Below are 40,801 nucleotides of genomic sequence, written 5' to 3' on the forward strand. Positions count from 1 at the left end.
GTCGTAGCCGAAGCCGATGCGGTTGATCGCATAGCGGCAGACCGTGGTGCGGTCCTCATGGGACAGCCCGACCGGGCGGCAGAGACGGGTGTGATAGGGAAAGTATTTAGACAGCGGCGCGGAGGTAACGCCCTCGCCGATATTAGCTTCGATCAGCACGTGCGGCTCGCCGTCGGGCTCCGTCGCGCCCTCGACCGGCCCGACATAGAGCGCGGCGTGCGACCAGGTCGATTGTGTCAGGTATTTGATGATGCCGGAAATGCGGTTGTTGCCCTCAACCAGCAGCACGTCGCCTGGCTCGATGACGCCGCGCAGATGCTCCGGATCGCTCGGCGTGAACGGCTCATAACCCGGCACCTCCTTCGAGAGGTACGCGGCGATCAGCTTGCCGACTGAATCTAGGACGGTCCCCATCTCGAACTCCCCGCACAGCCTTTTCCGGCCGTCTTTTTCCCTTCTCTAGCATGGTCGAAACGTCTTGCAATTCAGTTCATGGCTCTGTGAGGTCAAGTACGATTGATTCACCATGATAGTTGCCGCACAACATCGGATGCGGCAAGGTTCGCTAGCTGTTCCCGTTTGCCGCAAGTCCTCGGAAACCATGACATGACAATCACGCGCCGCAGCTTCCTATCGGCGTCGGCGGCCTTTGCCGCAGCGCCGATCCTGCGCGCATCGGCCGCGACCCTGCCGCGCGAGGCTGACATTGTCGTGATCGGCGCTGGCGCGGCCGGAATCGCTGCGGCGCGGCGCATCATGGCCGCCAATCGCAAGGTCGTGGTGGTAGAGGCAGCGTCGCAGATCGGCGGGCGCTGCATCACCGATAGCACGACCTTCGACGTGCCGTTCGATCGCGGCGCACGCTGGATGCACAATCCCGAAACCAATCCGATGATCCGGCTGGCGCGCAGCGCCGGGCTCGACGTCCTGCCGGCGCCGTCGGGCCAGAAGATGCGCATCGGCCGCCGCAATGCGCGCGCCGGCGAGACCGAGGAATTTCTCGCGGCGCTGGTGCGCGCCAACCGCGCCATCGACGAAGCCGCGCGCGGCAAGCTGGATACCGCATGCGCGTCGGTGCTGCCGAAGGATCTCGGCGACTGGGCCGGCGCGGCGGAGTTCGTGCTGGGCGCGAGCTTTGCCGGCAAGGATCTGAAGGAGCTCTCGGCCATCGACAAGGCGCGCGCGCAGGACCGCAATGCCGCGATCGCCTGCCGCCAGGGTCTGGGCACGCTGATCAGCAAGCTCGGCGAGCAGGCGCCGGTCGCGCTGTCGACGCCGGCAAGCCGCATCGCCTGGAGCAACCGCGACGTCAGCGTCGAAACGCCGTCCGGCAAGATCGCCGCGCGGGCCGTCATCATCACGGTCTCGACCAATGTGCTGACCGCAGGCGCGATCAAGTTCGCGCCCGATATCCCCAAGCGTACGCTCGACGCCGCGTCAAAGCTCGGGCTCGGCAGCTACGATCACATCGTGCTGCAACTGCCGGGCAATCCGCTCGGGCTGTCGCGCGACGACATCCTGATCGAGCAGAGCAATTCGACGCGCACCGCGCTGCTGTTCGCCAATATCGGCGGGTCTTCGTTGTGCTCGATCGATATCGGCGGCTCGTTCGGCCGCGATCTCTCGGCACAGGGCGAAAAAGCGATGATCGCCTTCGCCAGGGAATGGATCACAAAATTGTTCGGCAGCGAGGCGGCCGCCGCGGTGCAGAAGGCCAGCGCGACGCGCTGGAACGCCTCGCCCTTCGTGATGGGCGCGATGTCGGCGGCTTCGCCCGGCGGGCAGCTATCGCGAAAGATGCTGACCGAGCCGATCGGCCCCATGTTCCTTGCGGGCGAAGCCGCGCACGAGACACTCTGGGGCACCGTCGACGGCGCTTGGGAAAGCGGAGAGCGCGCCGCGGATGCGGCGCTGCGCAAGATCGGCGCACTCAAGGACGAGCCAGCCGACGTGCCGACGCAATCGACCAAGCGGCGGCAGAAGCGTTAGCCGTGGACCAAATCTCATTCGTCGTCCTGGACGGAGCGCCGGGCAGCGCGCAGCGCTGTCCCGTTGCGGAGCGCAGATCCAGGACCCATTACCACAGGGCGTGGTTTAGCGAAGACTCGGGGTTACCAGCTTGCGCTACAATGATCGACCGGGATAGTGGGTCCTGGTTTTCGCCAGGACGACCCGCGGATGGTTCAGCGCAAAATTCCATCCAGCATCGGCAGGCCGGCAACAACCGCCAGCACAATCAACACATAGCAGATGCCGCGAAAGACGGTTTCGCTCGCGCGCCCGAACAGCGATGCGCCGAACGTGACGCCGACGGCGTAGACCGGGCCGACGATGAGCGACAGCACGAGGGACTCGCGTGAGATCAGGCCGGTCGTCGCATAGCTGACCATCGAGAAGAAGTCCGACGCGCCGAAGAACAGCAGGATATTGGCGCGCGCGACGATGGGGGCGACCGGGCGGCCGAGCCAGTAGCCGACGATCGGCGGCCCGCCGGTCTGCGCCAGCCCGCTACAGAAGCCCGAGAGGCTGCCAATGCCGACCGATAGCCAGGCGTGATCCTTGCCGCGATAGCGCCAGCCCGACAGCAGCAACAGAAGCAGCGTTGCGACGAAGCAGGAGATGATCCAGCGCGTGGTGACGGGTTCGAGCACGCTGAGGAAATACGTGCCGACGGGCACGCCGACCAGCGCACCCAGCACGATCACCGCGGTCGCCCTGCGGTCAGCCTTCCGCCATGCGTCGGGCAGGAGCGGCGCCGCCGCGATGAAGTCGATGACGAGGAGCAGCGCTGCGACGAGCCGCGGTGCCGCGACGCTGCTCGCAAGCGGCATGAAGATCAGCGCCGAGCCGAAACCGGAAAAGCCGCGGGCAGTGCCCGAAACGAAAGCGATGGCGCAGAGCGCCATCGCGATGGTGAGGCTGACGTCCTTGGGCAGAAAGTCCGCGAGACTCATGCTCTCAATGCGCCGCCGGTCTTCTTCATCACCTCGGCCACGATCTTTGCGGCGACGGCCTCGATCTCCTGATCGGTCAGCGTCTTCTCGCGCGGCTGGATCGTCACCGTGACGGCGATCGACTTCTTGTCGTCGTCGATGCCCTTGCCTTCATAGACGTCGAACACGTTGACGGCGGTGATCAGCTTCTTGTCGACGCCCTGCGCCGCGCGCACGATGTCGCCGGCCTTGACGGTACGATCGACGATGAAGGCAAAATCGCGCGACACCGGCTGGAACGCCGACAGCTCGATAACGGGTTTTGCGCGAGTCGGTTTCTTCTTGGCCTCGGGGATGCGGTCGAGGATCACTTCGAACACCATCAGCGGCCCGTCGGCGCCGAGCACCTCGAGCGCGCGCGGGTGCATCTCGCCGAAACTGCCGAGCACGTTCTGCGGGCCGATCTGTATCGTGCCGGAGCGTCCGGGATGCAGCCACGCAGGTCCCCCGGCCACGATCTGAAGCGCCTGCATCGGCGCGCCGGCAGCGGCCAGCACGGCGAGCGCGTCGGCCTTGGCGTCGAACACGCTGGCCTGCGTCGAACCCGACCAGTGACGGCCGACACCTTCTGACGAGGCAAAGCCGCGGCGGATGCCGCTCGCCGCCATGAACTGATCCTGCGGACGGTCGCCCCTGAAGACCTGGCCGACCTCGAACAGCGCGACATCGCCAAAGCCGCGATCGGCGTTGGCCTGCGTCGCCGCGGTCAGGCCGGCCAGCAGGGTCGGGCGCATGTCGGAAAGATCAGATGCAATCGGGTTGGCCACTTCGAGTTCGCGCTGGCCGCCGCCGAACAGTTTTGCTGCAGGCTTCGTGATGAACGACCAGGTCACCGCCTCGGTCATGCCGCGGCTTGCGAGCGCCCGTCTGGCGCGGCGGGTGCGGAGCTGGATCGGAGTCAGCACGGGCTTGCGCGCATCCTCGCCGCGCTCGAACGGCGTCTCCGGCACCTTGTCGATGCCGTAGATGCGGACGACTTCCTCGACGATGTCGGCCTTGCCGTGCACGTCGGAGCGCCAGGACGGCACCGCAACCTTCACCACCGGACCCGGGCCCGCCATCATGAAGCCGAGATGGGTCAGGATGCGCTTCATCTCCGGCTGCGGCACCTCGATGCCCGACAGCCGCTTCACCTCGGTGACCGGGAAGTCGATCACGCGGTCGTCGCCGAACGCTTTGCCGACCACGACGCTCTCCGACGGAGCGCCGCCGCACAGCTCCATCACTAGTTTTGTCGCGAGCTCCAGCCCCGGCACCATGAAGGCCGGGTCGACGCCGCGCTCGAAGCGATAGCGCGCATCCGAATTGATCCCGAGCTTGCGGCCGGTCTGGGCGATGTTGATCTCGTTCCACAGCGCCGATTCGATCAGCACGTCGGTGGTGGTCTCGTCGCAGCCCGATGCTTCGCCGCCCATGATGCCGGCGAGCGATTCGACGCCGTGCTCATCGGCGACCACGCAAATGGCGGGATCGAGATTGTAGGTGCGGCCGTCGAGCGCGAGCAGCGTCTCGCCGTCGCGGGCATGGCGCACCACGAGATTGCCCTTGACTTTCTTTGCGTCGAACACATGGAGCGGCCGCGCGCGATCATAGGTCATGAAGTTGGTGATATCGACCAGCGCGTTGATGGGACGCAAGCCGATCGCAGTCAGCCGCTTCTGCAGCCATTCCGGCGACGGGCCGTTCTTGACTCCGCGCACCAGCCGCAGCGCAAAGCCCGGACACAGATTGGCGTCCTCGACCGTGACCTTCACCGGGCAGGGGAATTCGCCTTTCACGGCCTTGACGGTCGGATCCCTGAACTTGCCCATGTCGGCTGCGGCGAGATCGCGCGCGATGCCGTGCACGCCGGTGCAGTCCTGCCGGTTCGGGGTCAGATTGATCTCGATCACGGGATCGCCGAGGCCGGCCCATTCGGCGTAAGCAGCGCCGATCGGCGCATCCGCCGGCAATTCCATGATGCCGTCATGGTCGTTCGAGATCTGCAGCTCGGCGGCCGAGCACAGCATGCCGCGACTCTCGACGCCGCGGATGGTGCCGATGCCGAGCGTGATGTCCTTGCCCGGGATGTAAGTTCCGGGTGCTGAGAACACGCTGACGAGCCCCGCGCGCGCATTCGGCGCGCCGCAGACGACCTGCACGGGCGCGGCGCCACTGCCGGTGTCGACCATGCAGACGCGTAGCCGATCCGCATTCGGATGCTGCTCGGCCGAGATCACCTTGGCAATCGTGAAGGGCTTGAGCGCCTTCGTCTTGTCCTCGATGTTCTCGACCTCGAGCCCGATCATGGTGAGCTTGTCGGCCAGCTTTTCCAGCGGCTCGTCGGTGTCGAGATGATCCTTCAGCCAGGAGAGGGTGAATTTCATGGCTGCTTTTTCTCCACGGAGACGGTCTGCTCCCTCTCCCGCTTGCGGGGGAGGGCTGGGGTGGGGGCTCTCTCCGCAACGGCAGTGGTGATTGTTTCGAGAACGCCGACGCGATTTGTCATCACATCGTGATTGCTGAAGCGGAGCACCTTAACGCCCTTTGCTTCGATGACGGCAGATCGCCGTGCATCGGCGCGTTCGCCTTCATCCGAGAAGTGTTGGCCGTCATCGAGCTCGATGACGAGCTTGGCTGCGTGGCAGATGAAATCGGCGATGTAGTTCTCGATCGGCACCTGGCGGCGAAAAATCAAACCGTTCAACCGGCCGGCGCGCAGCTCCGACCAGAGGATACGCTCTGCATCGGTCGAATTGCGTCTGAGCGCACGCGCATGGGCCCGTAGCTTGGTCGATACTCTCCAGTCCGGATGCTTAGGATCGACCATTGGCAACCCCATCGAGGAGACACCCTCACCCCAGCCCTCCCCCGCAAGCGGGGGAGGGGGTTCGACCTGTCGAGCGGACAGGGAATACGTATCCTTGAGACAGCCGCCGCGCGCTCGCTCTATCCATTCCCTCCCCCGCCTGCGGGGGAGGGGCAGGGAGAGGGTTCTCGCCGCGAAGGAAACGGAGAGGGTCTTCGCAAGCTCGAGTCGGAGCGTCGGCGCGGCTGGAGCGATCGTATCCCGGTGAGCCATCACGAGCTCAGCCCTCCCGCCAGTGTCGGCACCTCCAGCGGCTTGAAGCCGTAGTTGGACAGCCAGCGGACATCACTGTCGAACAGCTGGCGCAGATCGCTCATGCCGTATTTCAGCATGGCGATGCGGTCGATGCCCATGCCCCAGGCAAAGCCCTGGTATTCATCGGGATCGATGCCGCAGGCGCGCAGCACGTTCGGGTGCACCATGCCGCAGCCCAAAATCTCGAGCCAGTCCTCGCCCTCGCCGAAGCGGATCTCGCCCTTGTCGCGGCGGCACTGGATGTCGACTTCCATCGACGGCTCGGTGAACGGGAAGAACGAGGGTCGGAACCGCATGTTGATGTGGTCGACCTCGAAGAACGCTTTGCAGAACTCGTGCAGGATCCATTTGAGGTGGCCGAGATGCGAATGCTTGTCGATGACGAGGCCTTCGACCTGGTGGAATTGCGGCGTGTGGGTCGCGTCCGAATCGATGCGGTAGGTGCGGCCCGGGCAGATCACGCGGATCGGCGGCTTCTGGCTCAGCATGGTGCGCACCTGCACCGGCGAGGTGTGGGTCCGCAGCAGCATGCGCGAGCCGTCCTCCTTCGGATGGAAGAAGAAGGTGTCGTGCATCTCGCGCGCGGGATGGCCTTTGGGGAAATTCAGCTTGGTGAAATTGTAGTCGTCGGTCTCGATATCAGGACCTTCGGCGACCGAGAATCCCATGTCGGCGAAGATCGTGGTCAGCTCGTCCCAGACCTGGCTCAGCGGATGGATGCGTCCGGCCTCGGCCGGCGCATCGCGCAGCGGCAGGGTGACGTCGATGGTCTCGGAGGCGAGCCGCGCATCGAGCGCCGCCGATTTCAGCACGTCCCGCCGCGCGGTGAGCGCTTGCATGACCTTGTCCTTGGCGAGGTTGATCGCCGCGCCTTGCGTCTTGCGCTCCTCCGGCGACATCTTGCCGAGGGTCGCAAGCAGCGCGGAGATCGAGCCTTTTTTGCCGAGCGAGGCGACCCGCACCGCTTCGAGTGCGGCCTCGTCGCCGGCAGCGGCGATCTGGTCGAGGATGTATGTTTCGAGCGTTGCGAGGTCGGACACTGTCAAATCCCTGCTGCTAAATTCGGCTGGGTTGTCGCCGCCCGAAGGCCGCAACGTCAAGCAAAAAGCCGGTCGTTTCGGGGGCACGATTGGCTGTGTTGAACGCTGCGCCGCTACACTGCACCAAGAGGAATACGAGGAATGACGCGATGTTCTTGAGGACCTGCCTGGCGGCTCTGGCTGTCGTTGTATCGGTCACCTTCACCCGGGCGCGCGCGATGGTTTGCATGGAGAAATCCATGACGCTGGACGAGGTCGTCGACTCCATCAGTGCCCAGAAGGGCTGCGAAAGCGCGATGAAAGTGTTCAGGGATTGCCAGTTGACCGCGAGTGGAGACGTCCAGCTCGGCGCGGCCGTCGAGAAGAAATGCGAGGCGCACTTCATGCCCGGCCTCAAAGCCACGCAGAAACAGGCCTATCAGCGCGAGTTGCGGATCTGCGACGGGAGTACCGGAATCAATCCGGCACCATATACCCGTCGTTTACAGCGTTCTGCCGGGCGGAGGTCGCCCAGCGTTACTCGCGGAGAGCGCTGAAGGCCGGCGGAGCCGGCCGTTAGCGCAGGCTTGCTCAGGCAGCGAGAGCAGCTTTGGCCTTCTCGGCGATCGCCTGGAACGACGCGGGCTCGTTGATCGCGAGATCCGACAGCACCTTGCGGTCCACGCTGATGCCCGACTTTGCCAGGCCGTCGATAAATCGGCTGTAGGTCATGCCGAACGGACGGACGGCGGCATTGAGGCGCTGGATCCAGAGCGCGCGGAAGGTCCGCTTCTTGCGCTTGCGGTCGCGGAACGCATACTGCTGCGCCTTCTCGACCGCCGGCTTGGCGGCGCGGATGGTGTTCTTGCGGCGGCCGCGGAAGCCTTTGGCGGCCTTGTAGACTTTCTTGTGCTTGGCGTGGGCGGTCACACCGCGTTTGACGCGAGACATGACAAAATCCTTCAGAGATGACTTGGTTTTCGGATCGCCGCGTCAATCGCGGCGCAGGTGGCAGTGATCGGGGACGCGATCAGGCGTTCGGCAAGAAGTACTTCTTGACGTTGTCGCCGTCGGTCTTGAACAGCACGCGGGTGCCGCGGAGCTGACGGATCTGCTTCTTCGTCCGCTTGATCATGCCGTGACGCTTGCCGCGCTGGGCGTGCATCACTTTGCCGGTGGCAGTCACCTTGAAGCGCTTTTTAGCGCCCGACTTGGTCTTCAGCTTGGGCATTTTGCTCTCCTCTGGCCACAACAGAATGCCGCCCGTGAAGGCGGCTGGCCGTCTAAAATGCTCGTTAGAGCGTTGATTGTGCTCAAGTTTTTGCGAACTGGCGCGAAACCCGCACGAAACACCGCCACGGCAGCCCTTAAATCAGCCGGGCGATGAAGGCTGGGCTTATGGCAGAGCGCGCGCCAAATGGCAACGGTGAACCGCTCGCAGCGACCCGCCGACTATTCGAGGACCCCCAGAGGAGAAAGCCCTCACCCGCGTCGCTTTGCGCCGCGACCTCTCCCGCAAGCGGGAGAGGTGAAGAACAAAACGGCCCGCCGGAGCTCCGGACGGGCCGTGGAACTGTCAGGGCTCAAATGGCCGGCGTCAGCGCGGCGCCAGCACCATCACGACCTGGCGGCCTTCGAACCTCGCATCCTGCTCGACCTTGGCGAGCTCGGCGACGTCCGTCTTGATCTTGTCCAGAAGCTTGGTGCCGATCTCCTGGTGCGCCATCTCGCGGCCGCGGTAACGCAGTGTGATCTTGACCTTGTCGCCCTCTTCGAAGAACCGCAGCATCGCGCGCATCTTCACGTCGTAATCGTGGTCGTCGATCATCGGGCGGAGCTTGATCTCCTTGATCTCGACCGTCTTCTGCCGCTTGCGGGCCTCTGCGGCTTTCTTCTGGGCGGAATACTTGTACTTCCCGTAGTCCATGATCTTGCAGACGGGAGGGCTGACATTTGGCGAGATCTCGACCAGATCCATGCCAGCTTCCTGGGCCATGCGGATCGCAAGGACGGTCTCGACCGTACCCTTGTTGTCGCCGGTCTGATCGATCAGCTGGATTTGCGCGTTGCGGATATCATCATTGATGCGCGGCCCGTCTTTGGCGGCAGGGGCCGGGGCTCTGTTGGGACGGCGAATGGGTTGTTCTCCAAAGTTGTGAAGGAAGCGGCTATTTTGAAGGAAGATGCGGCTGCCGGCAAGCAAGTCGCCTGTGCTGCGATCGAAAAACCCTCAAATGCGCGACATTTTGGTCACGCCCATCGGCACGGTGCTCGACATAGACACCTTGCCTCCGTTCCGCAAGCGCCCCAAAAGGTCAGCGTTGACACCGTATTACGCCGGCCCGGCCGGAACAGCTCAAACCACACAGCCAAAGTAAACGTTCCATGACCAACACGCTTTCCGATGCCGTGCTCGACTTCATCGAAGTCGGCGAGGGTGCCTCAGTACGCAAAATCGCGGTGCGCAGCCGCGCCGGCGCGGGACCCGGCCTGTTCTGGCTCGGTGGCTTCAAGTCGGACATGCAGGGCACCAAGGCCGTCGCGCTCGACAATTGGGCCAGCGAGCACGGCCGTGCCTCAGTCCGTTTCGACTATTCCGGCCATGGCGAATCCGGCGGCGATTTCGCCGACGGAACCATTGGGCGCTGGCTCGAGGACAGCGTGGCGGTGTTCGAGCGCTTCTGCGATGGCCCGCAAGTTCTGATCGGCTCCTCAATGGGCGGCTGGATGGCGCTGCTGCTCGCGCGCGAGATCAGGAAGCGGCAGGAGGAGCAGTCAGCGAAGGCGTCGCTGGCGGGCCTGGTGCTGATTGCGCCGGCGCCCGACTTCACCGAGGAGCTGATGTGGAAGAAATTTTCGTCCAAGGTGAAGCAGGAGATCGAGACCAACGGCATGTGGCTGAGGCCGTCGCAATATGACGACGGCTCGCCCTATCCGATTACGCGGAACCTGATCGAAGAGGGCCGCAATCACCTCGTGCTCGGCAGCGCCATCGATCTCGGCTGCCCCGTCCGCATCCTGCAAGGCGCCCAGGATCCCGACGTGCCCTGGCAGCACGCGTTCGCGCTGACGCATCGCCTGCCCGCCGACGATGTCGTGCTGACCATGATCCAGGACGGCGACCACCGCCTGTCCCGCCCGCAAGACATCGCGCGCATTGTTGCCGCGGTGGCGGAGATCGGGTGACATCTTGTTTCCTTCTCCCCTTGTGGGAGAAGGTGGCATAGGCGGCCTTCGGCCGCCGTTCTTAAGAACGCCGAAGCGAAGCTTCGGCTATGGCGCCGGATGAGGAGTTGCCTCCATACATTCGCATGAGAGTTGGACCCGCAGATGCAACCCCTCACCCGTCTCAATCACGCTGCGCGCGATTGATCCACCCTCTCCCACAAGTGGAGAGGGAAAGAAAAGAACTCGGGAGAAACGCGGATGTCCACCACCGCCATGCTGCGCGCCTTCTGCGACGCGGTCGAGCAGCGCAACGGCAAAGCCTTTGCGGACCTCTTCACCGAGGACGGAGTCTATCACGACGTGTTCTACGGCGCCTTCGCGGGCCGCAGCAAAATCGCAGAGATAATCGACGACTGGTTCTATCGCACGGCGAGCGATTTCCGCTGGGACATGCACGACCCCGTTTCCGACGGCGCCACGCTCTATGCGCGCTACACTTTCAGTTATCGTTCGACCTTGCCGGAGGCGAACGGCGTGCGGGCGATGTTCGAGGGCGTCGCGATCATGACGCTCAGGGCTGGCAAGATCGTCAGCTACCACGAGGTAGCCAACACCGCGCCGGCTCTCGTTGACCTGAAGTTCGCTCCGGAGCGGATTGCGAAGGTCGTCGCCAAGCAAGGCGCGGAGCTGAAGGCGCGGCCGGAGATGCAAAGACATTTGGCCTGACTCTCTCCACATCGTCATTCCGGGGCGCGCGTAGCGCGAGCTATGATGCGCAATTGCGCATCATAGCTCGCGACTTCGTCGCCGCCCCGGAATGACAGCGGAGTCCTACCGCTTCGACGGATTCACCATCAACTTGCGCTGCGCCAGTGCCGCCACCGTTGCCGTGCCGAGCGGGCCCTGTTCGTCATAGAGCCAGCATTCGCCGATCGCGACGCCGTCGGTGGCGTGATGGTTTACCACCTCGAAGCCGATCCAGTTCGTCACCGGCAGGCGGTGCAGGTAGATCGTCACGTCGCTGTTGATATAGCCGAGCCCCTTGTCGCCGGCATTGGCAAAAGGGCTGGCAAAATCGGCGCCGGTTGCCACATGCACGAACGGCGTCATCGGCACCCCCGCAACGAGCTCGCGCACCTCGCTCATCCGCAGCCGCCGCGCACCGAGCGAGCCCCATATGGCCGACGATCGGCCGCGTCGTCCATTTGCCGTTCATGCCGAGCCGAGGATCGGTCGGTATTGGAATGTCAGCCGGCTTCGGCGCGTCCCAGTTCGGCGGCGACCAGACGTTACCGTCGGGATTCTGCGTTCGCCGCAGCAGCTGGCAGGAGGCGCGCGCCATGCTGACGCCGCCGGAGACAAATTCCGCCTCGACCACGCGGATGCGCATTCCGTCGCGCACCAGCCGCGTCGTCACCTCAATCGGTTTGTCGATGGTCGGCAGCCGAAACATGTCGACGGTCAGCCGTGCCGGCACGAACTCGGGACCCGAATGGCGCTCCTCGATGGCGAAGCCGAGCAGGCCGATGATGACGCGTCCGTGCAGCGATTTCGGGTCCCAGGGACCGTTGGCGGTTTCCGTTGGATGGAATGTGTCGCCGTCGCGGGTGAAGAAAGGCGGGTTGGTCATGATGCGAGATTGAAGGAAGCTGCGGCGAAATCAAGGTGCGGGCGGAAGTCGTGGGCGAGGTCAGACACATTGCACTCGTCGCCACAACATCTGCTGTCATCGTCCGCCTTGTGCGCAATTGCGCACTGGGGCGGACGATCCAGTATTCCAGAGGCAGTAGTGATTGAGAGAGAAGCCGCGGCGTACTGGATGCCCCGCCTGCCGCCTTCGCTAGCTTCGGCGCCCCCTGGACCTCAACCCCGGCGAAGCCTTGGCGTAGCCGGGTCGCGGAGGGCATGACACCGAGAGTTACGAAGCGGCTTGCCACTCCTCACGAACGTTTTCATCGCGCTCGTTGGCAATCGCCTTCGTCTTCATCGCCACAAATTCATCTCGCGACATCAACTGCGCCAGCGCCCACACCGCCGCCCCGCGCACCAGCGCGCTCTCATCCGCCAGCAATCGCCGCGCCTCCTGCGCTAACGCCACATCACCGGAGTTGCCGATCGCGATCAGCACATTGCGCAGAAAGCGGTCGCGGCCGATGCGCTTGACCGGGGACTTCGTGAACAGGGCGCGAAAGGCAGCATCGTCGAGATGCGCCAGTTCAACCAGGGTCGGCGCACGCAATTCATCCCGCGCGCTGAGCTTGGCTTCGCGCCCCTGTTGCGCAAACTTGTTCCAGGGACACGCCGCGAGGCAGTCGTCGCAGCCGTAGATGCGGTTGCCGATGCTTTTGCGAAACTCGCGCGGGATCGGCCCCTTGTTCTCGATGGTGAGGTACGAGATGCAGCGCCGCGCATCGAGCCTGTAGGGCGCCGGGAATGCCGCGGTCGGGCAGATGTCGAGACACGCCCGACAGGAGCCGCAATGATCGATCTCCGCGTCGTCACGCGGCAGCTCCAGCGTGGTGTAGATCGCGCCGAGAAACAGCCATGAGCCGAATTCGCGCGAGACGAGGTTGGTGTGCTTGCCTTGCCAGCCGAGATACGCGGCCTGCGCCAGCGGCTTCTCCATCACCGCCGCGGTGTCGACGAACACCTTGACCTCGCAAGGCTTCACCTCACAAGGCGCCGCCGCGACCAGCCAGCGTGCCAGCGCCTTCAGGCGCTTCTTGATCAGGTCGTGATAGTCGTCGCCCTGCGCATAGACCGAGATCGCCGCGCGCGTACGCTGCTCGAGGATCGCCAGCGGATCCCGGTCGGGACCGTAATTGACGCCGAGCATAATCACGCTGCGCACGTCCTGCCACAGACCGCGCGGATCGACGCGGCGCTCAGGGCTTGCCGCGAGCCAGTCCATGTCGCCATGGCCGCCGGAAGCGATGAATTCCAGAAAGTGCTTTCCGGCGCTTTCGATCGTGCCGGGTTCGGTGATGCCGATGCAGTCGAAGCCGAGCGAGCGTGCCTCGCGCGCAAGCGCCGCCTTCAGTTCAATCGGATTGGAATTCAGAAATCCAGGTCCACATAGGTGCGCGACGCCGGCACGCCGGCCAGCCATTCGCTCAGGAGCGGACGGAACGACGGGCGGGATTTCACCCGCGCGTACCACGCCTTTGCTGCGTCGTCCTCGCTCCATGGCACGTCGCCCAGATAATCGATCGCCGAAAGATGCGCCGCGGCGGCGAGATCCGCGTAGGTGAGCCGGTCGCCGGCGAGGAAGTTACGCGTCTGCGCCAGCCAGCCGATATAGGCCAGATGATAGCGCACATTGGCTTTCGCCGCGCGCATCACGTCGGCCGAGGGTGCGCCGCCGCCATTCTCCTCGCTCATGAAGCGCTTGTAGATGCGCTCGGTGACGAGAGGATGCGAGACCTCCTCGAAAAATTTTTCGTTGAACCAGGCCATCAGCCGGCGCACCTCGACGCGCTCGGCGACTGTCTCCGGCATCAGGCGCTTGGGTTCCATCTCGGCGCCATAGGCCTCGTCGACATACTCCGCGATGATGGCCGCGCCCGGAATCGGCTGCTCCTCGTCCACAAGGACAGGCGTCGTGCCTGCCGCATTGAGCAGCAGAAATGTCTCGCGCCGTTCCCAGCTGCGCTCTTCGACCAGCTTCAGGTCGAGCCCGTATTCCCCCGCGATCAGGCGGATGAAACGCGAATGCGGACAGAACGGATGATGAAACAGCGTAAGCATGAAGCCTTTGACTATGTGATGGTGCTTAAGAATCCATCAATGTTTGTGCGGCGCCACACTAGTCCCTCAAAACCGCGAAGCAAGGGCGCGACGGCGCATTTTGCGATTGCGGCACGGGGGCGAATAGGCCAGAAGAACCCCGCTTTTCCAGCGGAAATGGACCGTAAATATGTCAGATGCAATACGGGCAGTGATCCTCGGCATCATCGAGGGTGTGACCGAGTTCCTTCCCGTGTCCTCAACCGGCCACCTGCTGGTTGCGGAGCGCTTCTTCGATCTCGGCGAAGGCGCCTTCTGGGATTCGTTCACGGTCCTGATCCAGCTCGGTGCGATCCTTGCGATCGTCGTATTGTACTTCAAGAAATTGTGGGACGTCGCGATCGGCATGTTCACGGGCGACGCCTATGCACGCCGCTTCGTGATCGGCGTGCTGGTGGCGTTTCTGCCCGCGGTCATCGTCGGCCTCGCCGCGGGCAAATACATCAAGATCTTGCTGTTCAATCCGTGGGTGGTGTGCTTCTCGCTGATCGTCGGCGGCGCTATCCTGTTGTGGGTCGATCGGATCGATCTCAAGCCGCGCGAGCATGACGCTACCCGCTTTCCGCTGCTGATGTATCTCTATATCGGCATCGCCCAGTGCGTCGCGATGATCCCGGGCGTATCGCGCTCCGGCGCCAGCATCGTCGCCGCGATGTTCTTGGGGGCCGACAAGCGCGCGGCGGCGGAGTTTTCGTTCTTCCTCGCCATTCCCACCATGATCGGCGCGTTCGCCTACGACTTCTACAAGAACCGTTCCGAGATGAACGCGGACCACATCGGCATCGTTGCGATCGGCTTCGTGGTGTCGTTCATCACCGCGATCATCGTGGTCAAGACGTTCCTGGAATACGTCACCCGGCACGGCTTTGCGGTGTTCGCCTGGTGGCGCGTCGTCGTCGGCACGCTTGGCCTGATCGCGCTGGCGCTCGGCCGTTAACCTCTCGAAAACTCGCTGACGCGCCTCAACCTAATATAAGCTTTTGATCGATAGGCAGTTTCCAACGCAAGGCGCCGCGCGCCCTGCACAGGAGCTGAACCATGACCCTCCTCAGCGGCTGGGGGCGTTTCCCGGTCGTCGATAGCGATGTGCTGCGGCCGCGGTCGTTCGAGGCCGTCGGTGAAGCCGTCGCTGCGGTGAGCGGCTGCGTGGCGAGGGGTAACGGCCGCGCCTATGGCGACGCCGGAATCGGCGCTGTCAGAACAATCGCGATGAGGGCGTTCGACCGGGTCAGGTCGTTCGATTCGGCCACGGGCCGTATCCGTCTCGAAGCCGGCGTGCTGCTGTCGGACCTGATCGACACGTTTGGCCCGCGCGGCTTCCTGCCTTTCGTCGTTCCGGGCACGCGCTTCGTGTCGGTTGGCGGCGCCATCGCCGCCGACGTGCACGGCAAGAACCATCATTGCGAGGGCGGTTTCGGCCGCTATGTCGACAGTATCCTGCTGCGCACCGGGCAAGGCGAGACCATCGAGGCCTCGCGTGAACAAAATGCCGATGCTTTCTTTGCGACCGTCGGCGGCATGGGCCTCACCGGCGTCATTCTCGAAGCCGCGATCCGGCTGCGGCCGGTCGAGACGGGGTGGATTCGCGAGCGGGTGGTCTCCGCGGCTGATCTCGATGCAGCGATGCGCGCGCTCGATGCGAGTGATTCCGCGACCTATTCGGTAGCGTGGATTGATTGCGCCGCGGGCGGCAGCAATCTCGGCCGCTCGCTGATCTATCTCGGCGAGCACGCCGGCGCGGACGAGCTTGTGGGCTCAGCCGAGCGATTTCCGGTCGGCCAGGATTCCGGTCTCGCCATGCCCATCGACTTTCCGTCGATGACGCTAAACCGCTACAGCATCCGCGCCTTCAACGAGCTCTACTACCGCATGGGCGCAAGGCGGGCCGGCGGCAGTCATGTGGTCTCGCTCTTCCCATACTTCTTCCCGCTCGACAGTATCGGTGGGTGGAATCGCATCTACGGAAAACGCGGCTTTCTCCAGCATCAATGCGTGATCCCGGAGAAGGGCGCGCGCGACGTGCTCGGCGAGATCCTCGCTCGCGTCGCGAAGCGCGGCGACGCTTCCTTCCTCGCGGTGCTGAAGAAGCTCGGCCAGGGCGACGGCATTTTGTCGTTTCCGTTGCCCGGCTACACGCTGGCGCTGGATTTCCCGCTGAGGGGCGAGATCCTGAATTTCCTCGACGAGATCGACCGCCTCGTCGTCGCCGCCGGCGGCCGGCTGTACCTCGCCAAGGATGCGCGCCAGTCGCGCGCGACCTTTGAAGCCGGCTATCCAGCCCTGAAGCGCTTCAACGCGATCCGAAAGTCGCTCGATCCGGCAGGCAATATCCGCTCGAAACTTTCACAGCGTTTGTTTGATGAGGTTTAAGCCATGACTCCGCGCAAGTCCGTTTTGGTACTGGGCGGCTCCTCCGATATCGGCCGCACCGCCGCGCGCGCCTTTGCCAAGGCGGGTTACGATGTCGCCCTCGCAGGGCGCGACGTCGCGGCGCTGGAGCCTGACGCTGCCGACCTGCGCGCCCGCTACAATGTCGATGTCGGCATCTTCAAGTTCGACGTGCTCGACACCGCCTCGTTCGAGAGATTTGCCGACGGCCTTCCCGCATTGCCTGACGTCGTCATCTCGATCGTCGGCTTGCTGGGCGCACAGGAGACGGCGCAAAGCGATCTCGCGCACGCCACGACCATCATGCGCTCCAATTACGAAGGGCCCTCGCTGATCCTTGGCCTGTTCGCGGAAAAATTCCTGGGCCGCGGCAATGGCACGCTGGTCGGCGTATCCTCGGTTGCGGGCGATCGCGGACGTGCCTCGAACTATGTCTACGGCTCGGCCAAGGCCGGCTTCTCGGCGCTCTTGTCCGGCCTGCGCGCCCGCGCCAGCCGCAGCGGCGTTCATGTCGTCACCGTGAAGCCCGGCTTCGTCCGCACCAAGATGACGGAAGGCATGAAGCTGATCGGCCCGCTCACCGTCGAACCGGGCGTGGTCGGCGATGCGATCCTCCAGGCCGTCGAGCGGAAGACCGACGTCGTCTATGTCAGCGGCAAATGGCGCCTCGTGATGCTGATCATCAAGGCGCTGCCGGAAGCGGTGTTCAAGAAGCTGAGGTTTTGAAATCCGTGTGACGCGCCAGTCCTCGCCGCGGCGGCGGTGCGCTCCCTCGCCCGCTTGCGGGAGAGGGCTGGGGAGAGGGTGTCTCCGCAGAGAGACTCCCGACGAGGAGAAAGCCCTCACCCGATCGCTGCGCGATCGACCTCTCCCGCAAGCGGGAGAGGTTGGGAAAGACCGCCGACGGAGTAGGCTCACGGGCTCTAGCGCTGGAACTGCCCGGCGCTGCGAAAACGCCAGAGATATTGCGGGGCGATCGCCTCCAGCGAATCGGGGGTAATGCCGAGGCCTTCCAGCGTCAGCCCTGCGGCCTTCGCCGCATCCGAGACGACATTGTCGCGCTCGAGCAGCGTGACCTGGTCCGGCGTCAGCTTCAGCGCGCCCGGCGCGAACTGCAGGAAGTTGGCCTGGAAGCGGGCAAGGGAGAACGGCAGCGGGATCAGCGTGCGTTTGCGCTCGGTGATGGCCAAAATCGCCTCGATGATCTCGCGCATCGTCAGCACTTCAGGCCCGCCGAGCTCGTAGGTGGCGCCTTGCTTGGCCTTGCCGTCGACCGCGTCCGCAATCGCGGTGGCGACGTCGCCGACATAGGCCGGCTGCATCTTCGTCTCCCCGCCGATCAGCGGCAGTACCGGCGAGATCCGCGCCAGCGCGGCGAAGCGGTTGGTGAACTGATCCTCGGGCCCGAACATCACGGACGGGCGGAAGATCGTGGCCGACGGCACCGCCGCCAGCACCGCCTGCTCGCCGGCCGCCTTGGCCCGGGCATAGCGGGAGGGCGATTGCGGGTCGGCGCCGATCGCCGAGACATGCACCATCCGGGCGCCGGCGGCCGCGGCGGCCTTGGCGACGGTCTCGGCGCCCTTGGCCTGGACGGCGTCAAAGCTCTGCGCCCCGCCCTCAGTGAGGATGCCGACAAGGTTGATCGCGACTGCCGAATCCCGCATCGCCGCCTCGACCGAGGCCGGGTAGCGCAAATTGGCCTGCACGGTGTGGACCTGTCCGACCTTGCCGGACGGCTGCAGGAAGCCGGCCAGTTCCGGCCGCCGCACCGCGACCCGGATCCGGTAATCGCGCTTGCACAGCGCGCGGACGACATTCCGGCCCAAAAACCCCGATCCGCCGAAAACCGTGACGAGAGTTTCCAGATTCGATGCCATGGGGGTCGATTCCTAATGGAGGGTGCGCCTGGCGAGGCTTGTATCGGGCCATTTTGCGATGCGCAATCCGCAACCCCAGGCGGGATTCAAGCATGAATTGACAACCGCGTCACCGATCCGTAGTAACCGCCTCCGTGCCCCAACCGGCATGCCCAGGTGGTGGAATTGGTAGACGCGCTGGCTTCAGGTGCCAGTGGCTTAACAGCCGTGAAGGTTCGAGTCCTTTCCTGGGCACCATCTTTTTCTCTCATCCCCTTTGAGACAGCGATTTTCGCCGAGTGCGCCAGCGATTGGCGCCGGTGTTCGGCTGCGCCTCCACCCGAATTAAGCCACCCTTAGCGAATGCTCGCCTAGGCTCGTGGCCGTCCATTTCCCTGCTCCCGGCCTCCCCAGCTCTGGGCCGGTCGTGTCGCGGTCAATCGAGCGTTTTCGGATGGAGCAGCCTGCCTGGCAGTATGATCGCGGCGCGTCCGAGCCGTTGGCGATGCCGGCGCCTGCGCGGACGCTGCTCATCGATCTCGAAGGCGCGCTGCTGCGCTCCGAGCTGCTGATGGAAGCGCTGTTCAGCGCGCCCGGCCGCATGCTGGCCCGCTTCGGCGCGGGCGGACGCCCGGGTATGGCGGCGCTCACGAATATTCTGGCGGAGGCCAGGATCGACTACGCTCGTCTGCCCTATGATTCCGGCGTGCTGAACCAAGCGCTGGCGGCGCGGGCGCGGGGCGAGAAGATTTATCTGGTCGCCGGCCGCTTCGGCCAACATGCCGCTGGCATTGCCACGCATCTCGGCTTCGACGGTGTCGTGGCGCCGGCCGATCTCGCCGCGGCCGAGCAGCTGCCGTTCGATCTCGCTTCGATCACGCGCATCAGCAAAGGAAGCGGCAGCAGCCGTCCCAGCGTAAATACCTGGGCGAAAGCGCTGCGGGTGTATCAATACGCCAAGAACACGCTGGTGTTCGTGCCGGCGATCACCGCGCATCAGCTCAACTTTGCGACGCTCGGCTCTGCGCTGCTGGCGTTCCTGGCCTTCTCGGCCTGCGCGTCGGGCGCCTATCTGATGAATGATCTGCTCGATCTTGCCGCCGACCGGCAGCATCCGACCAAGCGCCACCGCGCGCTCGCGGCCGGCGATCTGCCGATCTCGTCGGCACTGCTTGCGATCCCTGCGCTGTGGCTGTTTGCGGTCGCGGCGAGCCTCTGCATCTCCGCGCTCTTCCTCGGCGTGCTCTGCGCCTATCTCGCCACCACCATCGCCTATTCGCTCGTGCTCAAGCGCAAGATGCTGGTCGATGTCGTCACGCTCGCCGGCCTCTACAGCTTGCGCATCATCGCCGGCGCTGTCGGCGTCGGCGTGGTGCTGTCGGAATGGCTGCTGATCTTCTCGCTGTTCGTGTTCACCTCGCTGGCGCTGATCAAGCGCTTCAGCGAGCTCAGCATGCGCGAGGATGCGGGCCTGTCCGGTCCCTCCAACCGCGACTACAGGATCACCGACCTGCACATCATCGCCGCGATGGCGGCCGCGAGCGCCATGAACGCGGTGACGGTGTTTTCGCTCTATGTGTCCTCGTCGGCGGTGACGCCGCTGTACAGCCGTCCCTGGATGCTGTGGCTGCTGAACCCGCTGCTGCTGTACTGGTTCGGCCGCGCCCTGATGATGGCGCATCGCCGCGAGATGCCGGACGATCCGATTCTCTACACCTTCCGCGACGGCGCCAGCCGCATCACCGTGGCGGCGATGATCTGCATCATGCTGGCGGCGATCTGACGGCCTTGAGGGCCAAGCTTGCGCTTGCGTGACCCGCCGCCAGTGGATACATCGCGATCGATCCGATTAGCCTATTATGCCGACGCACCGATTCGACCCGAGGTTTTGACACGCCATGACCGTACGCCTGCACCGCGGCGACCTGCCCGACCTGTCCCGCTACACCGGAGCGGTGGCGATCGACACCGAGACCATGGGGCTTAACCCGCATCGCGACCGGCTCTGCGTGGTGCAGCTCTCACCCGGCGACGGCAGCGCCGACGTGGTGCAGATCCCCAAGGGCCATACCGACGCACCGAACCTGAAGGCGCTGCTGGCCGACCCTGCGATCACCAAGATCTTTCACTTCGCACGGTTCGACGTCGCGGTGCTGTACCAGACCTTCGGAATCATGACCGGGCCGATCTACTGCACCAAGATCGCCTCCCGCCTGACCCGCACCTACACCGATCGGCACGGCCTCAAGGACCTCGTGCGCGAGGTGCTCAATATCGATCTCTCCAAGCAGCAGCAATCCAGCGATTGGGGCTCCGACACCCTGTCCGAGCCGCAACTCGCCTACGCCGCCTCCGACGTGCTGCATCTGCACGGCTTGCGCGAGCGGCTGGATGCGATGCTGGTGCGGGAGGGCCGCACGGCGCTGGCCAAGGCCTGTTTCGACTTCCTGCCGACTCGCGCCCTGCTCGACCTCCAAGGCTGGGCCGAGGAGGACATTTTCGCGCATTCCTGAGGACTTCGGCCGCTTGGGGCGGAGACCTGCTGCCCCGTTTCGGACACAGTCGTAACGGCCTGTCGCGGGCTGCATATTCCGCCGGTGCCGGCTACAATGAGGCACCTTCGATGGGAGCCTTCATCTGGAAAAGGCTAGCGACGCGCTGGAGCAGCGGTGAACTCGGCTCAGTATCCTACCTATGACGCTGCGCTTGCGGCGCGGTTTGCCCGCGCGGCGCGCCATAGCCGTCTGGTGCGGATTCTGCGTATCGCGGTGCCTGTGACTGTGGTGGTGGCCATGGCCTCGATCGTCGCCGTCTCGACCTTTCTGAACCCCTTCCAGATCCCCTTGAAACTCGACTCCGGAAACCTCGTGGTGACAGGCACCAAGATCACGATGGAATCGCCGCATATGGCCGGCTTCACCCCGGACCAGCGGCCCTACGAGCTCTGGGCCAAGACCGCGACACAGGACATCACCGATCCGGACCATGTCGATCTGTCGGATCTGCGCGCGAAAGTGCTGATGGAAGATCAATCGAACCTGTTCCTCGATGCCCGCACCGGCCGGTTCGACAACAAGCAGCAGCAGCTCGACCTGCACAAGGACATCTTCCTGCGCACCTCGACCGGCTATGAGGCGCGTTTGAACTCGGCCTTCGTCGACATGGCCAAGGGCACCGTCTCGTCGGATGAGCATGTCGACGTCAAGCTGACCAACGGCACGCTGACGTCGGATCGGCTGCGAATCACCGAAGGCGGCGACGTCATCCGCTTCGAGGGCAATGTCGTGATGCATCTGGACAAGCTGGACGATCCCGCCGCCGCTCAGCCCGCGCCCGTCGAGCCCGCGCCGCCGGCAAAGACGCGCGCGCCCCAGAATAAGCCTGCCAACTCAAGATGATTTTCATGACGAAGTTTTTTCCGGGCGGTACGCGCAGCGCGGGCCTGAGCGCCGGCGCCATTGCGTCCGTCTTCGGCATCGTGCTGATCGCAGCCGGTGTGGCGCTCGCGCAGAGCACGATGCAGGGCGTGCCCAATGCGATGCAGGGCTTTTCGCAGAACCGCGATCAGCCGATCCAGATCGAAGCCGCCGCGCTCGAGATGCGTGACAAGAAGAAAGAGGCGACCTTCTCCGGCAATGTGAAGGTCGTGCAGGGTGACACCACCATGACCTCGAAGACGCTGGTGGTGTTCTACGAATCCGGTGGCGACAAGCCGCCGCAGCCGGCGGCTGCGCCAAGCGCAGCTGCAAAGGGCACGAAGTCGGCGCCGATGCAGTCGGCGACGCCGGGCCCGGGCGGCGCCTCCTCGATCAAGCGGCTGGAGGCGCGCGGCAATGTCGTCGTCACCCAGAAGGACCAGGTGGTGACCGGCGAGACCGCCGTGTTCGACACCAAGACCAATCTCATCACCATGCTCGGCGGCGTGGTCCTGACGCAGTGCAAGAACGTGCTGCGCGGCGACCGACTGATGGTCGACATGACGACCGGGGTGTCCCGCGTGGAATCCGACAGCGGCCGGGTGCAGGCCCTGCTGCCGCAGGGCGGCGGCAACGATTGCGGCCAAGGTGGCCAAGCTGGCCAAGGGGGCAAGCCCGGCCCGGGCGCGCCGCTGCAATTGCCGGGCGGAAGTAAACAGAGCAAGTAAACAGAAGTAAATTCAATAGCTTGAGCTAGGCGACGGTGATCCGAGGTTGAAGCCGGGCTGGCAAGACTGTATCTAGCGCAACGGGCTTCGAAGCGGGATCCGCTTATTCGGGGGTGTTTCTCTGGGCATGAGACATCCTTTAACTCATGCTGCACCGGCGAATCGCGGGGCCGGCGCGGCAGATCGCGGGATCAGCGTGCGAGATCACCGTGCGGGATTACCGTGAAAGGCTTGAGACAGCGGGGATGGTCGATCTATTCAGCATGTTCCGTCGGCGCCCCGCCAAGCGCGGCCGGCCAGGATTTGCGCGTCAGGACATCACCTCGCTCGGCGACAGCGTCGGCGGTCTGGTGACCAGTCCCGTGCGGGACACGACCCCCATTGCCCGCGAGCCGGACCAGTTCCGCGCGGAGCCGCTGCGGCCGCGCCAGCCGCCGGCTCAACCGGCCAGAGCCGCTGCCAATGCCAAGGCCACTGCCAAGACTAACGGCTCAGGCGGCCCGCAGCTTCTGAAGCGGCCGGGCTTTCTGGCTGTGCATACCGTGGAAAAGAGTTTTGGCAGCCGCCAGGTGGTGCGCGGCGTCAGCATCTATGTGCGCCGCGGCGAAGCGGTCGGTCTGCTGGGGCCAAACGGCGCCGGCAAGACCACGGTGTTCTACATGATCACCGGCCTGATCAAGCCCGATCGCGGCGCGATCGAGCTCGACGGCCACGACGTCACCAAGCTGCCGATGTATCAGCGCGCGCGGCTCGGCATCGGCTATCTGCCGCAGGAAGCCTCGATCTTCCGCGGCCTCACCGTCGAGCAGAATATCCGCGCCGTGCTCGAAGTGGTCGAGCCGTCGCGCAAGCAGCGCGAGCAGCAGCTCGACGCCCTGCTCGACGAGTTCAACATCACGCGCCTGCGCAAATCGCCCTCGATCGCGCTGTCAGGCGGTGAGCGGCGCCGCGTCGAGATCGCGCGCGCCCTGGCGACGCGCCCGAACTACATGCTGCTGGACGAACCCTTCGCCGGCATCGATCCGATCGCGGTCGGCGACATTCAGGACCTCGTTCGCCATCTCACCAATCGCGGCATCGGCGTGCTCATCACCGACCACAATGTCCGCGAGACGCTCGGCCTGACCGATCGCGCCTATATCGTCTATGCCGGTGAAATCTTGACCGAGGGCAGCCCGGATGAGATCGTCAACGATCCGGACGTTCGCCGCCTTTACCTTGGCGAGGAATTCCGCCTCTAGCCTGTTTTTGCGTTACGTCAAGACGTGTACATCGGGCTCAGACTAGGATAAGCAAAAATCGGACCAATTTTTGGGGACGGTTCTTGCTTCATGGCGCTCACGCAGAGATTAGAGTTCCGGCAATCGCAGTCGCTGGTCATGACGCCGCAGCTGATGCAGGCGATCAAGCTGCTGCAATTGTCCAATCTCGATCTCACGACCTTCGTGGAAGAGGAACTCGAGCGTAATCCGCTGCTGGAGCGGGCCAATGACGAGCCGCCGGCCGGCGAAGCCCCGGCCGAGACCGGTCAGTTCAACGACAGCGACGGCGGCCACAACGACGAACCTGGCGGCGGCCCGGGCGAGGCCTTCGAGCCCGGCCAGGAAGAATGGATGAGCAAGGATCTCGGCACCCGCGCCGAGATCGAGCAGACCCTCGACACCGGGCTGGACAACGTCTTCTCCGAAGAGCCGGCCGAGGCGGCTGCGCGCAACGCCCAGGATGTCGCGCCGACCACCTATACTGAATGGGGCGGCGGCGCTTCTAGCGACGAGGACTACAATCTCGAGGCCTTCGTCGCGGCGGAGATTACGCTCCGCGACCATCTGGCCGAGCAGCTCTCGGTCGCCTTCACCGGTCCCGCACAGCGCATCATCGGGCAGTATCTGATCGATCTCGTCGACGAGGCCGGCTATCTGCCGGCGGACCTTGGCCAGGCCGCCGAGCGGCTCGGCGCCTCGCAGCAAGACGTCGAGCAGGTTCTTGCCGTGCTGCACAAATTCGATCCGCCCGGCGTCTGCGCGCGCAATTTGAGCGAATGCCTGGCGATCCAGCTGCGCGAGCTCGACCGCTATGATCCGGCGATGCAGGCGCTGGTCGAGCATCTCGATCTGCTCGCCAAACGCGACATTGCGGGCCTGCGCAAGGTCTGCGGCGTCGACGACGAGGATATCGCCGACATGATCGGCGAGATCCGCCGGCTCAATCCCAAGCCCGGCATGAAGTTCGGCTCGGCGCGTCTGCAGACCATGGTGCCGGACGTCTATGTTCGCCCGGGTCCCGACGGCGGCTGGCATGTCGAGCTCAACAGCGACACCTTGCCGCGCGTGCTGGTCAACCAGACCTACTATTCGCAGCTGTCGAAGAAGATCGGCAAGGACGGCGACAAGTCGTATTTTACCGACGCGCTGCAGAACGCAACCTGGCTCGTGCGCGCGCTCGATCAGCGTGCCCGCACCATCCTGAAGGTTGCGACCGAGATCGTGCGCCAGCAGGACGGCTTCTTCACCCATGGCGTGGCGCATCTGCGGCCGCTCAATCTGAAGGCCGTGGCCGACGCCATCCAGATGCATGAATCCACGGTGTCGCGCGTCACCGCCAACAAATACATGGCGACCAACCGCGGCACCTTCGAGCTGAAATATTTCTTCACGGCCTCGATCGCATCGGCCGATGGCGGCGAGGCGCATTCCGCCGAAGCCGTGCGTCACCACATCAAGCAGCTGATCGATTCGGAAGCGCCCTCCGCAATTCTTTCCGACGACACCATCGTGGAACGGTTGCGCGCCTCGGGCATTGATATTGCCCGCCGCACGGTCGCGAAGTACCGCGAAGCCATGCGCATTCCCTCCTCGGTGCAACGCCGCCGCGACAAGCAGAGCGCTCTTGGTAACGTCCTCTCCACCGCAATGCCCGATCGCTCCCGCAACACCGAGCCGGCCTGATTGCGCTGGCGCCAAATCGCGCTACTCTCAATCTCCCATCGCGACCGAAGCCAGGCCCTCAACCAGCGAGGCATCCATGACTCTCCGGATTTCGGGAAAAAGCATCAGCGTCGGCGAGGCCTTGCGCGGCCGCGTTGCCGGGCGAACCGATGAGGTCTTGCGCAAATATTTCGACGGGAATTATTCCGGCCACATCACGCTGAGCAAGGACGGCTTCGGCTTCCGCACCGATTGCGCGCTGCATCTTGATTCGGGAATTACGCTGGAGGCCGATTCGAACGCCCCGGACGCCTATGCCAGTGCCGACCAGGCGCTGCTGATGATCGAGAAACGGCTGCGCCGCTACAAGAGCCGGCTCAAGGACCGCTCCGGCCGCAAGTCCCACGCTGCCGCGGCACTCGCCGCGCTCGACGCCACGAGCTACGTCCTGGAGGCGCCGTCCGAGGACGAGGTCACCGGCTACAGCCCCGTCATCATCGCGGAGGCAACCACCTCGCTCAGACAGCTGTCGGTCAGCGAAGCGGTCATGGAACTCGACCTCAGCGGGGCGCCCTGCCTGGTATTCCAGCATGGCTCGAGCGGCCGGGTGAACATCATTTACCGCCGGGCGGACGGCAATGTAGGCTGGATCGACCCGCCCGCGGGCAAGCCGGAAGGCAAGGCCTGAGGGGTGCCAACCGTGCCCCCACCGCCCCTTAACAATGACCGGGACAAAGCCGCACGCGGCAGTTGGCACCGGGATTGCGTTGGAGTAGAAGCCCCCCACATCAGGCAAGGGTTAAGTCCGCCTCCCGCTTCACCTTCTTGACGCCGGCCCGCCTCGGTTCTCTGTCCAGGTTGGCCAATTCGGAACCTGACTTTTTCATTCACCTCGGAAGTCTTCCATGCCGATTACCGATCTGGTCGCGCCCGAGGCGATTCTCCCGGCATTGAAGGTCAACAGCAAGAAGCAGGCGCTTCAGGAACTCGCGGCCAAGGCCGCCGAGCTGACCGGGCAGAATGAACGCGCGGTGTTCGAGGTGCTGCTGCAGCGAGAAAAGCTCGGCACCACCGCGGTCGGCTACGGCGTCGCCATTCCCCACGGCAAGCTGCCCAAGCTGGAAAAGATCTTCGGCCTGTTCGCGCGGCTCGATCGTCCGATCGATTTCGAATCGATGGACGGCCAGCCGGTGGACCTCGTGTTCCTGCTGCTCGCGCCGGAAGGCGCCGGCGCCGACCATCTCAAGGCACTGGCCCGCATTGCCCGCCTGCTGCGCGACCAGGACATCGCGAAAAAGCTCCGCGCCTCGCGCGATGCGCAAGCGATCTATTCGGTGCTGGCGCTGCCGCCCGCGACGGCGGCGTAATCCGTTATTGCGAGCGAAGCTCTCTCAACACCGTCATTGCGAGGAGCTCTTGCGACGAAGCAATCCAGAGTCCGTCCGCGGAAAGATTCTGGATTGCTTCGCTGCGCTCGCAATGACGACGCGGAAACGTCATCTCTCAAAATGGAAACGGGCACGCCTTCTCTCGCAGGCATCGATCCAATAAGAGGTCCCTGCTTCCACGACTAAGCGGTACGCATCGCAAGACGATCTTCCCTTGATTACATTCCTCGTACTCGCCGGCATGCTTGGATGGTTGGCCAGCGTGGTTTGGCAATTGCGGCTTGCGAGTACCAAGGGAAAAGTTTGGAGCCGTAACGGCTATGTAACCCGTACAAGCAACGAGACAGTTTTCGGCGCCTGCGTGTGTTTCTACTGGGTGGCACTTGGGTGGGGAGCCATCATGCTATTTTGTATGGTGATATCGATTATCAGGCAAATCTAGAGCACGACCCGGATTTGAGCATCCCGTCATCGCCTTCCGGCTGACAATCCTGCAGTATGCGGAAAGAAGCAAAACGGGCACGCCTTCGTGTGAAGGCATGCCCGCTTGAAACTCTGTTCGTCCGGCGTGCGCGTGCTCAGTGCACGCTCACCGCTTGCAGCTCGTTGCTCCAGGCATTGGCGATTGCGGCTTCGCGGCTGTCGGTCAGCATGATCGGCGTGCCGTCCGCGGAATGGAGCGCGAAGAGCTTGAGGCCCGGCGCGATTTTCGGCGCTTCCGGAAACAGACCCGGCACATCCTCGGAGCGGATCTGCTTCACATAGGCGATATGGCCTTCGCCGAGGGTCGCCAGCGTCTCCGGAGAGACATTCTGGGCTTCATATTCGAACGCAACATGACCTTCACTCATGGTCTCGACTCCTCTCTCGAAACTAAGCGGTCGAGTCCGCTACTCGTTCCATTATTCGTGCTCATTGATAGCGATTGTCTTAACGATCCTCTCCGGTTCCGGCCGGGCAAGATCGATCGCCAGCAATCCGTTCTTCAGATCCGCACCCAGCACCAGCATCCCCTCCGCCAGCACGAAGGTGCGCTGGAAGTGGCGCGCGGCGATGCCGCGATGGATGTATTGCCGGGTCTTGTCGTCCTGCTGCCGCCCGCGAATCACGAGCTGGTTTTCCTCAATGGTTACATCGAGTTGGTCGCGGGTGAATCCGGCGACCGCCAGCGTGATGCGCAACCGCTCGGGCTGGCCCTCCGATCGGTCGCACCTCTCGATATTGTAGGGAGGGTAACCGTCGGCGCCTTTGACGACGCGATCGAGCACGCGCTCAATCTCGTCGAAGCCCAGAAGGAACGGGCTGGAAAGCGTGGGAACACGAGACATAGTTTACAAAGTCCTCTCGAAGCGACTTTGGCGTTTCAGGGCCCGTAGAGGCACCCCTTGGTCAGCAATATGGTCATATCCCCGTGTCAGTTCAAGGACGTAGCGGAGGGGCTGTGGATCGTGGTTTCGGGACCATCGCGCCTACATTTCCACATCGTCATGGCGGGGCCTGTCCCGGCCATCCACGACCTTCGCGACACAAAGCACCCAAGAACGTGGATGCCCCGGGACAAGCCCGGGCATGACGGATTGGCGGACGATTTATCTCAACGAAAACAAACCCGCTGCTACTGTGCATGGTGTTGTTTTCGCGCTTTTGTTTGCCGGCCCTTCGGAACGGGTCAGATTTCGATCCGGGTCCGCCCGTCGCCGCTGAACAGATGCAGCTTCGCCCGCACCGCTGCGACGCGGATCTTCTCGCCAATGGCCGGGGCTTCGGTTCCGGGAATCCGGACGATGACCTCGCCCGGCGGCAGCTCGCCGGGATTGGCAGCGATGCGCTGCTCGTCCTGCGCCCGCGCGCCGTAGATGAAGGTCTCGGCGCCGACGCGCTCGATAGCCTCCACGGTCAGCGGCAGCGCGATCCCGCCGGCCGGCGTCTGGTCGGTGATGACGAAATCTTCCGGACGGATGCCGAGAATGCCGGCCTCGCTCGCGCGGCCATCGCCGAGTTGCGAGGCGATCTCGTCCTGGCGGATCGACATCAAATTCATCGGCGGTGCCCCGATGAAGGAGGCGACGAAGGTGGTCGCCGGCTTCTCGTAGATCGCCAGCGGATTGCCGACCTGCTCAACCTGTCCGCCATTCATCACCACGAGAACGTCGGCGAGCGTCATTGCCTCGAGCTGGTCGTGGGTCACGTAGATCGACGTCGTGTTCAGCCGGCGCTGCAGTTTGCGGATCTCGACCCGCATCGCGATGCGCAGTTTTGCGTCGAGATTGGAGAGCGGCTCGTCGAACAGAAACACTTTTGGCTGGCGCACGATGGCGCGGCCCATGGCGACGCGCTGGCGCTGGCCGCCGGAGAGCTGGCGCGGCTTGCGCTCCAGCATCGATGTCAGCTCGAGCACGCGCGCGGCCTCCTCGACGCGGGTCTTGATCTCGGCCTCCTTCATGCCGCGGTTGCGCAGGCCGTAAGCCATGTTGTTGTAGACGCTCATATGCGGATAGAGCGCGTAGTTCTGGAACACCATCGCGATGTCGCGATCGGCGGGCTCGACCTGGTTAACGACGCGGCCGCCGATGTCAATCTCGCCGCCGGTGACCGTTTCGAGGCCCGCGACCATGCGCAGCAGGGTCGACTTGCCGCAGCCGGAGGGGCCGACCAGCACGCAGAACTGCCCGTCGGCGACGTCGACGTTGACGCCCTTGATGGCCTCGAAGCCGCCGGGATAGGTCTTGCGCACGTTGCGCAGGGTGACGTTAGCCATAAAAACTCACTTCCAAGAACCTACTTTTCCGTCTCGACCAGTCCGCGCACGAACAGTTTCTGCATGACGACCACGACGAACACCGGCGGCAGCATCGCCAGCACGGCGGTCGCCATCACGATCGGCCATTCGGTCAGCGCATCGGTGGTGGTGATCATCTTGCGGATGCCGACCTGGATGGTCTGCATGTCGTCGCGGGTGGTGATCAGCAGCGGCCAGAGATATTGATTCCAGCCGAGGATGAAGAGGATCACGAACAGCGCCGCCATGTTGGTGCGCGACAGCGGCAGCAGCGTATCCCAGAAGAAGCGGAACGGACCGGCGCCGTCGATGCGCGAGGCTTCCAAAAGCTCGTCCGGCACGGTCATGAAGAATTGCCGGAACAGCAGCGTCGCGGTGGCCGACGCAATCAGCGGCAGCGACAGGCCGGCATAGCTGTCGAGCATGTGCAGGTCGGCGACGATCTTGTAGGTCGGATAGATGCGCACCTCGACCGGCAGCATCAGGGTGATGAAGATGATCCAGAAGATCGGCATCCGGAACGGAAAGCGGAAATAGACGATCGCATAGGCCGAAATGATCGAAATCGCGATCTTGCCGATTGCGATCGCCAGCGCCATCACCAGCGAGTTCAGCATCATGTTGCCGACGGGCTCGCGGGTCGAGCCGCTCGTGCCGACGAAGATGGTCTGGTAGTAGACCTCGAAGAAATGGCCGCCCGGCAACAGCGACATCTGCCCGTTGGCGATCAGCGCGTTGTCCTGGGTCGAGGCGATGATCGCGATGTAGACCGGAAAGGCGACGATCGCGATTCCGATCCACAGGATGATGTGGGCGACGAAGCGCCTGAAGCCCTCTTCCTCGACCATCAGTAGGTCACCTTGCGTTCGACGAAGCGGAACTGGATTCCCGTCAGCACGATGACCATGACCATCAGGATCACCGATTGCGCCGCGGAGCTGCCCAGATTGCCGCCGAGCAGGCCGTCGGAATACACCTTGTAGACCAGCGTCACCGTCGACGTTCCGGGCCCACCGCGGGTCATGGTGTCGATGATGCCGAAGGTATCGAAGAAGGCGTAGACGATGTTGACGACCAGCAGGAAGAAGATGGTCGGCGACAGCAGCGGGAAGGTCACGGTCCAGAACCGCCGCATCGGGCGCGCACCGTCGATCGCGGCGGCCTCGAGCACGCTCTTCGGAATCGCTTGCAGGCCGGCGAGGAAGAACAGGAAATTATAGGAGATCTGCTTCCACGCGGCGGCGAGGATGATCAGGGCCGCGGCCTGGTCGCCGTCGAGCAGCGGATTCCAGTCGACACCCATCGCACGCAGATAGCGCGAGAGCACGCCGAGCGAGGGATGCAGCATGAAGATCCAGAGCACGCCGACGACGGGCGGGGCGACCGCATAGGGCCAGATCAGCAGCGTGCGGTAGAGCATCGAGCCGCGCAGCGGCTTGTCCGCCATCACCGCGAGCAGCAGCGCAAACGACAGCGACGAGACGGCGATGGCGAACGAGAAGAAGAAGGTCCGGACGATCGCCGCGAAATAGGCAGGATCCCTGAACAGGTCGAGATAGTTCTCGATCCAGACGAAGGTCGTCGACAGGCCGAAGGCGTCCTGGAGCAGGAAGGATTGGATCACCGCCTGCAAGGCCGGCCAGTAAAAGAAAATCAGGACAATCGCGAGCTGCGGCGCAACCAGCGCATAGGGCAATAGCTTTGCTTGGAAAATGGCTTGCTTTTGCATGATGTCAGCAGAGCGGCAGGCCGCGAATGCGTGGCCTGCCGCTCATTGCCTCACTTGACGGCGGTCTTTTCAAACTGCCGCAGCATCGTGTTGCCGCGCTCGACCGCTGCGTCGAGCGCCTGCTTGGCAGTCTTCTTGCCGGCCAGCGCCTGCTCGATCTCTTCCGACCAGACGTCACGGAGCTGAACCATGTTGCCGAGGCGCAGACCACGCGAGTTTTCGGTCGGCTCCTTGTTGGTCAGCTCGAGCAGCGGGGTCTCGAGATAGGGCTGGTCCTTGTAGAAGCCTTCTGCCTTCGCCTTGGCGTAGGCCGCCTTGGTGATCGGCAGATAGCCCGAGGCCTTGTGGATGTAGACCTGGCGATCGGTATCGGAGAGGAAGGTCAGGAATTTCGCGACGCCCTTGTATTCGTCGGCCGACTTGCCGCCCATCACCCAGAGCGAGGCGCCGCCGATGATCGAGTTCTGCGGTGCGCCCTTGACGTCCGGATAATACGGCATCGGCACCGCGGTGAAGTTGAACTTGGCCTGCGCCTTGACGTTGCCGAAGAACGCCGACGAGGTCAGATAGATCGGGCATTCGCCGGAGGTGAAGCGGCCTTCACCGGTGTTGGTGCGCCCGGCATAGTCGTAGGTCTTGTTCTTCTGGAGCTCGACCAGGGTTTCGAGGTGCTTGACCTGGAGCGGTCCGTTGAACTCCAGCACAGTGTCGAAGCCGTCGAGGCCGTTGGCCTTGCTGGCGAGCGGCATGTTGTGCCAGGCGGAGAGCTGCTCGAGATTGACCCAGGTGATCCAGGAGCCGGAGAAGCCGCAGGTGTCGTGACCGGCAGCCTTCAGCTTCTTGGCGGCCTCGAACGTTTCAGGCCAGGTCTTCGGGATCTCGACGTTCGCCTTCTTCAGCTCGTCGAGATTGACCCACATCACGGTCGAGGACGAGTTGAAGGGGAACGACAGCATCTCGCCCTTCGAGGTCGAATAGTAGCCGGTAATGGCCGGCAGGTAGATCTTGGGATCGAACTTCTCGCCGGCCTCGGCCATCAGTTTGTAAACGGGCTTCACCGCGCCGGTCGCGGCCATCATGGTCGCGGTGCCGACTTCGAACACCTGCATGATGTGCGGCGCGTTGCCGGCGCGGAACGCCGCGATGCCCGCGTTCATCGTGTCGGGGTAGTTGCCCTTGTAGGTCGGGATGACCTTGTAGTCGCTCTGCGCCGCGTTGAAGTCAGTCGCGAGCTTGACGATGACGTCGTTGTTGGCGCCGGTCATCGCGTGCCACCACTGAATTTCAGTCACGGCCAAGGCCGGCGAGGCGCCCAAACCGAAAGTGACTGCAACAGCGGCAGCCGCACCAAAGTGTCGAAGAGCCATCAAGAAACCTCCCTTGGGCCGTCAAAATTGATCGCTTGCGCTAGCAGCGCCATATGACGTTCACATGACTGTGTAAGCGGCCGAAACGAAAGCGGCAAGCGCTGGAAAAGGGAAGCCGTCAATTAGGCGAAGGCGCGGGACAACGTCATCCGTTCGCGGTGCACACTCGCGCCCGCGCCGCAGCATGGCTGGGCGATTGCTGGATTGCAGCAGCCAAGGCTGAGGCTGACGAGCGGGCCGCGGGCTCGAAAGCCTCTCCCGCTTGCGGGAGAGGTCGGCGTGGAGCGCCGGATGAGGGCTTTCCCCGCTTGGGGATTGCCCCGTTGCGGAGACACCCTCTCCCCAACCCTCCCCCGCAAGCGAGGGAGGGAGCGCATTGCCATTGCCGCTCGACCTCGCTCTCGTCGCTGCCCCTACCGCTTGCGCTCGGGTCCGCAGACGGTGCCCTTCTCGACCATCGCGTCGATCTCGGCGCTGGAATACCCTAACTCGCCCAGCACTTCGGCGGCATGCTGGCTGAATTTCGGCGGCAGGCGGCGCAGGCTCGGCTTGCTGCGATCGAGCCGGATCGGTGAGGCGACGCCCTTGTACCAATCCTTCTCGATGACATCGCCGCGGTGGATCGTGTGCGGGTTGGTCAATGCCTGGTCGATCTTTTGCACGGGACCTGCGGGCAGGCCTGCGGCGAGCAGGCGATCGCACAGCGGCTCGGCCTCGTGCTGGCTGAACACCGCGGCGAGCTCGGCGCGCAGCGCCTCGCGATTGGCGATGCGGTCCTTGTTGCGGGCAAAGCGCGGATCGGTGCCGAGCTCGGGCTTGCCGATCTCCTTGGCGAGCTTGCGGAAGGTGCCGTCATTGCCGACGCCGATGAAGATGTCGTCGGTCTTGGTCGGGAAGATCGCGTAGGGCACGAGGTTGGGATGCTCGTTGCCGGTCAGGCCCGGCGGCTTGCCATGCATGAAATAGTTCGCGGTGTGCGGATGCATGATGGCAAGGCCGGTCTCGTACAGCGTCGTCTCCAGGAACTGGCCCTGGCCGGAGCGCTGCCGTTCCGACAGCGCCATCAGGATGCCGATCGCCGCATAGAGCCCGGTGGTGATGTCGACCAGCGGCACGCCGATCCGCATCGGCCCGCTCTCGGGCGAGCCGGTCGCCGCGATCATGCCGGTCATGGCCTGGATGATGGCGTCATAGCCGGGATTGCCGCCGCGCGGGCCGTCGGCACCGAAACCGCAGATCCGGCAATGCACGAGGCGCGGGAATTTTTTGCGCAGCACCTCGTTGCCGATGCCCCATTTCTCCAGCGTACCCGGCTTGAAATTCTCGATCAGGACGTCGGCCGTCTCCAGCATCTTGAGCAGCACGATACGGCCGCCCTCGGAGGCGAGGTCGAGGCCGATCGAGCGCTTGTTGCGGTTGATGCCGACGAAATAGGCCGCGTCTTCCTCGTGGAAGGGAGGACCCCAGTCGCGTACCTCGTCGCCGGCGGGCGGCTCGACCTTGATCACGTCGGCGCCGTGGTCGGCGAGGATCTGGGTGCAGTAGGGGCCGCCGAGCACGCGCGTGAGATCGATGACGCGCAGTCCGCTCATCGCGCCCATAGCGGTTTCAGAACCCGCGGCTTCAGAACTCATGCCTTCGCTTCCCCTGTGTCGATTGTTGATCAGAAGGCCTAGCGAGGTTCGTGCACGCCAGCAATGGCCCCGAACGTGGGGCCTCATGCGCCGCCGCACATCAATCCCGCGGCGTGGCAAATCGATCGGCAATCAAACGGAATGGCCGGCCCGAGGGGGATCCCGGGCCAGCCAATCCGCCGTTCCGATCAGACGACGGTCAGGCGGACGTCGACATTGCCGCGGGTGGCATTGGAATAGGGGCACACTTGGTGAGCCTTCTCGACCAGGGCCTCGGCTTCCGCACGGGCAAGGCCAGGCAGCGAGACGGAAAGATCGATGTCGAGACCGAATCCGCCGGCCGAACGCGGGCCGATACCGACGGTCGAGGTGACGGAGGCGTCGGCCGGCACCTTCGGTCCGCCCTGGGAGGCCACGAACTTCATCGCGCCAATGAAGCAGGCGGCATAGCCGGCCGCAAACAGCTGCTCGGGATTGTTGCCGGCACCGCCGCCGCCGCCGAGCTCCTTCGGCGTGGTGAGCTTGACGTCGAGCGCGCCGTCGAGCGTTGCGGCATGGCCGTCGCGGCCGCCGGTGGCCTTGGCGCTGGTCTTGTAGAGAACATTCACGGACATCGTCGTCTCCCTGTGGTTTTCCGGGTGGCGGCACCTATATCGCAGACAATTAGATTGCGCGCAATTGAAATTGGCATGCCTCACATTTAATTGTTCGCAATTGAATACGCGGCCGCCAGGTCCCAGAATGACGGGACGAATCTCGTGAGATCGAACATGGCTCGGAAACAATCGGCGGCGGACGCGCCGCTACGGCTCGACAACCAGATCTGCTTTGCGGTCTATTCGGCCGCGCATGCCTTCAACCGCGTCTACAAGCCGCTGCTCGACCGGCTCGGCCTGACCTATCCGCAATATCTGGTGATGCTGGTGCTGTGGGAGCGCGACGATGTGCCGGTCAAGGATATCGGCGAACGCCTGTTTCTCGATTCAGGCACGCTGACGCCGCTGCTGAAGCGTCTGGAGGCTGCCCATCTGCTCAGGCGCACGCGCTCCAGCGATGACGAGCGCCTGGTGCTGATCGCGCTGACGCCGCAGGGCCATGCGCTGAAGGAAAAAGCACGCGCCGTGCCGCAGTCGATCCTGGCGGCATCGGACTGCTCGGTATCGGAACTGGTGACGATGAAGGACGAGATCGTCGCGCTGCGCGACAGGCTCAACGCCGTGACCGGGGAGTAGGGGGGCAAGTAGGGGCGGTCAGAAGTGCTTCTTCGCGAACGCGCGCCCCGAACCGGATTTTAGATATCGTTCAAGCGCAACAGCGCGAGCCGCGTCATCAAACGCGAAATAGGTCCGAATTCGCCAAGGCCCATATTTCGAGGTGTGCGGCACCTCGCCGGCGTTATGTTTCGCCAACCGGGCCCGTAGGTCGTTCGTATGCCTACGTAGAAATGCGCGGAGTCGAGGCTCTCGAGAATATAGACGTATTTCATTGTGCTTCCTCCCCGAGGGCAGGATAGCAGCTTAGGAAGGTCAGAAAGGGTGCTTGCGCGCCCGCCGTCGCCCTGCGGGCTATGGCGGGGCAGCCTTCGCGGCTACGAGGGACTTCCCGGGCTTGCCCAGCCGAAGCTCGCAAAGCGAGTGAAGGCTGGTGGAGCCAGGCGGGATCGAACCGCCGACCTCTTGCATGCCATGCAAGCGCTCTCCCAGCTGAGCTATGGCCCCTTAACCGTCCGACGCGCCTTGGGCGACGCGTCGGGAAAGACCCAGAACCACAGTTCTGGAATTATCTCAAGTCTCTTCGTCACCGCCGACATCACCAATGATGTCGGTCACGTCCTCATCGCCCTCTTCGTCGTCGGGGATGAAGGTCGAATCATCGTCGTCATCGTCCTCGATGGTCTCGTCGACCTCGATGTCGTCCTCGGATTCGGGCACAACGGCCTTGACCTTGCCGGTGCTCTCCTCGGCGTCGGCCTCCTCGAGCGAGACCAATTCTTCAGCCTCCGCCGGCTCCGGCGCGGTGTCGGCAACAGGAGCATGTCTGGCTTCGGCGCCACGGGCCGCGCGAGACGGTGCCAGCGGCGCAATCGGCACAACTTCGCCGGTATAGGGCGAGATCACCGGATTCTTATTGAGGTCATAGAACTTCTTGCCCGTGGTCGGGCAAATACGTTTGGTTCCGAGTTCGGACTTGGCCACGGCAGAGGAATCCTGGAATGTCTGAAAAGCGGTGTTTCACTTGGCTAGTTGGCGGCCCGCTGTCAATAGCGCATTACGGGAGAATGACATGCCGTGACGGAGCACGGACCATGTGGTACCTGCGCTCCCGCCGCTTGAGGGCACATCCAAGGACACAATCTTGACCCATTCCGACCAACCGAGGCCGCTCAAGTCTCGCGCCAGCGGTCCCCTGACCGGGAAAATACGGGTGCCCGGGGACAAGTCGATCTCGCATCGCGCCCTGATCCTCGGCGCGCTGGCGGTCGGCGAGACCCGGATTTCCGGCCTGCTCGAAGGCGAGGACGTTCTCAATACTGCAAAATCCATGCAGGCCCTGGGCGCCAGGGTCGAGCGCACCGGCGATTTTGCCTGGAAGGTAAATGGCGTGGGCGTGGCTGGCTTCGCCGAGCCCAAGGCGGCGCTTGATTTCGGCAACTCTGGCACGGGTTGCCGCTTGGTCATGGGCGCCGTTGCCGGCTGCCCGATTTCGGCGGTGTTCGACGGCGATGCCTCGCTCCGCACCCGTCCCATGCGCCGGATCCTGGACCCGCTCGAAAAGATCGGTGCCAGGGTCGTTTCCGGCGGCGAGGGCGGCCGTCTGCCGCTGACCGTCCAGGGTGCCCGCGATCCGCTGCCGATCACTTACAAAACCCCGGTGGCCTCGGCCCAGATCAAATCAGCCGTGCTGCTCGCGGGCCTGGCCGCGCCGGGCACGACCACCGTCATCGAGAGCGAAGCCAGCCGCGACCATACCGAGCTGATGTTGAAGCATTTTGGCGCCGACATCACCTCGAGGCGGGAGGGTCAGCACGGCCGCCGCGTTGCACTGGTGGGGCAGCCTGAATTGCATGGCGCCGCCGTCGTGGTGCCCGCCGATCCGTCCTCGGCGGCGTTTCCGGTCGTCGCCGCTCTGATCGTCGAAGGCTCCGACGTCATCCTGTCCGACGTCATGACCAATCCGCTACGGACCGGCCTGTTCACCACGCTGCGCGAAATGGGCGCCTCGATCGAGGAAAGCGAAGTTCGCGGCGATGCCGGCGAGCCGATGGCGCAGTTGCGCGTGCGCGCCTCGAAACTGCGTGGGGTCGAGGTGCCGCCGGAGCGTGCGCCCTCGATGATCGACGAATATCTGGTGCTGGCGGTCGCGGCCTCCTTCGCCGAAGGCACCACGATCATGCGCGGCCTGCAGGAGCTGCGGGTCAAGGAATCCGACCGGCTCGAAGCCACCGCCGACATGCTGCGCGTCAACGGCGTGAAGGTCGAGGTCTCCGGCGACGATCTGATCGTCGAAGGCCGCGGTCACGTACCTGGCGGCGGCCTCGTCGCCACCCACATGGACCACCGTATCGCGATGTCCGCACTGGTGATGGGCTGCGCGTCGGACCAGCCCGTGACCGTCGACGACACCACCTTCATCGCCACCAGCTTTCCGGATTTCATTCCGATGATGCGTTCGCTTGGGGCCGAGTTCTCATGATCATCGCCATCGACGGGCCTGCGGCCTCGGGCAAGGGGACGCTCGGCAAGCGGCTGGCCCACCATTACGGCTATCGTCACCTCGATACCGGCGTGATCTATCGCGCGGTGGCCTACGCCTTGATGCAATCCGGTCATGATCTGCGGGACGAAGCGGCTGCGGTCGCGGCGGCGCTGGAACTCGATCCCGAAAAGTTCGGCGATCCCGCCCTCAAGACCCAAAAGGTCGGCGAAGGCGCCTCGATCGTCTCGGCGATACCCAGGGTTCGCGAAGCCCTGGTCAATTTCCAGCGGCAGTTCGCCGCCGACCCGCCAGGGGCGGTGCTGGACGGCCGCGACATTGGAACCGTGATCTGCCCCCATGCCGACGTGAAGATTTTCGTGGTCGCAGACCCCAGGGTCCGCGCCCGCCGCCGGACCATGGAGGCCAAGGCGAGGGGCGAGGAGGCGGACGAGGCGGCCGTGCTTGCCGACATCATCCAGCGCGACGAGCGGGACAAGAATCGCCCGATCGCACCCCTGAAACCCGCCCCCGATGCTTACTTGCTAGATAACTCCCAACTGGATATAGAAGGCGGCGTCCGGGCTGCCATCGACATTATCGAGGCCGTCCGAGCGGGCCGTCCGCGGGGTTAATCCGCGGTCGTCATTGGAGGAAGCGCCCGCTCCCGCTCTTTGAGGTCGATAACCTCGGTCCTTGTTTGGGGCCGGCGCGATCCAGGCTCCGGACAAAGATTTCCACGTTTCGAACGCGCGGGCCTCAGCCGGCCCGCTTCCGCCGTTCCGGTGCCAGCCGGAGCAGCGAGCGGTCGCCCGAAGGTTCTGCGGACCTTCCGACACTGCGCGCCCGAGACGCCCATGAACCCAACGGCCGGCAAGACATCCGCAACTGGAGAACAAATGGCTTCGACCTCTGCTGATACCTATAGCCCCTCGCGCGACGATTTCGCCGCGATGCTCGACGAGTCCTTCGCTGGTGGCAACCTGCAGGAAAGCTCCGTCATCAAGGGCAAGGTAGTTGCAATTGAAAAGGACATGGCCGTCATCGACGTCGGCCTGAAGACCGAGGGCCGCGTCGCGCTGCGCGAATTTTCCGGCCCCGGCCGTGACAGCGAACTCAAGGTCGGCGACGAGGTGGAAGTGTTCCTCGATCGTATCGAGAACGCCCTCGGCGAAGCCGTGCTGTCGCGCGACAAGGCGCGCCGCGAAGAAAGCTGGGGCAAGCTCGAGAAGGCGTTCCAGAACAACGAAAAGGTCACCGGCGTCATCTTCAACCAGGTCAAGGGCGGCTTCACCGTCGACCTCGACGGTGCCGTGGCCTTCCTGCCGCGCTCGCAGGTCGACATCCGTCCGATCCGCGACGTTGCGCCGCTGATGAACAACGCGCAGCCGTTTCAGATCCTCAAGATGGACCGCCGCCGCGGCAACATCGTCGTCTCCCGCCGCACGGTGCTGGAAGAGACCCGCGCCGAGCAGCGTCAGGAGCTGGTGCAGAACCTCGAAGAGGGTCAGGTCATCGACGGCGTGGTCAAGAACATCACCGATTACGGTGCGTTCGTTGATCTCGGCGGCATCGACGGCCTGCTGCACGTGACCGACATCGCCTGGCGCCGCGTCAACCACCCGACCGAGGTGCTGTCGATCGGCCAGACCGTGAAGGTCAAGATCATCAAGATCAACCACGAGACGCACCGCATCTCGCTGGGCATGAAGCAGCTCTTGGATGATCCGTGGCAGGGCATTGAAGCCAAGTACCCGCTGGGTGCCCGCTTCACCGGCCGCGTCACCAACATCACCGACTACGGCGCGTTCGTCGAGCTCGAGCCGGGCATCGAAGGCCTGATCCACGTCTCCGAGATGTCGTGGACCAAGAAGAACATGCACCCCGGCAAGATCGTGTCGACCTCGCAGGAAGTCGAAGTGCAGGTGCTGGAAGTCGATTCCGTCAAGCGCCGCATCTCGCTCGGCCTCAAGCAGACCATGCGCAACCCGTGGGAGGTCTTCGTCGAAGGCCATCCGACCGGTTCGACGGTCGAGGGCGAGGTCAAGAACAAGACCGAGTTCGGCCTGTTCCTGGGTCTCGAGGGCGACGTCGACGGCATGGTCCATCTCTCCGACCTCGACTGGAAGCTTCCGGGCGAGCAGGTGATCGACAACTACAAGAAGGGCGACGTGGTGAAAGCCGTGGTGCTCGATGTGGACGTCGAGAAGGAGCGTATCTCGCTCGGCATCAAGCAGCTCGAAGGCGATCCCTTCGCCGAGCCGGGCGATGTCAAGAAGGGCGCGGTCGTGACCTGCGAAGTGCTCGAAGTGAAGGAAAGCGGCATCGAGGTGAAGATCACCGGTACCGATTTCTCGACCTTCATCAAGCGCTCGGAGCTTGCCCGTGACCGCAACGACCAGCGCGCCGAACGCTTTGCCGTCGGCGAGAAGGTCGATGCCCGGGTGATCCAGTTCGACAAGAAGGCCCGCAAGGTCCAGGTGTCGATCAAGGCGCTCGAAGTTGCCGAAGAGAAGGAAGCCATCGCGCAGTACGGCTCCTCCGATTCGGGGGCGACGCTTGGCGACATCCTCGGCACCGCGCTCAAGAACCGCGACAAGTAAGCGAAACGCCTGCTTCGCAAGCATCAAGGCCCCGGCGCGAGCCGGGGCTTTTTTTGGTGTGCCGAGCATGTTCGACAGCTTGGAGGTGGAAGTCCTTTACCAGCCTGATGGCGGCGAAGGGTTAGCGAAGCGCAAGGGCGTCATCGCGAGATGGGGTTTGAAGGAAGCGTGGAGCAAACCTGCGGCCCGATGGACAAGAACCGGATAACGAGGCCTACCCAGCC

Annotated in this window: 41 protein-coding genes, 2 tRNA genes and 2 pseudogenes (1 of these 45 cut by a window edge); 20 read left to right on the top strand and 25 right to left on the bottom strand. The window is 64.0% G+C overall.

All coding sequences use genetic code 11. From position 1 onward, the window contains the following. Positions 1–414, bottom strand: partial view of a YiiX/YebB-like N1pC/P60 family cysteine hydrolase gene (locus tag IVA82_RS38355; RefSeq protein WP_247388650.1) — the 5' portion only. Its footprint begins 561 nt before the window's first position; the window shows 414 of its 975 coding nt (coding positions 1–414); the start codon lies at positions 412–414; the stop codon falls past the left edge of the window. Between the two features lie 192 nt (positions 415–606). On the opposite strand from IVA82_RS38355, the gene IVA82_RS38360 reads away from it, so the two are divergent. After that, on the top strand, positions 607–1,989 hold the full coding sequence (locus IVA82_RS38360; protein WP_247388651.1) for an FAD-dependent oxidoreductase: 1,383 nt from the start codon (positions 607–609) through the stop codon (positions 1,987–1,989). 194 nt (positions 1,990–2,183) lie between these two features. Here IVA82_RS38360 and IVA82_RS38365 read toward each other — a convergent pair whose 3' ends face one another. The 5 genes from IVA82_RS38365 to IVA82_RS38385 all read right to left on the bottom strand — a co-directional run bounded on the left by IVA82_RS38365 (position 2,184) and on the right by IVA82_RS38385 (position 7,365). Continuing rightward, on the bottom strand, positions 2,184–2,954 hold the full coding sequence (locus IVA82_RS38365; RefSeq protein ID WP_247388652.1) for a sulfite exporter TauE/SafE family protein: 771 nt from the start codon (positions 2,952–2,954) through the stop codon (positions 2,184–2,186). Then, complete coding sequence (gene pheT / locus IVA82_RS38370) at positions 2,951–5,359, bottom strand: phenylalanine--tRNA ligase subunit beta (protein ID WP_247388653.1); 2,409 nt, start codon at positions 5,357–5,359, stop codon at positions 2,951–2,953. Before pheT ends, IVA82_RS38365 begins: the two co-directional genes overlap by 4 nt. Further along, positions 5,356–5,802 (bottom strand): DUF559 domain-containing protein, encoded by a 447-nt coding sequence (locus tag IVA82_RS38375; RefSeq protein WP_247493811.1) that lies wholly within the window; start codon positions 5,800–5,802, stop codon positions 5,356–5,358. Before IVA82_RS38375 ends, pheT begins: the two co-directional genes overlap by 4 nt. Before the next feature lie 251 nt (positions 5,803–6,053). Continuing rightward, a complete protein-coding gene (pheS, locus tag IVA82_RS38380) occupies positions 6,054–7,136 on the bottom strand; it encodes a phenylalanine--tRNA ligase subunit alpha (protein ID WP_247388654.1) in 1,083 nt (360 codons plus the stop codon). A gap of 16 nt (positions 7,137–7,152) precedes the next feature. Then, a complete protein-coding gene (locus tag IVA82_RS38385) occupies positions 7,153–7,365 on the bottom strand; it encodes a hypothetical protein (RefSeq protein ID WP_247388680.1) in 213 nt (70 codons plus the stop codon). Between the two features lie 10 nt (positions 7,366–7,375). On the opposite strand from IVA82_RS38385, the gene IVA82_RS38390 reads away from it, so the two are divergent. Beyond that, positions 7,376–7,672 (top strand): hypothetical protein, encoded by a 297-nt coding sequence (locus IVA82_RS38390; RefSeq protein WP_346658796.1) that lies wholly within the window; start codon positions 7,376–7,378, stop codon positions 7,670–7,672. Between the two features lie 34 nt (positions 7,673–7,706). Here the strand turns inward: IVA82_RS38390 and rplT are convergent, their stop codons facing one another. The 3 genes from rplT to infC all read right to left on the bottom strand — a co-directional run bounded on the left by rplT (position 7,707) and on the right by infC (position 9,252). Continuing rightward, complete coding sequence (rplT, locus tag IVA82_RS38395) at positions 7,707–8,066, bottom strand: 50S ribosomal protein L20 (protein WP_148743624.1); 360 nt, start codon at positions 8,064–8,066, stop codon at positions 7,707–7,709. A 79-nt stretch (positions 8,067–8,145) separates the two neighbouring features. After that, positions 8,146–8,346: a 50S ribosomal protein L35 gene (rpmI, locus tag IVA82_RS38400; RefSeq protein WP_008539890.1), complete on the bottom strand. Its 201-nt coding sequence runs from the start codon at positions 8,344–8,346 to the stop codon at positions 8,146–8,148. Positions 8,347–8,712: 366 nt separating this feature from the next. Beyond that, positions 8,713–9,252: a translation initiation factor IF-3 gene (gene infC / locus IVA82_RS38405; RefSeq protein WP_148743626.1), complete on the bottom strand. Its 540-nt coding sequence runs from the start codon at positions 9,250–9,252 to the stop codon at positions 8,713–8,715. A 248-nt stretch (positions 9,253–9,500) separates the two neighbouring features. On the opposite strand from infC, the gene IVA82_RS38410 reads away from it, so the two are divergent. Then, complete coding sequence (locus tag IVA82_RS38410; protein WP_247388655.1) at positions 9,501–10,301, top strand: alpha/beta hydrolase; 801 nt, start codon at positions 9,501–9,503, stop codon at positions 10,299–10,301. 240 nt (positions 10,302–10,541) lie between these two features. Next, the gene (locus IVA82_RS38415; protein ID WP_247388656.1) at positions 10,542–11,009 is read left to right on the top strand and encodes a nuclear transport factor 2 family protein; all 468 of its coding nucleotides are present in this window, start codon (positions 10,542–10,544) and stop codon (positions 11,007–11,009) included. A 105-nt stretch (positions 11,010–11,114) separates the two neighbouring features. Here IVA82_RS38415 and IVA82_RS38420 read toward each other — a convergent pair whose 3' ends face one another. From IVA82_RS38420 to IVA82_RS38435, 4 genes and pseudogenes are all read right to left on the bottom strand, one after another. After that, positions 11,115–11,429: an acyl-CoA thioesterase domain-containing protein gene (locus IVA82_RS38420; protein ID WP_247388657.1), complete on the bottom strand. Its 315-nt coding sequence runs from the start codon at positions 11,427–11,429 to the stop codon at positions 11,115–11,117. A gap of 238 nt (positions 11,430–11,667) precedes the next feature. After that, positions 11,668–11,913, bottom strand: a pseudogene (locus tag IVA82_RS38425) (thioesterase family protein); the annotation flags it as partial. Positions 11,914–12,201: 288 nt separating this feature from the next. Beyond that, the gene (gene queG, locus IVA82_RS38430) at positions 12,202–13,392 is read right to left on the bottom strand and encodes a tRNA epoxyqueuosine(34) reductase QueG (protein WP_247388658.1); all 1,191 of its coding nucleotides are present in this window, start codon (positions 13,390–13,392) and stop codon (positions 12,202–12,204) included. After that, positions 13,341–14,030 carry a glutathione S-transferase family protein gene (locus IVA82_RS38435; RefSeq protein ID WP_247388659.1) on the bottom strand — a complete coding sequence of 230 codons (690 nt, stop codon included), beginning with the start codon at positions 14,028–14,030 and terminating at the stop codon, positions 13,341–13,343. The genes queG and IVA82_RS38435 overlap by 52 nt, the downstream gene beginning before the upstream one ends. 169 nt (positions 14,031–14,199) lie before the next feature. On the opposite strand from IVA82_RS38435, the gene IVA82_RS38440 reads away from it, so the two are divergent. From IVA82_RS38440 to IVA82_RS38450, 3 genes are all read left to right on the top strand, one after another. Beyond that, a complete protein-coding gene (locus IVA82_RS38440) occupies positions 14,200–15,006 on the top strand; it encodes an undecaprenyl-diphosphate phosphatase (protein ID WP_247388660.1) in 807 nt (268 codons plus the stop codon). Positions 15,007–15,107: 101 nt separating this feature from the next. Continuing rightward, positions 15,108–16,439, top strand: coding sequence for an FAD-binding oxidoreductase (locus IVA82_RS38445; RefSeq protein ID WP_247388661.1), 1,332 nt, complete (start codon positions 15,108–15,110; stop codon positions 16,437–16,439). A 3-nt stretch (positions 16,440–16,442) separates the two neighbouring features. Beyond that, on the top strand, positions 16,443–17,183 hold the full coding sequence (locus IVA82_RS38450; RefSeq protein ID WP_247388662.1) for an SDR family oxidoreductase: 741 nt from the start codon (positions 16,443–16,445) through the stop codon (positions 17,181–17,183). Positions 17,184–17,380: 197 nt separating this feature from the next. On the opposite strand, the gene IVA82_RS38455 is transcribed toward IVA82_RS38450, so the two are convergent. Next, the gene (locus IVA82_RS38455; protein WP_247388663.1) at positions 17,381–18,337 is read right to left on the bottom strand and encodes a complex I NDUFA9 subunit family protein; all 957 of its coding nucleotides are present in this window, start codon (positions 18,335–18,337) and stop codon (positions 17,381–17,383) included. A gap of 150 nt (positions 18,338–18,487) precedes the next feature. Between IVA82_RS38455 and IVA82_RS38460 the strand changes: the two genes are divergently transcribed. The 9 genes from IVA82_RS38460 (at position 18,488) to ptsN (ending at position 26,751) form a co-directional block, all read left to right on the top strand. Further along, positions 18,488–18,574 (top strand) — tRNA-Leu (locus IVA82_RS38460). A 196-nt stretch (positions 18,575–18,770) separates the two neighbouring features. Further along, positions 18,771–20,099, top strand: coding sequence for a UbiA family prenyltransferase (locus tag IVA82_RS38465; RefSeq protein WP_247388664.1), 1,329 nt, complete (start codon positions 18,771–18,773; stop codon positions 20,097–20,099). Between the two features lie 115 nt (positions 20,100–20,214). Further along, entirely contained in the window at positions 20,215–20,829 is a 615-nt protein-coding gene (locus tag IVA82_RS38470; protein ID WP_247388665.1) for a ribonuclease D, read from the top strand. A 156-nt stretch (positions 20,830–20,985) separates the two neighbouring features. After that, complete coding sequence (gene lptC / locus IVA82_RS38475; RefSeq protein WP_247388666.1) at positions 20,986–21,714, top strand: LPS export ABC transporter periplasmic protein LptC; 729 nt, start codon at positions 20,986–20,988, stop codon at positions 21,712–21,714. Then, the gene (locus IVA82_RS38480) at positions 21,711–22,460 is read left to right on the top strand and encodes an LptA/OstA family protein (RefSeq protein WP_247388667.1); all 750 of its coding nucleotides are present in this window, start codon (positions 21,711–21,713) and stop codon (positions 22,458–22,460) included. Before lptC ends, IVA82_RS38480 begins: the two co-directional genes overlap by 4 nt. Before the next feature lie 245 nt (positions 22,461–22,705). Beyond that, positions 22,706–23,701 carry an LPS export ABC transporter ATP-binding protein gene (lptB, locus tag IVA82_RS38485; protein ID WP_247388668.1) on the top strand — a complete coding sequence of 332 codons (996 nt, stop codon included), beginning with the start codon at positions 22,706–22,708 and terminating at the stop codon, positions 23,699–23,701. A gap of 90 nt (positions 23,702–23,791) precedes the next feature. Next, positions 23,792–25,405 carry an RNA polymerase factor sigma-54 gene (gene rpoN, locus IVA82_RS38490; RefSeq protein WP_148740978.1) on the top strand — a complete coding sequence of 538 codons (1,614 nt, stop codon included), beginning with the start codon at positions 23,792–23,794 and terminating at the stop codon, positions 25,403–25,405. A 76-nt stretch (positions 25,406–25,481) separates the two neighbouring features. Next, positions 25,482–26,072, top strand: coding sequence for a ribosome-associated translation inhibitor RaiA (raiA, locus tag IVA82_RS38495; protein WP_247388669.1), 591 nt, complete (start codon positions 25,482–25,484; stop codon positions 26,070–26,072). A 217-nt stretch (positions 26,073–26,289) separates the two neighbouring features. Continuing rightward, positions 26,290–26,751, top strand: a complete 462-nt coding sequence (gene ptsN, locus IVA82_RS38500) for a PTS IIA-like nitrogen regulatory protein PtsN (RefSeq protein WP_011083550.1) — start codon at positions 26,290–26,292, stop codon at positions 26,749–26,751. A gap of 599 nt (positions 26,752–27,350) precedes the next feature. Here the strand turns inward: ptsN and IVA82_RS38505 are convergent. The 8 genes from IVA82_RS38505 to IVA82_RS38540 all read right to left on the bottom strand — a co-directional run bounded on the left by IVA82_RS38505 (position 27,351) and on the right by IVA82_RS38540 (position 34,895). Continuing rightward, positions 27,351–27,623, bottom strand: coding sequence for a DUF1150 domain-containing protein (locus tag IVA82_RS38505; protein ID WP_148740980.1), 273 nt, complete (start codon positions 27,621–27,623; stop codon positions 27,351–27,353). A 51-nt stretch (positions 27,624–27,674) separates the two neighbouring features. After that, positions 27,675–28,100 (bottom strand): Hsp20 family protein, encoded by a 426-nt coding sequence (locus tag IVA82_RS38510; protein WP_007598583.1) that lies wholly within the window; start codon positions 28,098–28,100, stop codon positions 27,675–27,677. A 341-nt stretch (positions 28,101–28,441) separates the two neighbouring features. Beyond that, a complete protein-coding gene (locus tag IVA82_RS38515) occupies positions 28,442–29,530 on the bottom strand; it encodes a sn-glycerol-3-phosphate import ATP-binding protein UgpC (protein WP_247388670.1) in 1,089 nt (362 codons plus the stop codon). Positions 29,531–29,550: 20 nt separating this feature from the next. Beyond that, the gene (gene ugpE, locus IVA82_RS38520) at positions 29,551–30,399 is read right to left on the bottom strand and encodes a sn-glycerol-3-phosphate ABC transporter permease UgpE (protein ID WP_247388671.1); all 849 of its coding nucleotides are present in this window, start codon (positions 30,397–30,399) and stop codon (positions 29,551–29,553) included. Then, on the bottom strand, positions 30,399–31,280 hold the full coding sequence (gene ugpA, locus IVA82_RS38525) for a sn-glycerol-3-phosphate ABC transporter permease UgpA (RefSeq protein ID WP_247388672.1): 882 nt from the start codon (positions 31,278–31,280) through the stop codon (positions 30,399–30,401). Before ugpA ends, ugpE begins: the two co-directional genes overlap by 1 nt. A 50-nt stretch (positions 31,281–31,330) precedes the next feature. Next, positions 31,331–32,647 carry a sn-glycerol-3-phosphate ABC transporter substrate-binding protein UgpB gene (ugpB, locus tag IVA82_RS38530; RefSeq protein WP_247388673.1) on the bottom strand — a complete coding sequence of 439 codons (1,317 nt, stop codon included), beginning with the start codon at positions 32,645–32,647 and terminating at the stop codon, positions 31,331–31,333. Positions 32,648–33,060: 413 nt separating this feature from the next. Next, on the bottom strand, positions 33,061–34,281 hold the full coding sequence (locus IVA82_RS38535; RefSeq protein ID WP_247388674.1) for a CaiB/BaiF CoA-transferase family protein: 1,221 nt from the start codon (positions 34,279–34,281) through the stop codon (positions 33,061–33,063). Positions 34,282–34,469: 188 nt separating this feature from the next. Next, positions 34,470–34,895 carry an organic hydroperoxide resistance protein gene (locus IVA82_RS38540; RefSeq protein WP_148740986.1) on the bottom strand — a complete coding sequence of 142 codons (426 nt, stop codon included), beginning with the start codon at positions 34,893–34,895 and terminating at the stop codon, positions 34,470–34,472. A 156-nt stretch (positions 34,896–35,051) separates the two neighbouring features. Between IVA82_RS38540 and IVA82_RS38545 the strand changes: the two genes are divergently transcribed. Then, positions 35,052–35,513: a MarR family transcriptional regulator gene (locus IVA82_RS38545; protein ID WP_247388675.1), complete on the top strand. Its 462-nt coding sequence runs from the start codon at positions 35,052–35,054 to the stop codon at positions 35,511–35,513. 18 nt (positions 35,514–35,531) lie between these two features. On the opposite strand, the pseudogene IVA82_RS38550 reads toward IVA82_RS38545, so the two are convergent. From IVA82_RS38550 to IVA82_RS38560, 3 genes and pseudogenes are all read right to left on the bottom strand, one after another. Next, positions 35,532–35,767 (bottom strand): annotated as a pseudogene (locus tag IVA82_RS38550) (GIY-YIG nuclease family protein). A gap of 156 nt (positions 35,768–35,923) precedes the next feature. After that, a tRNA-Ala gene (locus tag IVA82_RS38555) sits at positions 35,924–35,999 on the bottom strand. Between the two features lie 66 nt (positions 36,000–36,065). Then, complete coding sequence (locus IVA82_RS38560) at positions 36,066–36,476, bottom strand: TIGR02300 family protein (RefSeq protein WP_247388676.1); 411 nt, start codon at positions 36,474–36,476, stop codon at positions 36,066–36,068. Between the two features lie 160 nt (positions 36,477–36,636). Between IVA82_RS38560 and aroA the strand changes: the two genes are divergently transcribed. From aroA to rpsA, 3 genes are all read left to right on the top strand, one after another. Continuing rightward, on the top strand, positions 36,637–37,974 hold the full coding sequence (aroA, locus tag IVA82_RS38565; RefSeq protein ID WP_247388677.1) for a 3-phosphoshikimate 1-carboxyvinyltransferase: 1,338 nt from the start codon (positions 36,637–36,639) through the stop codon (positions 37,972–37,974). Further along, the gene (cmk, locus tag IVA82_RS38570; RefSeq protein ID WP_148740991.1) at positions 37,971–38,609 is read left to right on the top strand and encodes a (d)CMP kinase; all 639 of its coding nucleotides are present in this window, start codon (positions 37,971–37,973) and stop codon (positions 38,607–38,609) included. Before aroA ends, cmk begins: the two co-directional genes overlap by 4 nt. Positions 38,610–38,873: 264 nt before the next feature. Then, positions 38,874–40,577, top strand: a complete 1,704-nt coding sequence (gene rpsA / locus IVA82_RS38575; protein WP_247388678.1) for a 30S ribosomal protein S1 — start codon at positions 38,874–38,876, stop codon at positions 40,575–40,577. Positions 40,578–40,801 lie beyond the last annotated feature (224 nt).

This window comes from Bradyrhizobium sp. 142 (assembly GCF_023074015.1).
Classification (GTDB): domain Bacteria; phylum Pseudomonadota; class Alphaproteobacteria; order Rhizobiales; family Xanthobacteraceae; genus Bradyrhizobium.

What these genes read in the sequence shown, in the direction of transcription:
- IVA82_RS38415 (WP_247388656.1), top strand. Translation starts at nt 10,542, where the DNA reads ATGTCCACCACCGCCATGCTGCGCGCCTTCTGCGACGCGGTCGAGCAG.
- IVA82_RS38480 (WP_247388667.1), top strand. Translation starts at nt 21,711, where the DNA reads ATGATTTTCATGACGAAGTTTTTTCCGGGCGGTACGCGCAGCGCGGGC.
- cmk (WP_148740991.1), top strand. Translation starts at nt 37,971, where the DNA reads ATGATCATCGCCATCGACGGGCCTGCGGCCTCGGGCAAGGGGACGCTC.
- IVA82_RS38545 (WP_247388675.1), top strand. Translation starts at nt 35,052, where the DNA reads ATGGCTCGGAAACAATCGGCGGCGGACGCGCCGCTACGGCTCGACAAC.
- ugpA (WP_247388672.1), bottom strand. Translation starts at nt 31,280, where the DNA reads ATGCAAAAGCAAGCCATTTTCCAAGCAAAGCTATTGCCCTATGCGCTG.
- IVA82_RS38360 (WP_247388651.1), top strand. Translation starts at nt 607, where the DNA reads ATGACAATCACGCGCCGCAGCTTCCTATCGGCGTCGGCGGCCTTTGCC.
- IVA82_RS38465 (WP_247388664.1), top strand. Translation starts at nt 18,771, where the DNA reads ATGGAGCAGCCTGCCTGGCAGTATGATCGCGGCGCGTCCGAGCCGTTG.
- IVA82_RS38515 (WP_247388670.1), bottom strand. Translation starts at nt 29,530, where the DNA reads ATGGCTAACGTCACCCTGCGCAACGTGCGCAAGACCTATCCCGGCGGC.
- IVA82_RS38420 (WP_247388657.1), bottom strand. Translation starts at nt 11,429, where the DNA reads ATGAGCGAGGTGCGCGAGCTCGTTGCGGGGGTGCCGATGACGCCGTTC.
- rpoN (WP_148740978.1), top strand. Translation starts at nt 23,792, where the DNA reads ATGGCGCTCACGCAGAGATTAGAGTTCCGGCAATCGCAGTCGCTGGTC.
- pheT (WP_247388653.1), bottom strand. Translation starts at nt 5,359, where the DNA reads ATGAAATTCACCCTCTCCTGGCTGAAGGATCATCTCGACACCGACGAG.
- IVA82_RS38375 (WP_247493811.1), bottom strand. Translation starts at nt 5,802, where the DNA reads ATGGTCGATCCTAAGCATCCGGACTGGAGAGTATCGACCAAGCTACGG.
- IVA82_RS38535 (WP_247388674.1), bottom strand. Translation starts at nt 34,281, where the DNA reads ATGAGTTCTGAAGCCGCGGGTTCTGAAACCGCTATGGGCGCGATGAGC.
- IVA82_RS38390 (WP_346658796.1), top strand. Translation starts at nt 7,376, where the DNA reads ATGACGCTGGACGAGGTCGTCGACTCCATCAGTGCCCAGAAGGGCTGC.
- ugpB (WP_247388673.1), bottom strand. Translation starts at nt 32,647, where the DNA reads ATGGCTCTTCGACACTTTGGTGCGGCTGCCGCTGTTGCAGTCACTTTC.
- ptsN (WP_011083550.1), top strand. Translation starts at nt 26,290, where the DNA reads ATGCCGATTACCGATCTGGTCGCGCCCGAGGCGATTCTCCCGGCATTG.
- rplT (WP_148743624.1), bottom strand. Translation starts at nt 8,066, where the DNA reads ATGTCTCGCGTCAAACGCGGTGTGACCGCCCACGCCAAGCACAAGAAA.
- IVA82_RS38450 (WP_247388662.1), top strand. Translation starts at nt 16,443, where the DNA reads ATGACTCCGCGCAAGTCCGTTTTGGTACTGGGCGGCTCCTCCGATATC.
- IVA82_RS38505 (WP_148740980.1), bottom strand. Translation starts at nt 27,623, where the DNA reads ATGAGTGAAGGTCATGTTGCGTTCGAATATGAAGCCCAGAATGTCTCT.
- rpmI (WP_008539890.1), bottom strand. Translation starts at nt 8,346, where the DNA reads ATGCCCAAGCTGAAGACCAAGTCGGGCGCTAAAAAGCGCTTCAAGGTG.
- IVA82_RS38410 (WP_247388655.1), top strand. Translation starts at nt 9,501, where the DNA reads ATGACCAACACGCTTTCCGATGCCGTGCTCGACTTCATCGAAGTCGGC.
- IVA82_RS38470 (WP_247388665.1), top strand. Translation starts at nt 20,215, where the DNA reads ATGACCGTACGCCTGCACCGCGGCGACCTGCCCGACCTGTCCCGCTAC.
- IVA82_RS38455 (WP_247388663.1), bottom strand. Translation starts at nt 18,337, where the DNA reads ATGGCATCGAATCTGGAAACTCTCGTCACGGTTTTCGGCGGATCGGGG.
- raiA (WP_247388669.1), top strand. Translation starts at nt 25,482, where the DNA reads ATGACTCTCCGGATTTCGGGAAAAAGCATCAGCGTCGGCGAGGCCTTG.
- IVA82_RS38435 (WP_247388659.1), bottom strand. Translation starts at nt 14,030, where the DNA reads ATGCTTACGCTGTTTCATCATCCGTTCTGTCCGCATTCGCGTTTCATC.
- lptB (WP_247388668.1), top strand. Translation starts at nt 22,706, where the DNA reads ATGGTCGATCTATTCAGCATGTTCCGTCGGCGCCCCGCCAAGCGCGGC.
- IVA82_RS38445 (WP_247388661.1), top strand. Translation starts at nt 15,108, where the DNA reads ATGACCCTCCTCAGCGGCTGGGGGCGTTTCCCGGTCGTCGATAGCGAT.
- IVA82_RS38510 (WP_007598583.1), bottom strand. Translation starts at nt 28,100, where the DNA reads ATGTCTCGTGTTCCCACGCTTTCCAGCCCGTTCCTTCTGGGCTTCGAC.
- queG (WP_247388658.1), bottom strand. Translation starts at nt 13,392, where the DNA reads ATGGCTGGCCGGCGTGCCGGCGTCGCGCACCTATGTGGACCTGGATTT.
- IVA82_RS38385 (WP_247388680.1), bottom strand. Translation starts at nt 7,365, where the DNA reads ATGCAAACCATCGCGCGCGCCCGGGTGAAGGTGACCGATACAACGACA.
- IVA82_RS38365 (WP_247388652.1), bottom strand. Translation starts at nt 2,954, where the DNA reads ATGAGTCTCGCGGACTTTCTGCCCAAGGACGTCAGCCTCACCATCGCG.
- IVA82_RS38440 (WP_247388660.1), top strand. Translation starts at nt 14,200, where the DNA reads ATGTCAGATGCAATACGGGCAGTGATCCTCGGCATCATCGAGGGTGTG.
- ugpE (WP_247388671.1), bottom strand. Translation starts at nt 30,399, where the DNA reads ATGGTCGAGGAAGAGGGCTTCAGGCGCTTCGTCGCCCACATCATCCTG.
- rpsA (WP_247388678.1), top strand. Translation starts at nt 38,874, where the DNA reads ATGGCTTCGACCTCTGCTGATACCTATAGCCCCTCGCGCGACGATTTC.
- IVA82_RS38540 (WP_148740986.1), bottom strand. Translation starts at nt 34,895, where the DNA reads ATGTCCGTGAATGTTCTCTACAAGACCAGCGCCAAGGCCACCGGCGGC.